This is a genomic window from Pseudomonas sp. GOM7 (assembly GCF_026723825.1).
Lineage (GTDB): Bacteria > Pseudomonadota > Gammaproteobacteria > Pseudomonadales > Pseudomonadaceae > Aquipseudomonas.
On sequence record NZ_CP113519.1, the window covers coordinates 5,303,919 to 5,361,589 of the forward strand.

43 protein-coding genes and 2 pseudogenes (2 of these 45 cut by a window edge) are annotated in these 57,671 nt (G+C 65.0%); 23 read left to right on the top strand and 22 right to left on the bottom strand.

All coding sequences use genetic code 11. The features are described 5' to 3' along the window. On the top strand, positions 1-2,185 hold the 3' portion of the coding sequence (locus OU800_RS23615) for a DUF805 domain-containing protein (protein ID WP_268179975.1). 488 nt of this gene lie to the left of the window's left edge; only the last 2,185 of its 2,673 coding nucleotides appear in the window; its start codon lies off the left edge, out of view; the stop codon is at positions 2,183-2,185. Here the strand turns inward: OU800_RS23615 and OU800_RS23620 are convergent. Further along, the gene (locus tag OU800_RS23620) at positions 2,182-3,849 is read right to left on the bottom strand and encodes a molecular chaperone HscC (RefSeq protein WP_268179977.1); all 1,668 of its coding nucleotides are present in this window, start codon (positions 3,847-3,849) and stop codon (positions 2,182-2,184) included. The two genes, OU800_RS23615 and OU800_RS23620, sit on opposite strands and share 4 nt — an antisense overlap. Before the next feature lie 374 nt (positions 3,850-4,223). Here OU800_RS23620 and uvrD point away from each other — a divergent pair, with 374 nt between their 5' ends. From uvrD to OU800_RS23640, 4 genes are all read left to right on the top strand, one after another. Beyond that, entirely contained in the window at positions 4,224-6,410 is a 2,187-nt protein-coding gene (gene uvrD, locus OU800_RS23625) for a DNA helicase II (RefSeq protein WP_268179978.1), read from the top strand. A 26-nt stretch (positions 6,411-6,436) separates the two neighbouring features. Beyond that, complete coding sequence (locus OU800_RS23630) at positions 6,437-7,531, top strand: TRAP transporter substrate-binding protein (protein WP_268179980.1); 1,095 nt, start codon at positions 6,437-6,439, stop codon at positions 7,529-7,531. Positions 7,532-7,583: 52 nt separating this feature from the next. Beyond that, entirely contained in the window at positions 7,584-8,666 is a 1,083-nt protein-coding gene (locus OU800_RS23635) for a TRAP transporter substrate-binding protein (protein ID WP_268179982.1), read from the top strand. A 131-nt stretch (positions 8,667-8,797) separates the two neighbouring features. Beyond that, positions 8,798-9,640, top strand: coding sequence for a Tim44 domain-containing protein (locus OU800_RS23640; protein WP_268179984.1), 843 nt, complete (start codon positions 8,798-8,800; stop codon positions 9,638-9,640). Between the two features lie 801 nt (positions 9,641-10,441). On the opposite strand, the gene OU800_RS23645 is transcribed toward OU800_RS23640, so the two are convergent. Then, positions 10,442-10,627 carry a hypothetical protein gene (locus OU800_RS23645; protein WP_268179986.1) on the bottom strand — a complete coding sequence of 62 codons (186 nt, stop codon included), beginning with the start codon at positions 10,625-10,627 and terminating at the stop codon, positions 10,442-10,444. A 106-nt stretch (positions 10,628-10,733) separates the two neighbouring features. Between OU800_RS23645 and OU800_RS23650 the strand changes: the two genes are divergently transcribed. Continuing rightward, positions 10,734-11,141, top strand: coding sequence for an SMI1/KNR4 family protein (locus tag OU800_RS23650; RefSeq protein WP_268179988.1), 408 nt, complete (start codon positions 10,734-10,736; stop codon positions 11,139-11,141). Between the two features lie 27 nt (positions 11,142-11,168). On the opposite strand, the gene OU800_RS23655 is transcribed toward OU800_RS23650, so the two are convergent. The 3 genes from OU800_RS23655 to OU800_RS23665 all read right to left on the bottom strand — a co-directional run bounded on the left by OU800_RS23655 (position 11,169) and on the right by OU800_RS23665 (position 14,171). Further along, complete coding sequence (locus OU800_RS23655) at positions 11,169-11,849, bottom strand: sensor histidine kinase (protein WP_268179990.1); 681 nt, start codon at positions 11,847-11,849, stop codon at positions 11,169-11,171. Next, entirely contained in the window at positions 11,846-13,450 is a 1,605-nt protein-coding gene (locus OU800_RS23660; protein WP_268179992.1) for a tetratricopeptide repeat-containing response regulator, read from the bottom strand. The genes OU800_RS23655 and OU800_RS23660 overlap by 4 nt, the downstream gene beginning before the upstream one ends. 70 nt (positions 13,451-13,520) lie before the next feature. Further along, the gene (locus tag OU800_RS23665) at positions 13,521-14,171 is read right to left on the bottom strand and encodes a GntR family transcriptional regulator (RefSeq protein ID WP_268179994.1); all 651 of its coding nucleotides are present in this window, start codon (positions 14,169-14,171) and stop codon (positions 13,521-13,523) included. A gap of 231 nt (positions 14,172-14,402) precedes the next feature. Between OU800_RS23665 and OU800_RS23670 the strand changes: the two genes are divergently transcribed. Then, the gene (locus tag OU800_RS23670) at positions 14,403-15,794 is read left to right on the top strand and encodes an aspartate aminotransferase family protein (protein WP_268179996.1); all 1,392 of its coding nucleotides are present in this window, start codon (positions 14,403-14,405) and stop codon (positions 15,792-15,794) included. Positions 15,795-15,923: 129 nt separating this feature from the next. Continuing rightward, positions 15,924-17,291, top strand: a complete 1,368-nt coding sequence (locus tag OU800_RS23675; RefSeq protein WP_268179998.1) for a glutamine synthetase family protein — start codon at positions 15,924-15,926, stop codon at positions 17,289-17,291. 36 nt (positions 17,292-17,327) lie between these two features. Here OU800_RS23675 and OU800_RS23680 read toward each other — a convergent pair whose 3' ends face one another. Continuing rightward, positions 17,328-18,035, bottom strand: coding sequence for a tetratricopeptide repeat protein (locus tag OU800_RS23680; RefSeq protein WP_268180000.1), 708 nt, complete (start codon positions 18,033-18,035; stop codon positions 17,328-17,330). 104 nt (positions 18,036-18,139) lie between these two features. Here OU800_RS23680 and OU800_RS23685 point away from each other — a divergent pair, with 104 nt between their 5' ends. Beyond that, positions 18,140-18,628: an acyl-CoA thioesterase gene (locus OU800_RS23685; protein WP_268180001.1), complete on the top strand. Its 489-nt coding sequence runs from the start codon at positions 18,140-18,142 to the stop codon at positions 18,626-18,628. 4 nt (positions 18,629-18,632) lie between these two features. Here the strand turns inward: OU800_RS23685 and OU800_RS23690 are convergent, their stop codons facing one another. Then, the gene (locus tag OU800_RS23690) at positions 18,633-19,604 is read right to left on the bottom strand and encodes an AraC family transcriptional regulator (protein WP_268180003.1); all 972 of its coding nucleotides are present in this window, start codon (positions 19,602-19,604) and stop codon (positions 18,633-18,635) included. A 172-nt stretch (positions 19,605-19,776) separates the two neighbouring features. Here OU800_RS23690 and OU800_RS23695 point away from each other — a divergent pair, with 172 nt between their 5' ends. The 3 genes from OU800_RS23695 (at position 19,777) to OU800_RS23705 (ending at position 27,380) form a co-directional block, all read left to right on the top strand. Beyond that, complete coding sequence (locus OU800_RS23695) at positions 19,777-25,506, top strand: two-partner secretion domain-containing protein (RefSeq protein WP_268180004.1); 5,730 nt, start codon at positions 19,777-19,779, stop codon at positions 25,504-25,506. A 2-nt stretch (positions 25,507-25,508) separates the two neighbouring features. After that, positions 25,509-27,161 (top strand): ShlB/FhaC/HecB family hemolysin secretion/activation protein, encoded by a 1,653-nt coding sequence (locus OU800_RS23700; RefSeq protein WP_268180006.1) that lies wholly within the window; start codon positions 25,509-25,511, stop codon positions 27,159-27,161. A gap of 105 nt (positions 27,162-27,266) precedes the next feature. Next, positions 27,267-27,380, top strand: coding sequence for a diguanylate cyclase (locus OU800_RS23705; protein WP_442964727.1), 114 nt, complete (start codon positions 27,267-27,269; stop codon positions 27,378-27,380). A 141-nt stretch (positions 27,381-27,521) separates the two neighbouring features. Here the strand turns inward: OU800_RS23705 and OU800_RS23710 are convergent, their stop codons facing one another. Continuing rightward, positions 27,522-28,055 carry a TFIIB-type zinc ribbon-containing protein gene (locus OU800_RS23710; protein ID WP_268180007.1) on the bottom strand — a complete coding sequence of 178 codons (534 nt, stop codon included), beginning with the start codon at positions 28,053-28,055 and terminating at the stop codon, positions 27,522-27,524. A 126-nt stretch (positions 28,056-28,181) separates the two neighbouring features. Between OU800_RS23710 and OU800_RS23715 the strand changes: the two genes are divergently transcribed. After that, complete coding sequence (locus tag OU800_RS23715; protein ID WP_268180009.1) at positions 28,182-28,577, top strand: DUF3301 domain-containing protein; 396 nt, start codon at positions 28,182-28,184, stop codon at positions 28,575-28,577. A gap of 4 nt (positions 28,578-28,581) precedes the next feature. Here the strand turns inward: OU800_RS23715 and OU800_RS23720 are convergent, their stop codons facing one another. Together OU800_RS23720 and OU800_RS23725 are read right to left on the bottom strand one after the other, a co-directional pair. Beyond that, on the bottom strand, positions 28,582-29,460 hold the full coding sequence (locus tag OU800_RS23720; RefSeq protein ID WP_268180010.1) for an alpha/beta fold hydrolase: 879 nt from the start codon (positions 29,458-29,460) through the stop codon (positions 28,582-28,584). Between the two features lie 37 nt (positions 29,461-29,497). After that, on the bottom strand, positions 29,498-30,475 hold the full coding sequence (locus tag OU800_RS23725; protein ID WP_268180012.1) for a CobW family GTP-binding protein: 978 nt from the start codon (positions 30,473-30,475) through the stop codon (positions 29,498-29,500). A gap of 84 nt (positions 30,476-30,559) precedes the next feature. On the opposite strand from OU800_RS23725, the gene OU800_RS23730 reads away from it, so the two are divergent. Beyond that, the gene (locus OU800_RS23730) at positions 30,560-30,910 is read left to right on the top strand and encodes an NADH:ubiquinone oxidoreductase (protein WP_268180014.1); all 351 of its coding nucleotides are present in this window, start codon (positions 30,560-30,562) and stop codon (positions 30,908-30,910) included. Positions 30,911-31,175: 265 nt separating this feature from the next. Here the strand turns inward: OU800_RS23730 and OU800_RS23735 are convergent, their stop codons facing one another. The 3 genes from OU800_RS23735 to dksA are packed head-to-tail and all read right to left on the bottom strand — an operon-like array spanning position 31,176 to position 33,466. After that, on the bottom strand, positions 31,176-31,820 hold the full coding sequence (locus OU800_RS23735; RefSeq protein ID WP_268180015.1) for a DUF1826 domain-containing protein: 645 nt from the start codon (positions 31,818-31,820) through the stop codon (positions 31,176-31,178). Next, positions 31,820-33,025: a zinc metallochaperone GTPase ZigA gene (gene zigA, locus OU800_RS23740; RefSeq protein ID WP_268180017.1), complete on the bottom strand. Its 1,206-nt coding sequence runs from the start codon at positions 33,023-33,025 to the stop codon at positions 31,820-31,822. Before zigA ends, OU800_RS23735 begins: the two co-directional genes overlap by 1 nt. A 15-nt stretch (positions 33,026-33,040) precedes the next feature. Then, complete coding sequence (gene dksA, locus OU800_RS23745; protein ID WP_268180019.1) at positions 33,041-33,466, bottom strand: RNA polymerase-binding protein DksA; 426 nt, start codon at positions 33,464-33,466, stop codon at positions 33,041-33,043. Positions 33,467-33,537: 71 nt separating this feature from the next. Here dksA and folE2 point away from each other — a divergent pair, with 71 nt between their 5' ends. Then, entirely contained in the window at positions 33,538-34,428 is an 891-nt protein-coding gene (gene folE2, locus OU800_RS23750) for a GTP cyclohydrolase FolE2 (protein WP_268180021.1), read from the top strand. 4 nt (positions 34,429-34,432) lie between these two features. Here folE2 and OU800_RS23755 read toward each other — a convergent pair whose 3' ends face one another. Continuing rightward, on the bottom strand, positions 34,433-36,346 hold the full coding sequence (locus OU800_RS23755) for a DUF2207 domain-containing protein (protein WP_268180023.1): 1,914 nt from the start codon (positions 36,344-36,346) through the stop codon (positions 34,433-34,435). A gap of 222 nt (positions 36,347-36,568) precedes the next feature. Beyond that, positions 36,569-37,135 carry a LemA family protein gene (locus OU800_RS23760; protein WP_268180025.1) on the bottom strand — a complete coding sequence of 189 codons (567 nt, stop codon included), beginning with the start codon at positions 37,133-37,135 and terminating at the stop codon, positions 36,569-36,571. 115 nt (positions 37,136-37,250) lie between these two features. On the opposite strand from OU800_RS23760, the gene OU800_RS23765 reads away from it, so the two are divergent. From OU800_RS23765 to OU800_RS23780, 5 genes and pseudogenes are all read left to right on the top strand, one after another. Further along, on the top strand, positions 37,251-39,170 hold the full coding sequence (locus OU800_RS23765; RefSeq protein WP_268180027.1) for a DUF294 nucleotidyltransferase-like domain-containing protein: 1,920 nt from the start codon (positions 37,251-37,253) through the stop codon (positions 39,168-39,170). Then, positions 39,167-39,874 carry a 3'-5' exonuclease gene (locus tag OU800_RS23770; RefSeq protein WP_268180029.1) on the top strand — a complete coding sequence of 236 codons (708 nt, stop codon included), beginning with the start codon at positions 39,167-39,169 and terminating at the stop codon, positions 39,872-39,874. Before OU800_RS23765 ends, OU800_RS23770 begins: the two co-directional genes overlap by 4 nt. Before the next feature lie 1,234 nt (positions 39,875-41,108). Next, a pseudogene (locus OU800_RS24470) lies at positions 41,109-41,207 on the top strand (hypothetical protein); the annotation flags it as partial. Between the two features lie 369 nt (positions 41,208-41,576). Further along, a pseudogene (locus tag OU800_RS24475) lies at positions 41,577-42,113 on the top strand (methyl-accepting chemotaxis protein); the annotation flags it as partial. 155 nt (positions 42,114-42,268) lie between these two features. Beyond that, entirely contained in the window at positions 42,269-42,430 is a 162-nt protein-coding gene (locus OU800_RS23780; protein WP_268180032.1) for a DUF2986 domain-containing protein, read from the top strand. A gap of 180 nt (positions 42,431-42,610) precedes the next feature. Here the strand turns inward: OU800_RS23780 and OU800_RS23785 are convergent, their stop codons facing one another. Further along, a complete protein-coding gene (locus OU800_RS23785) occupies positions 42,611-43,513 on the bottom strand; it encodes a LysR family transcriptional regulator (RefSeq protein WP_268180034.1) in 903 nt (300 codons plus the stop codon). A gap of 144 nt (positions 43,514-43,657) precedes the next feature. Between OU800_RS23785 and OU800_RS23790 the strand changes: the two genes are divergently transcribed. Beyond that, positions 43,658-45,046 (top strand): L-serine ammonia-lyase, encoded by a 1,389-nt coding sequence (locus tag OU800_RS23790; protein WP_268180036.1) that lies wholly within the window; start codon positions 43,658-43,660, stop codon positions 45,044-45,046. A gap of 1,180 nt (positions 45,047-46,226) precedes the next feature. Here OU800_RS23790 and OU800_RS23795 read toward each other — a convergent pair. After that, positions 46,227-47,879, bottom strand: coding sequence for a BCCT family transporter (locus OU800_RS23795; RefSeq protein WP_268180038.1), 1,653 nt, complete (start codon positions 47,877-47,879; stop codon positions 46,227-46,229). A 370-nt stretch (positions 47,880-48,249) separates the two neighbouring features. On the opposite strand from OU800_RS23795, the gene OU800_RS23800 reads away from it, so the two are divergent. Next, positions 48,250-48,708 (top strand): hypothetical protein, encoded by a 459-nt coding sequence (locus OU800_RS23800; protein ID WP_268180039.1) that lies wholly within the window; start codon positions 48,250-48,252, stop codon positions 48,706-48,708. Between the two features lie 236 nt (positions 48,709-48,944). Here OU800_RS23800 and OU800_RS23805 read toward each other — a convergent pair whose 3' ends face one another. After that, entirely contained in the window at positions 48,945-50,612 is a 1,668-nt protein-coding gene (locus OU800_RS23805; protein WP_268180040.1) for a BCCT family transporter, read from the bottom strand. A gap of 319 nt (positions 50,613-50,931) precedes the next feature. Between OU800_RS23805 and cls the strand changes: the two genes are divergently transcribed. Beyond that, entirely contained in the window at positions 50,932-52,377 is a 1,446-nt protein-coding gene (gene cls, locus OU800_RS23810) for a cardiolipin synthase (RefSeq protein ID WP_268180042.1), read from the top strand. 3 nt (positions 52,378-52,380) lie between these two features. Here cls and OU800_RS23815 read toward each other — a convergent pair whose 3' ends face one another. The 4 genes from OU800_RS23815 to OU800_RS23830 form a co-directional block, all read right to left on the bottom strand. Then, the gene (locus OU800_RS23815; protein WP_268180044.1) at positions 52,381-53,592 is read right to left on the bottom strand and encodes a PepSY-associated TM helix domain-containing protein; all 1,212 of its coding nucleotides are present in this window, start codon (positions 53,590-53,592) and stop codon (positions 52,381-52,383) included. A 49-nt stretch (positions 53,593-53,641) separates the two neighbouring features. After that, positions 53,642-55,732 (bottom strand): TonB-dependent siderophore receptor, encoded by a 2,091-nt coding sequence (locus OU800_RS23820; RefSeq protein ID WP_268180046.1) that lies wholly within the window; start codon positions 55,730-55,732, stop codon positions 53,642-53,644. A gap of 291 nt (positions 55,733-56,023) precedes the next feature. Continuing rightward, entirely contained in the window at positions 56,024-56,431 is a 408-nt protein-coding gene (locus OU800_RS23825; RefSeq protein WP_268180048.1) for a DUF1850 domain-containing protein, read from the bottom strand. After that, positions 56,428-57,671 carry the 3' portion of a TRAP transporter permease gene (locus OU800_RS23830; protein WP_268180050.1) on the bottom strand. The gene runs 784 nt beyond the window's last position, so 1,244 of the gene's 2,028 nt are visible here — the last part of the coding sequence; its start codon lies off the right edge, out of view; it ends in the stop codon at positions 56,428-56,430. Before OU800_RS23830 ends, OU800_RS23825 begins: the two co-directional genes overlap by 4 nt.

The window sequence follows — 57,671 nt, forward strand, 5'->3', positions numbered from 1 at the left end:
CGACCCCTTCGACCTCACCAGCCTGTCCGCCTGGCCCGCCCACGCCCAGGTGGAAACCCTCTGGTACACACGCACCCTCAACCACCTGTTCGACAACCGCCCCTTGCCGGAGCTGCGTGGCTGGTGCGCGCTGCACCTGTGCCTGCCGATGCCGGCCGACCCGGCCTACTACCCTGGCCTGTATCGCCAGTGCACTCTGGCCGGTGTCGCCCTCGGCGAAGCCCTGGCGTATTACCAGGCGCGCCAGGCCGAGGCCCCCGACGACCTCGACAACCTCTACCTGCTGGCGCTGCAGATGCAGCAGCATGAGCTGGATGCCCTCGACCTCTGGTGCCGCCTGTGGCGCGAACTGCACTTGCCCGAAGCCGCCGCCTGGTTGCTGGCCTGGAGCGCCCAGCATGCCCCCGAGCGCCTGCCACTGCTGATCCTGGCCTGCGACCGCAGCCAGCAGGAGCTGGGCAGCCAGTACGCCCTCGACGACTACCGCCAGGGCTACGCCGAACCGGCGCAGAGCCCGCAGACCCTGGCCCGTTGGCAACGCGCCGCCAGCACCGAGCTGCCGGCTCTGGCGCGTACCTTCGTCGCCTGGCAACTGGGTGACAGCGAATGGCCTTTCTTGGCCGAGCTGCTCGACGCGCCGGAGACGCCGCTCACCCTGCTCTATCGTCAGGCCTGGCTGCTGCAACGCGGCGACGGGGCCGACCTCGAGCCCTTGCTCTGCCTGCCTGTCGGCGAACACCCGCTGGACGCCATCCTGGCGCAAGGCTTTGCCCACCATGCCCGGCAACACCTGCAGTGGCTGCGCGAGTCTGCCACCGCCAAGGTGCTGCAGCAGAAGCTCGCTACGCCTGGTTCTGCCTTGCCCAGCACGCTGCAGGAAAACACCGCCGCCCGCGCGCAGATGCTGAGCTGGCTGCGGCGCTTGCGCCACCCAGCCCCGGAAACCTTGCAGCGCCTGCATCATCTGCTGGCGCCATTGCCGAGCTGGTCATTGCCCGCCACCTTGAAGCTGCAACTCGGCCTGCAGCAGACAGGACGCTACCTGCCGCCGCTGCCCACGGAAGCAGGCGCGCGCTGGCAACTGCAGCGCCAGACCCTGTGGCTGGCCGGCCTGCTGGAGCAACCTCAGCGCTGGCTGGAACGACTGACAGAGCGCGGCAGCCGCCTGCCCACCACGACCGACCATCCGGCCGATGCCGTGCAGACGCTCTGGCTCGACGCCCACGCCCATCCCCGGCAATGGCTCGACGGCCTCGACGAGCGCGACCCTCTGCAAGGGCTGATCGCCGCCGAACTGGTCAGCCTGGAGTTCATCCTGGGCAGCCGCCGCCTGCCCTCGGTCGAGCGTATCGAGGCCTGCGCCCAACGCCATGCCGATGAGCTGGCGGGCGATCCGCTAGGGCAGATGATCGTCGACGCCCTGCTCTACCACGACCCCGACCTGCGGCGCGAACTGCGCGAGCTGGCCTTGCAACGGCTGCAAGGCTTCACCTGTCCGGGCCTGTGGTTCGATGCCTTCCGTGAAGGGCTGGTCAAAGGTCAGCCCGAAGCACTGGCGCAATCGATCTGCAAGGACAACGGCCTGCTGTTCAGCACCATGCAGGCGCTCTTCGAGGCCATGCGCGATGTGTGTCAGCCGTCCAAGCCACGGGTGCCGGCTTCCGGCCTGCTGCGCTCACTGCAACAGGCCAAGGACAGCGCCGTGACACCCCCTGCGGTGCGCCTGGCCATCACCCTGCTGCTGTCGCGTTGCGAGCGCATGATGCCTCGTCACGCGCCCAATGACTGGCGCGCGCAATGGCGCTTCTGGCAGTTGGGCAAGCGCCTGAATCGGCTCAATTTCACCGTGCAGACGCTGGCGCTGCTCGGCGCGGGCCTACCGTTGAGCCTGCTGGCGGACAAATTGAGCGGCGATCTGGCCCTGGCGGTGCTGGGGGTGACCCTGCTGGGGCTGATCACCTGCCTGCTGCGCCGCCTGCACGACATGAACCGTGGCGTCGGCACGCTGCTGATGCTGCTCACCGGCAGCTTCTTCATGCCGTACATCTCGGTGGTGCTGTTCTTCTGGCCCGGCGACCCGCTGCCCAACCGCTACGGCCCGCCCAGCGGCAGCCGCGTACAGGCCGAGCAAGGGCTGCAGGCGCGACTGCGGCAGTTGAATGGGTTCAGTGGGCCGACCAGCTAGAAGCGCAGCGCCTCCAACTGCTGCTCCAGGCGCTGCCGCGCCGCCCTGATCGGCTGCTCCTGTTGCGCGCTGAGCAGGCTCTGGAACTCGTCCAGCCACTGGCCGATCTGCTCACGCTCGGCCCCCAGGCTCTGCATCCAGGCGCGCTCCAGGCGGGCCAGCAGGGTGCGATTGGGCAGGCTGTCGCGCGGGTGGATCTTCAGCCCGGCCAGGCGCGCCTGGCTGGCGGCGCGCGCCTCCTCGCTCAGGCCGGTGGGGCTGCGGTCGATGACATGGCCGTGGCGCTGGCCGTTCTCCAGGGTCACGTCCACTTCCAGCAGGCCATTGATGTCGTAGCTGAAGCGCACGTCCAGCGCCTGCACCTGCCCGGTCTGCTGCAGCTTGACCTCGAAGGCGTCGACGAAGATGTTGTCGCGCACCCAGGGGCGCTCGCCCTGGTAGATCTCGATGCGGATGTGTTCCTGCTGCGCGTGGGTGGTGTAGTAGCGCTGCACCCGCGAGGTGGGGATCACCGTGTTGCGCTCGATGATCGGCGAGAAGGCGCCGGGCTGCTCGTCGCTGCGCCGCGAGGCGATGCCCAGGGTGTAGGGGCAGACGTCGGTGAGGATGACCTCCTCGATGGCCTGGTCGCGGGCCTTGCACGCGGCCTGGGCGGCAGCGCCGAGGGCGACGATGGTGTCCGGGTCGAGGTGGCGATAAGGCAGGCGGCCGAACAGGGTGGCCACCAGTTGCTGCACCACGCTCATGCGCGTGGCGCCGCCGACCAGCACCAGGCTGTCGAGGTCGCGCGGGTTGAGGCGGGCGTCGCGCAGGGCCTGCTCGATGGGCTGGCGCAAGCGGCTCAAGAGCGGCGCCCAGATCTGCTGCGCGCGGGCCTCATCTAGCTGCCACTGGCGGCCTTGCCAGTCCAGGCTCTGCGGGCCTTCGGCGAGGCGGCGCTTGAGTTGCTCGACGGCATCTTCGAGGCTGGCCAGCTCCTGGCCTTGCAGCTCGCTGCGGCTCAGCCCCCAGTCCTCCAGGCAGGCCTTGAGCAGGGCCTCGGTGAAGTCCTCGCCGCCGAGGAAGTTGTCGCCGGTGGAGGCATGTACCTCGATCAGCGGCAGAGCGTACTCCAGCACGGTGACGTCGAAGGTGCCGCCGCCCAGATCGAAGATCAGGGTGCGCTCGAATTGCTGCTCGTGCAGGCCGTAGGCCATGGCAGCGGCGGTCGGTTCGTTGATCAGGCGCTCGACGCGCAGCCCGGCCAGCTCGGCGGCAAATGCCGTGCGCTTGCGCTGCTCGTCGCTGAAATAGGCCGGCACCGAGATCACCGCCTGGGTCACCGGCACGCCAAGATAGGCCTCGGCATCGGCCTTGAGCGAGCCGAGCACCAGTGCCGAGAGTTCTTCCGGGGTGAACTGGCGCTCACCGAGGGTGAAGCGCTTGTCGCTGCCCATGTAGCGCTTGAAGGCGGCCACGCTGCGCAGTGGATGGGTGGTCAGCCGCGCGCGCGCCGCAGCGCCGACGAGGATGCTGCCATCTTCGTCCAGACTCACCGCCGAGGGCGTGAGCACCTCGCCCAGGGCATTGGGGATAAGCTGCGCACGCCCTTCGCGCCAGACGGCGATCAGGCTGTTGGTGGTGCCCAGGTCAATGCCCAACAACGGGCTGTCACCAGTCGACATGGCTATCGCGACTCCCTCAGATCCATTGAAGGGCGCAGTCTACCCCGCGCACAGGCCCTGGCAAACCGCCTCGTCGAAGCGGTTTGCCCTCCCCTGTCCCCATAGGGTCTGTTGACGTTTCAGCGCAAGCCGCGTTGCTGCGAAAAATCTCGCCAGGCTAGGCGGAGGACGAATGGTGTCCCCTTGCCAAGCCCTCCAACAACGCATGGCGAGATTTTGCGCACAACCCGAAGGGCCGGGCCTGCTTTTGCGCGATGCGGCGTTGCTCGATGGCTCATTTGGGCGACCAAACTTCGCATCTCGCGCCTTGCCTCGCGCAAAAACAGGCTCCGGCGCGGTAGCGATGAAACGTCATCAGACCCTAAAATGCCGCGATGCAAAATGACCCCGAACTCCTCCTCGCTTCGCTCAACGACGCCCAGGTGCAAGCCGTGGCCGCCCCACTCGGCCGCCAACTGGTGCTGGCCGGTGCCGGCTCGGGCAAGACCCGCGTGCTGGTGCACCGTATCGCCTTCCTGATCCAGGCGATGGGCGCGTCGCCCCACTCCATTCTGTCGGTGACCTTCACCAACAAGGCCGCCGCCGAGATGCGCCACCGCATCGAGGACATGCTCGGCCACAACCCGGCCGGCATGTGGGTCGGCACCTTCCACGGCCTGGCCCACCGCCTGCTGCGCGCGCACTGGCAGGAAGCCGGGCTGGCGGAGAACTTCCAGATTCTCGACTCCGACGACCAGCAACGCCTGATCAAGCGGGTGATCCGTGATCTGGGCCTGGACGAGCAGCGCTGGCCGGCCAAGCAGGCGCAGTGGTTCATCAACGGGCAGAAGGACGAAGGCATCCGCCCGCAAGGCATTCAAGCCAGCGGTGACCTGTTCCTGGCCACCATGCGCGGCATCTACGAAGCCTACGAGGCGGCCTGCGCGCGCACCGGGGTGATCGATTTCGCCGAGCTGCTGCTGCGCGCCCTCGACCTCTGGCGCGACAACCCCGGCGGCATCCTGCAGCACTACCAGCGGCGCTTCCGCCACATCCTGGTGGACGAGTTCCAGGACACCAACGCCGTGCAGTACGCCTGGCTGCGTTTTCTCGCCCAGGGCGGCGACAGCCTCATGGTGGTCGGCGACGATGACCAGTCGATCTACGGCTGGCGCGGGGCGAAGATCGAGAACATCCAGCAGTTCGACCAGGACTTCGCCGACACCCAGATCATCCGCCTGGAACAGAACTACCGCTCCACGGCCAACATCCTCAACGCCGCCAACGCGCTGATCGCCAACAACCAGGGGCGGCTCGGCAAGGAGCTGCGCACCGACGTCGGCGACGGCGAGTCATTGAGCCTGTACGCCGCATTCAACGAGCACGACGAAGCGCGCTACGTGGTCGAAAGCATCGAGGACGCCCTGCGCAAGGAAGGCCTCAAGCGCAGCGAGATCGCCATTCTCTATCGCTCCAACGCCCAGTCGCGGGTGCTGGAGGAGGCGCTGCTGCGCGAGAAGATCCCCTACCGCATCTATGGCGGCCAGCGCTTCTTCGAGCGCGCCGAGATCAAGAACGCCATGGCCTACCTGCGCCTGCTCGACGGCCGCGGCAACGACGCGGCGCTGGAGCGCATCATCAACGTGCCGGCGCGCGGTATCGGCGAGAAAACCATCGAGACCATCCGCGAATACGCCCGCGTCCATGAGGTGCACATGTGGCAGGCGATCCGCCTGATGCTGGCGGCCAAGGCCCTGCCTGGCCGCGCCTCGGCGGCGCTGGCGGCCTTCATCGAGCTGATCGATGGCCTGGCCGACAAGGTGCTGGCCATGCCCCTGCACCAGATGACCCAGGTGGTCATCGAGCAGAGCGGCCTGCTTGCCTACCACGAGGCGGAAAAGGGCGAGAAGGGCCAGGCCCGGGTGGAGAACCTGGAGGAACTGGTCAGCGCCGCGCGCGCCTTCGAGAACGACGAGGACGAGGAACTGAGCCCGTTGCAGGCCTTCCTCACCCACGCCTCGATGGAAGCCGGGGACACCCAGGCCGCCGAGAACGAGGACAGCATTCAACTGATGACCCTGCACAGTGCCAAGGGCCTGGAATTCCCCCTGGTATTCCTGGTGGGCATGGAAGAGGGTCTGTTCCCGCACAAGATGAGCCTGGAAGAACCGGGCCGTCTGGAAGAAGAACGCCGCCTGGCCTATGTCGGCATTACCCGTGCCATGCACAAGCTGGTGATCAGTTACGCCGAAACCCGGCGTCTCTACGGCAGCGAGACCTACAACAAGGTGTCGCGCTTCGTCCGCGAAATACCCGCACCGCTGATCCAGGAAGTGCGCCTGTCGGGCAGCGTCAGCCGCCCGGTGAGCACAGGCTCGATGACAGGTGGCAGCCTGTTCGCCGGCAGCGCCGTGCCGCAGACGCCCTTCAGCCTGGGCCAGCGTGTGCGCCACAGCCTGTTCGGCGAGGGCACCATCCTCAACTTCGAGGGGGCAGGCGCCCAGGCGCGGGTACAGGTGAATTTCGAAAACGAAGGCAGCAAATGGCTGATGCTGGCTTATGCCAAGCTCGAAGCCTGTTAGAACCTACCGTATCTGGAGAAACATCGATGAAACGCCGCAATCTGTTCGGCGCCGCTCTGGCCCTGATGGCCACCATCGGCCTGGTTGGCTGCAAGGACGACAAGGCCGGCAGCGAACAAGCCGCTGCCAAGCCGGCAGAAACCATCCACTGGAAGATGGTCACCTCCTGGCCGAAGAACTTCCCCGGCCTGGGCACCGCCGCCGAGCGCCTGGCCCAGCGCATCAACGCCATGAGCGCCGGACGCCTGACCGTCAAGGTGTACGCCGCCGGCGAACTGGTACCGGCGCTGGAAGTGTTCGACGCCGTCTCCCGCGGCACCGCCGAGATGGGCCACGGCACCCCCTACTACTGGAAAGGCAAGGTACCGGCCGCGCAGTTCTTCAGCAGCGTGCCGTTCGGCCTCTCCACCCTGGAAATGAACGCCTGGCTCAGCCACGGCGGCGGCCAGGCGCTGTGGGAAGAAACCTACGCGCCCTACGGCGTGAAACCCCTGGCTGCCGGCAACACCACCATGCAGATGGCCGGTTGGTTCAACAAAGAGATCAACAGCCTGGAGGACATCAAGGGCCTGAAGATCCGCATGCCAGGCCTGGGCGGCGAAGTCTGGAGCAAGCTCGGCGCGATCACCGTCAACCTGCCCGGCGGCGAGATCTTCACCTCCCTGCAGACCGGCGCCATCGACGCCACCGACTGGGTCGGCCCCTACAACGACCTGGCCTTCGGCCTGCACAAGGCGGCCAAGTACTACTACTACCCGGGCTGGCAGGAACCGCAGGCGGTGGTCGAGGCGATGGTCAACCAGAAAGCCTTCGACGCTCTGCCGGCCGACCTGCAGGCCATCGTCACCGAGGCCGCCCGCGCCGCCACCCTGGACATGATGGACGACTACGTGTTCAACAACGCCAAGGCCCTGCAGAGCCTCAAGCAAGAAGGCGTGCAGCTCAAGCGCCTGCCGGATGACGTGCTGCAGGCCATGCGCAAGGAGTCCGAGGCGGTGCTGAGCAGCCTGGCGGCGCAGAACGACCTCAACGGCCGCATCTGGGCCTCGCAGAAAGCCTTCCTCGAACAGGCCAGCGCCATGCAGACGCTGACCGAGAAAGAGCTGTACAACTGGCGTTAAGCCAACCGAACGGGGCCGAAACAGGCCCCGTTTTTCTTAGAGATAACTGCCCATGCGTCTTCGTTCTCTGTTGCTCCTGCCTCTGCTCGCCCTCGGCCTGATCGGCTGCAAGGACGATTCCGCACCTGCCAACCAGGCCGCTGCGCCCGCGCAGACCTTCCATTGGAAGATGGTTACCACCTGGCCGAAGAACGCCCCCGGCACCGGCACCGCCGCCGAACGTCTGGCCGAACGCATCAACGCTATGAGTGCCGGGCGTCTGACCATCAAGGTCTACGCCGCTGGCGAGCTGGTGCCGGCGCTGGAAGTGTTCGACGCCGTCTCCCGTGGCACCGCCGAGCTGGGCCACGGCACGCCCTACTACTGGAAGGGCAAGGTGCCCGCCGCGCAGTTCTTCGGTGCCGTGCCCTTCGGCCTGTCGACCCTGGAGATGAACGCCTGGCTCAGCCACGGCGGTGGCCAGGCGCTGTGGGACGAGGCCTACGCCCCCTTCGGCGTCAAACCGCTGACCGCGGGCAACAGCACCATGCAGATGGGCGGCTGGTTCAACAAGGAAATCAACGGCCTGGACGACATCAAAGGCCTCAAGATCCGCATGCCGGGCCTCGGCGGCGAAGTCTGGAGCCGCCTCGGCGCCACCACCGTGGTGCTGCCCGGCGGCGAGATCTTCACCGCGCTGCAGACCGGCGCCATCGACGCCACCGACTGGGTCAGCCCCTACAACGACCTGGCCTTCGGCCTGCAGAAAGCCGCCAAGTATTACTACTACCCGGGCTGGCAGGAGCCACAGTCGGTGCTCGAGCTGCTGATCAACCAGAAGGCCTTCGACGCCCTGCCGGCCGACCTGCAGGCCATCGTCACCGAGGCCGCCCGCGCCGCCACCCTGGACATGATGGATGACTACGTGTTCAACAATGCCCTGGCCCTGGACGAGCTGAAAAAGAGCGGCACCCTGCTCAAACGCTTCCCCGATCCCGTGCTGCAGGCCATGCAGCACGAAACCGACCAGGTACTCGGCGAGCTGGCCGCGCAGAGCGAGCTCAACGGCCGCATCTGGGCCTCGATGAAAGCCTTCCAGGCACTGGCCAGCTCGATGCAGGCCCTGACGGAGAAAGAGCTGTACGACTGGCGCTGAGCCCTTTCATGGCCTGCCACTGGGGCAGGCCAGCGCTACAAGCAAAAGCCAGAAACATTCTGTACCTGGCCAACCCAGAGCGCCCCGTGCAAGATGCGGCGCAGCGTTCCCTATCAAGAGAGAAGACCCTGATGCAGCGTTTCCTCAGTATCGCCATGGTGCTTTGCCTGGCCCTGACCTTCAGCTTCGAGGCCCATGCCAAGCGCTTCGGCGGCGGCAAGTCGTTCGGCTCCGCCCCCAGCCACCAGACCCGCCAGGCCGCGCCGCAATCGCAGCCGGCGGCAACCGCCCCCACCGCTGGTCGCCAACCGGCAGCCGCCAGTGGCGCCTCGCGCTGGCTCGGCCCGCTGGCCGGCCTGGCCGCTGGCGGCCTGCTGGCCTCGATGTTCATGGGCGACGGCTTCGAGGGCCTGCAAATCATGGACTTCCTGATCTTCGGCCTGATCGCCTTCCTGATCTTCCGCTTCCTCGCTGCCCGTCGTGCCCAGCAGCAACCGCAAACCGCCGCCGCTGGCGCACCCTACCAGCGCGAGATGCCGGCCAGCGCCGCACCCACCTCGATCTTCGGTGGCAGCGCCGCCGCTGCGCGCCCGGTGATCAACGCCCCGGCCTGGTTCAACGAGCAGAGCTTCCTGGCCGCTGGCCGCGAGCACTTCATGAACCTGCAGCAGCACTGGGACGCGAACGAGATGGACAAGATCGCCGAGTTCGTCACCCCGCAGTTGCTGGACTTCCTCAAGCGCGAGCGCGCCGAGCTGGGTGACGGCTTCCAGTCCACCTACATCGACGAACTGCAGGTGCAGCTCGATGGCGTCGACGACAACGCCGAGAAGACCATCGCTACCCTGACCTTCAGCGGTGTGTCGAAGACCTCGCGTTTCGATCAGGGCGAGCCGTTCAGCGAAAGCTGGCGCCTGGAACGTGCCCAGGGCGACAACCAGCCCTGGTTGATCGCAGGCATCCGTCAGAACTGATCGCGCAGCGCGTCACCCAGAACCCCGGGACTTTCCCGGGGTTTTTTATGGCCTGTGCGAAATGCTGGGGAAGGCGGTTTTGATACAGGACTGGCAATACGGTATTTCGGGGGCTTGTTCCGAATTGCCGCGTTTTTGCTGATGTCTTTGGTTTCGCCCTCCCGGGCGAGTCACTTTTGCAGGCAAAAGTAACCAAAACCTCCGCCCTTTCATCCGGCCCTCGCTGCGCGAGGGTTCGCTCACTCCATCGCCGTTCCAGAGGCCCGACCGGATGCGGCCCACCGACGGTGGGCCATCCATGGCCCATCGCGGCTTTCGCGGCATCCATGCCGCTCAACCTCTTCCACGACGATTGCGTTCGCCCTCCTGGGCGGGCTCTGCACGCGCCTGAACCCGAGGTAACCCAGAATTAGCGTGGAGTGCTTGAACATGGGTCAGCCTTAGGGCTGACCTGAATGCCGGCTGCAAGCCGGCAAGCTGTTCAATGCATGAAACTGCGCGAATGAAACTATTGGTTTAATTCGACAGCCACATCGTGGTTCCACTGCTACCAGATCACGCCGAGCAATCTATGGAGTGCCCGTTCGTTCAGGCGCGCTAACTCCCCCTTCAGGAGGCCGAACGCAGGCATTGCGCAGGGGGCGAGCGGCATGGATGCCGCGAGATACCGATGGCGGCCCCGCGTAATGGGCCAGGGATGGCCCATGTACGCCGACCCCGGAGCGATGCCGGAGTGAGGGAAGTCGAGCGCAGCATGACGGGGACGCCTAGTTCCGGATGGCGGGGGTGCGTTTCTTTTGCTTACTTTTCTTTGCGCAGTTCAAAGAAAAGTGAGTCGCCCGAGGGGGCGAAACCCGGAATCACTGAACACACAACAGCGGCGTCCAGAACACCCAACAAGCCACCACACCAACACACAAACTTGCCAATCCCGTAGGCCGTGTCGAATTCACTGTGATGCAGACAGTGCCAGGCAAGAGGTGTCATGAGAGCGCTCCACGAAAAGCGCCGGTATGCCGTGACACCGACATGTTTTCATTGCAACGGCCAGCTACTGTATAAAGCCGACCCCACCCTATGAGGAGCCGCCGCCGTGGAAGAAGTCATCGATCAGCTACGCGAACTCAACGAGCCGGTACCGGTGCCGCTGGAGCTGCCGGACGAGGAAACCCTGGTGGAAATCCAGGAGCAGATCCTCATCCACTTGCCCTTCGAGCTGCGCGAGTTCCTGCTCAAGGTCAGCGACGTGGTCTACGGCCGTCTGGAGCCGGTGACTGCCAGCGACCCGCACTCGCATACCTACCTGCCGGAAGTGGCGTCGGTGGCCTGGGATCTCGGCCTGCCGCGCGATCTGGTGCCGCTGTGCCAGGACGGCCGCGATTACTACGCGGTGGACGTGGAAGGCCAGGTGTGGCTGTGGGACGGCGACGAAGGCGAGCTGACCGACGAGAGCTGGGATTCGGTCTGGCACTGGTGCCGCGACGTCTGGCTGGAAAGCTGAAACCCACCGTGCAGCAGCAGGCGGGGCTCAGGGCAGGTAGATGCGAAACTCACCGCCGCCCAGCGGGCCGCCGTTGCTCAGCTCGATTCGCCCCTGGCGGCCATCGCGCTGGTGCAATTGCGCGATGCGCGCGGCGAAGTACAGGCCCAGCCCGGTGCTGCCGCTGCTCTGGCTGAGGCCGAGAATGTAGTCGCCCTGGCGCTCGAGCATCGCCTGGGGATAACCGGCGCCATCGTCGTTGACGTAGAGCAGCAGCTCACCCGCCTGCTCGCTGGCGCTGATCAGCAAGGCGCTGCGGGCGTAGCGCGTGGCGTTGGCGATCACATTGCCTAGCACCGAACCCAGCAGCTCCTGGTCGAAGAAGCCCATCAGGTCGAACTCGCTGACCTCGCCACGGGCCTGGATACCTCGGCTGTCGAGCACATCCTGATAACGCGCCAACTGCGCCTGGATGAAGTCGTCCAGCTCATGGTGTGCCGGGTACAGGGGCAACTGATTGACCTGCAGCTTGTACAGGCCGAGCAACTGCACCAGCATGCCGTTCAGGCGCGCCGCTTCGTACTCGATCACTCCGCGCTCGGGCATGTTCTGCAGCTCGGCCGGCAGACTGGCGAGCCAGCGCGCATGGGCCTGGCCCAGGTGCGCCAGGGAGTTCTTCATGTCATGCACGGTGGAGGCGATGATGGTGCTGAGATCGAGCCCGCTCATGTGTCGAACACCCGGCTGCGCAGTTGCTGGTAACGTGCATAGCGCGTATCGCTGGGGGCGATCATGCTGACCCCGTCGAGGCAGCTACGCGCCTCCTCGAGCCAGGGCTGCGAGGGCTGTTCGAGGCCCAGGCGCAGCAGCGACTGGGCGGTGTTGAGGGCAATACTGATGTTCTTCGGCTGCAACCCCAGAGCCCGGCGGAACAGCGCCAGCGCCTCGTCGGTGCGGCCCTGCTTGTAGGCCTGCACGCCCTGGCGGTTGAGGTCGGTGGCCTCCTTGCTGATGACGAATACGCTCTGGTCATCGGTCAGGCGAGCCGCCGCTTCCAGCACCCCGGCGTCATCGCCATGAATTTCCAGACAGTCCTTGAGCAACTTCGCACCGGCTTCCTGCTGGCCAAGCTGCTGGAACTGCTCGACCATGCCCAGGGCCACCTCGGCCGGCAGGAAGGCCTCAACCTGCTGCAGCTCGGCGGCGGCTTCGGCGGCCAGTTGTGCGGCGCGTGCCGGTTCGTTGGATTTCTGCAGGCTGCGCGCCTGCATCAGGCGCTTGCGCACCTGCACGGTCTTGTCAGCGGCGTATTGGCTGCCCAGCTCGCCGAGCACCTGGCTGATCTCCATCTGGGCGCGCTTGCTCAGCGTCTCCTCGCCCGTGTCGGCCATCAGTGCCTGGCTCAGGGCCAGGTAGTTCTCCGGGCTCTTCAGGCGCGAGTTCTTGCCCTGCTCCACGGCGCTGCGATAGGCCTTGGTGGCACCGGCAAAATCTTCGTTGTGCATGGCCAGCTTGCCGAGCTGCATCTGCCGCGGCAGAGCCAGCGGCGAAAGGCGCACGGCCTCTTCGAGCACCTGCTGCGCCTGCTTGGCATCGCCCTGTTTTTCCAGCACGCCGGCCAAGCCATCATACAGGCCAGGCTGCATGGGGAAGGCCTTCAGGCCCTGCTCGAAGGTGTCCTTGGCGCGCGCCAGATCACCCCGCTCGTTGAGCAGGTTGCCCAGTGCCTGGTAGGCCCAGGGCATGGCGCGGTCGGCCAGCACCGCCTGCAGCAGGCGTTCGAGCTCCTGCTGCCGACCCAGTTCGCGCAGGGCACCTGCCTTGTACTTCAGGCACAGGGGCTGCAGGCGCTTGTCCTGGCTGGCCAGGGTTTCGCAGGCGCTCAGCACCTCCGCCGGGTTGCGTTTGTCCAGCGCCTGCAGCACCGGCTTGAGCAGGGTCTTGCGCTCCACCAGCTTGTCCAGCCGCTGGGTCAGGCCGGCACGGTTGAAGGGCTTGGTCAGGTAGGCGTCCGGCTCGTGCTCGAGCAGGCTCAGCACCATGGCCTGGCTGCTCTCGGCGGTGACCATGACGAAGATGCACTGGTGGCTGATCAGGCGCGCCGCATGCAACTCTTCCAGGGTCTGCAGGCCGTTCTTGCCGGCCCCCAGGTTGTAGTCGTGGAGGATGATGTCGTAGCGCTTGTGCCGACACATGGCGATGGCCTGCTCGCCCCGGTCGGCCGTGTCCACATCCCTGACGCCCATCTCGCGCAACATGGCCTTGACCGAACTGCGGAAGTCGGAAAAGTCGTCGACTATCAGAAACCGCTTGCCGCTGTAATCCAGCATGAATCCTGTCCTTGAATGAACCTTGGCGGAAGTATAGGGCAGCGGGCCTGCACACACAGAGCGCTCGCACTCAGCGAGCCTGTTCCAGTTCCAGCAGGTTGAGCAGAAAGCGGGCGAAATAGAGCAGATCCTGCTCGAGGGCCTGACGGGCGCCCTTGGCATCGCCGGCTTCGAGGGCGGCGAAGGCTTCCTCATGAAAGTCGTTGAGCCGCAAGGACAGATCGGCCTCGGTGAACAGGCGATTGAAGAAGGGGCCGATCTGCAGCCACAGCGACTCGATGGTGCGCAGCAACACCGGGTTACCGCAGGCCGCGTACAGGTGCAGGTGGAACTGGCTGTTGGCGTCCAGATAGTCCTGCACCCGGCGCTGCTCGATGGCCGCGTCCATGCGCTGTACACAGTCGCGCAGCAAGGCCAGGTCGTCAGCCGTCATGCGCGGCGTGGCCAGCTCGACGGCCAACCCCTCCAGCGCCAGGCGCACCTGAAAGAGATGTTCGTAGCGCTCGCGGGTCATGGCCGGCACGCGCACCGAGCGCTGCTGCTCCCCCTCCAGCGCTCCCTCGGCCACCAGCCGCTGCAGGGCGGCGCGCACTGGCATCGGGCTGGTGCCCCACTGCGCGGCCAGGTCACGGATCTTCAGCCGCTCGCCAGGCTGGAAACGCCCGGCCAGCAGGCTCTCGCGAATACGTTGGTAAAGCTGTTGCTGCAAATTGTCGCTCATGCTTGCAGCATCCTCCGTGGCGGGGCTGGAAGCTGAGACAGGGTAAGCAGGCAATCGCGCATGGGGTTCTCCCTTGGACAAGGCATCAGATGAGGTCGAGGATGCAAGCCACGACCAATTTTGTGATCACATAACAGGAAAAATACTAACTCATAATGCGTATAGCAGCATCACTTGCCATTTTTGTGATCACAAAATACCATGTGCGAAAAATCGAACGAGGTGTTCAGCATGACTGCCAGTGGTATCGCCCCAACCGCCGTGGAAACCTTCGCCGCTGGCGAGCGCGCCCGCTTCCTCGAGCGTAATCCCAAGTCCGTGGCCCTGGCCGAGCGTGCCCGCCACTCGCTGTACGGCGGCGTGCCGATGCACTGGATGGCCGACTGGTCGACGCCCGTGCCATTGTTCGTCGAGCGCGCCAAGGGCGCACGCTTCTTCGACGTCGATGGTCATGAGTACATCGACTTCTGCCTCGGCGACACCGGCACCATGTTCGGCCACTCGCCCGACCCGGTGGCCCGCGCCCTGGCCGAGCAGGCGCACAACGGCCTGACCACCATGCTCCCCGGCGAGGACGCCGTGGTCTGCGGCGAGCTGCTGGCCCAGCGCTTCGGCCTGCCCTACTGGCAGGTGACCGCCACCGCTACCGACTCCAACCGCTACGTGCTGCGCTGGGCGCGCGCCATCACGCAGCGCAAGACCCTGCTGGTGTTCGACGGCTGCTACCACGGCACCGTCGACGACGTGATGGTGCGCCATCGCGAGGGCCGCACCGTGCACCGCTCCGGTCTGATCGGCCAGGCCTATGACCTGACCGAGCACAGCCGCGCCATCCCCTTCAACGATATCGAGGCGCTGGAAGCCGCCCTGGCCCAGGGCGACGTCTGCGCCCTGCTGTGCGAGCCGGCGATGACCAATATCGGCATGGTGCTGCCCGACCCCGGCTTCATGCACAAATGCCGCGAGCTGACGCGCAAGTACGGCAGCCTGCTGATCATCGACGAGACGCACACCATCTCCACCGATATCGGTGGCTGCACCAGGCTGTGGAATCTCGACCCGGACTTCTTCGTGGTCGGCAAGCCCATCGCCGGCGGCGTCCCGTGCGGCATCTTCGGCTGCAGCGCGCAGATGGCAGAAGCGATGAACGCCGCGCGCCAGCGTGCCAGCGAAGGCAGTCATGGCCACGGCCACAGCGGCATGGGCACCACCCTGTCGGCCAACGCCCTGGCCATGCATTGCATGCGCGCCAACCTGGAACAGGTGATGACCCAGGTCGCCTACGACCATATGCTGCCGCTGGCTGCACGCCTGGCCGAGGGCTTCCGCCAACTGATCGGCAAGCATGGGCTGAACTGGTCGGTGACCGAGCTGGGCGCGCGCTGCGAATTCCAGTTCTGCGCCACCCCGCCGCGCACCGGCGCCGAGGCCGAGGCCGCCTTCCACGACGAGCTGCAGATGGCCCTGCACCTGTACCTGATCAACCGCGGCATTCTGATCACCCCCTTCCACAACATGACCCTGTGCTGCCCGAGCACCACGGCCGATGACGTGGACAAGCTGATCGCCACGCTCGACATGGCCCTCAGCGAGCTGCTGGCCATCCCTGGCGCCCGCGAGTAATGCTGCCTGTAGGGTGGCGTAGCTGACGCTTTATCCATCCACCACATTCGGTGAAACGGTGGATGAAAAGAGCGTCATCCACCCTATGCCCCCACAGACGCGCCCCCACGATCTTCTGCGAGAACCACCATGCGATTCGCCAACCCCCAGGAAGCCCGCGATTTCCTCGAACGCCACCCCGAGGTGCGCAGCATCGAGCTGATGCTGATCGACGCCAACGGCATCCCACGCGGCAAGCTGTTGCACCGCGACGAGTTGCTGGCCATCTACGAAAATGGTCGGCCGCTGCCCAGTTCCATCCTCTCGCTGACCATCCAGGGCGAGGACGTCGAGGAAAGCGGCCTGGTCTGGGAAGTGGCCGATGCCGACTGCTGGACCTACCCATTGCCCGGCAGCCTGACCCTGCAACCCTGGCGCGCGGTACCCACCGGCCAACTGCAGGTGAGCATGCACCCGACCCAGGGCATGCCGGCCACGCCAGGCGACCCACGTCACGTGCTGGTGCGTGCCATCGATGCGCTCAAGGCCGACGGCTATCACCCGGTGATGGCGGTGGAGCTGGAGTTCTACCTGCTGGACAAGCAGCGCGATGCCAATGGTCGCCCACAGCCGGCCATGCAGATGAACGGCGTGCGCCCGCAGGCGCCGCAGGTCTACGGCGTATACGAACTGGAGCAGGTGCAGCCGTTTCTCGACGATCTCTACGCCGCCTGCGAAGCACAGGGACTGCCGGTGCGCACAGCGATCTCCGAATACGCCCCGGGCCAACTGGAGCTGACCCTGGAGCACCGTTTCGACGCACTCCAGGCCGTGGACGAAGGCGTGCGCTACAAGCGCCTGGTCAAGGGCGTGGCCAACAAGCATGGGCTACAGGCCTGCTTCATGGCCAAACCGTTCGGCGACCTGGCCGGCAGCGGCATGCATATGCACGTGTCGCTGGCCGATGCCGAGGGCAACAACCTGATGGCCTCGGAAGACCCACAGGGCACGCCGCTGCTGCGCCATGCCATCGGCGGCATGATGGCTACGCTCAATGACGCCCTGGCGATCTTCTGCCCCAACGCCAACTCCTTCCGCCGCTTCCAGGCCAACAGCTACGCGCCGCTGGCCAAGAGCTGGGGGGTGAACAACCGCACCGTGTCGTTCCGCGTACCGGGCGGGCCGGCGGGCAGCCGCCACGTCGAGCACCGCATCTGCGGCGCCGACGCCAATCCCTACCTGGCCGCGGCAGCGATCCTCGCCGGTATCCACAAGGGCATCCGCGAGCAGATCGATCCAGGCGAAGCCATCGTCGGCAACGGCTATGAACAGGCCCGAGAAACCCTGCCCACCGACTGGCTCACCGCACTGCGCAATCTGGAAGGTTCGAGCTGGGCGCGCGAGGCGCTGGGCGAGGACTTCCTCAAGGTATTTCTGGCGATCAAGTGGGCCGAGTTCCGCCAGTTCATGGGCGAGGTGGGCGAGCAGGATTGGCGCTGGTATCTCAATCACGCCTGACAGCCTGCCCCGGCAGCGCAAGCTGCCGGGGCGGCCTCAACGTACCTTGATGTAATCACCCGCCACGCTGATACCCATGCCGCCGTAGTCCTGGCAGCCATCCGCAAATACCTCGAGCACACGCAGCTCGATACCTTCACGCAGCAACTGCACCGCACAATCGCCGCTCGGGCCAGCATCCTGCAGACGCATTTGCACTGCATCGCCTTCCAGCTTGCCCTCCAGCCCGCCAATAGCGGCTGGGCCGTATTCCTCCACTCGCGCCCCGGCGCGCAGAGCTGAAAAACTGGCGCGATAGCCTCCCTGTGGATCAGGCGTTATCAGCAACTCGCTCCACACCGCCTGGCCGCCGTAGCGCAAGTAGCGCCCTGCCGGGCTGGCCGCCAGCGCCTGGTAATCCAGCGTTTCGGCCACCTTGGTCAGATGCAGACGCGTCGAAGAGCCACTGAGGTTATTGGCCAGCGCCACGCCCAGCCAGGCCCGTGCCATGCCCGCATCGCCAGCGCGCAGATGGGTCAGGATGAGATTGTTCAGCGCCAGCTCCAATTGTGCCGTATCGCCATCCTCGACACGTCGTAACTGACGCTCGAAGGCCTCGATGGCCTGCTCATAGCGCCCAGCCTGGTAGGCAGCGCTGCCGGCTTGGTTGCATTGCACCGCCGTGGCACATTCATCGGTCGCTTGCGCGGTAACGCTGAGGCCCAGCGCCAGCCCCGGTAGTAGAAGTCTCGAACGGATTGGCATGGATAGCATCCTTGCAACAGGAAATGGCGAGTTTAGTGCAAATCTTGCATCCCCAGGGCTCGCAGGCCTTACTCTCACCAGCCCTACACGTACTCGGAGCGACGATGGAAGCCGGAACCGCACACCTGACGATGACCGTACTGATGACACCGGACATGGCCAATTTTTCCGGCAATGTCCACGGAGGCACGCTGCTCAAGTACCTCGACGAAGTGGCCTACGCTTGCGCCAGCCGCTATGCCGGCTGCTATGTGGTGACCCTGTCGGTGGATCAGGTGATCTTTCGCGAACCGGTGCACGTCGGCGAACTGGTCACCTTCCTCGCCTCGGTCAACCACACCGGGCGTACCTCGATGGAGATCGGCATCAAGGTGATCACCGAGAACATCCGCGAGCGTTCGGTGCGCCACACCAATAGCTGCTTCTTCACCATGGTCGCAGTCGATGGCCAGGGCCGCCCGGTACCGGTGCCGGAGCTGCAGCCGGACACCCCCGACGGCCTGCGCCGCCAACGCCAGGCCAAGCAGCGCCGGCAGATTCGTGACGAACTGCAGCAGCGTTACCAGGCGCTGAGCGAGGAGAAGAACACCTGAAGCATCACGCCAGCGGCAACGCCACGGTAAAGGATTGCCATCCACCCTCCTGCTCCCAGGGCGGTTGGTGGAACAGCTCGAAGCTGCCGTGATTGACCGGAGGCAAGCGCTCCCCGGAGGCCGGGAGCCAGGCCATCGCCACGCTGCATAGGGTATTGACGATACCGGACAGGTAATCCCCATCGCAGCGCAGCGTGGCATAGCGACCAACGGGCAGGATCTGCGTGGTCAGGGCCGTGCCCGCTGCATCGAAACCAGGATCGAGCACGGCGCAGTCATAACGGATCAGCTCGGTCGGCGTGACCAGTGAACCATCAAGGGAAATGCCGAACGCCTGGGCGCCCTGCAATGGAAAACCGACTTGCCGCAGGTAATGCCCGAACGTTCGCCAATGCGCCTCACGATCGGCGTAGGAGCCGTGAAAGCGCATGGCAAGCAAGGGTCGGGGCTTCAACGTCTGCACCCGCACCAATGCTGCCTGCTCGCTTTGCGCCGGGCTCGGAAGCGGCCGACGCGCCTGGGCGAATTGACGATACTGCGTGGGCACTCTGCCGAAACGTCGCTGGAAGGCACGGATGAAGGCCTCGTGGCTGGCATAGCCGGCATCCAGGGCGATCTGCATGACCGACTCCGATCCCATCAACAAGCTCATCGCCGCGCGATCCAGACGAGTACGACGCAGGTAGGCGCTAGGCGACTCGCCCATCACCTCGAGGAAATAGCGCTGAAAATGAAAGGCACTGAGGCCGACATGCGCAGCCACGTCATCCAGCCCCAGAGGCGCTGCCGGAATGCTCTCGAGCAGGCGCACGGCACGGGCGATGCGGGGATCGCTCAGGCAACTCGGCGGCGGCTGCCGACGCGGTGCTGGCGTCAGAGGAGCGGCAGGAGGCGGCTGCGCAATCTGTGCCAGCTCCCAATCGATGGTTGCCGCGATGGCTGTGAGCGAATCGCTATCAGCGCACTCCTCGTCCATCTTTCCTCCCTGTAAACTGGCCAGGCGCAAGTTCTATCAAGCGCCTATTCTGCCAGCAGTTTAAATTTCGCCAATTGCCCCTTTCACGTCGACCGCACAAACGCCGCTGTGCGCGAGACTGTGGGCGAGCCCACATCCAACGCAAAACATCGCCAACCACAGGAAGGCTGTCATGAACCGTGCCTACGCTCTCGTCTGGAACCCTTGCAATGGCGCCTGGAGCGTCGCTGACGAGCATGCCCGGCGACGCGGCAAAGGCGCCGGGGCTGTGCTGGCGGCCAGCCTGCTGCTGGCCGGCCCGGCAGCCGCCGCTGACCTGCCCACGGGAGGCCAGGTGGTGTCCGGTAGCGGCACGATCAACCAGCCCAACGGCCAGCAGATGGTCATCGACCAGTCCAGCACCAAGCTGGCCATCGACTGGCAGAGCTTCGATATCGGTGCCGGCAACAAGGTGACCTTCAATCAGCCCGGCAGCGACGCCATTGCCCTCAACCGCGTGGTGGGCAGCGATGGCTCGAAGATCATGGGCCAGCTCGATGCCAACGGCCGCGTGTTCCTGGTCAACCCCAACGGCGTGCTGTTCGGCGAGAGCGCCAGCGTCAACGTCGGCGGTCTGGTCGCGTCGAGCCTGGATATTGCGGTCGAGGACTTCGACCGGGGCCATTACCGCTTCAAGGGTGACGGCAGCCCTGCCGCCGTGGTCAATGAGGGCAGCATCCAGGCCGACGGGGGGGCAGTGGCGCTGCTCGGCGGCACGGTAAGCAACAATGGCGTGGTCGTCGCCAACCAGGGCTCGGTCACCCTGGCGGCCGGCAATGCCATGACCCTGGACTTCGCCGGCGATGGCCTGCTCAAGGTGCAGGTGGACGAGGCGGCGGCGGATGCGCTAGTGGAGAACCACAAGCTGATCCGCGCCGATGGCGGCAAGGTGCTGCTCACCGCCGACGCAGGCGATGCGCTGCTCAAGACCGTGGTCAACAACACCGGCGTCATCGAGGCCCGCACCCTGGGCCAGAAGGACGGCAAGATCATGCTCATGGGCGACTTCGACGGCGGCGTGGTCAAGGTGGCCGGTACCCTCGATGCCAGCGCCCCCAACGGTGGCAACGGCGGTTTCATCGAGACCAGCGGTGCCCACGTGCAGATCGCCGATGACGTGAAGGTCACCACCCTGGCGCCCAAGGGCAAGACCGGCGAGTGGCTGATCGACCCCTACAACGTGACCATTTCCAACGCCCCCAGCTCCGGCATGGGCGGCTTCAACGGCAACGCCAATGACAGCGTGCTCAACGTCACCACCCTCACCAACGCCCTGGCCAGCACCGGGGTGACGGTGACCACCGGCGTCGGCGGCAGCCAGGCCGGCAACATCACCGTGGACGCGCCTATCAGCTGGAGCGCCAACACCGTGCTGGCGCTCAACGCCGCCGGCAGCATCATCATCAACAAGGACATCACCGCCACCGGCAACAACGCCGGGCTGTCCATGTCCTACAGCGGCAGCTACAGCCTGAACAAGGGCGCCCGCGTGACCCTGTCCGGCAGCAATGCCAGCCTCAGTCTGGCGGGCACCGGCTATACCCTGATCCATGACATCGGCGCGTTGCAGAACATCACCAGCACGGGCTTCTACGCCCTGGGTAACGACATCGACGCCAGCGCCACCGCGGGCTGGAATGGCGGCGCCGGCTTCAACCCGCTGGACGGGGCGAGCACCAACTTCGCCGGCCTTGGCCATAGCATCGACAAGCTGACCATCAACCGTGGGCTGGAGAGCGACGTCGGGCTGTTCCGCACCGTGAGCGGCAACGTCCGTGATCTGACCCTGTCGAACGCCCGCATCACCGGCCAGATGAACGTCGGCGGTATCGCCGCCACCCTCGGCGGCACCCTCAGCAACGTCCACATGACCGGCAGCGTTTCCGGTTCCGGGGCCTTCGTCGGCGGCCTGGCCGGCACGGTGAACAACGGCATCATCCGCTACTCGTCCTCTGCCGCCGACGTGACCGGCTTGACCGTGGTGGGCGGGCTGGCGGGCAGCGTGCAGAGCATTGCCATGGCCGACTCCTATGCCACCGGCTCGGTCACCGCCACGGTCAGCAACACCAGTGCGTTTGCGGGCGGGCTGCTGGGCGAGGTGATCTCCAGCGCGACGCTGACCAACACCTACGCCAGCGGCAAGGTTACCGGCTACACCACCACGGGCGGCCTGATCGGCGGCGGCTTCCTGCCCACCATCACCGTCAACACCAGCTACTGGGACATCAACAGCACCGGCCAGTCCAGCTCCCTGGGCGGCGGCACCGGTCTGACCAGCGCTGTGCGCAATCAGTCGGCCTACACCGGCTTCGACTTCACCAACATGTGGGTGATATTTGAAGGCGATACCCGGCCGATGCTGCGCAACGAATACTCCACGACCATCTTTACCCCCCACGCCCTGCAACTGATGGGGCTGGATCTGACAGCCAACTACCGCCTGGGCACCGACCTGAGCCTGACCAGCGCCATGGCCGCCAACGGCGGCTACTACGGCGAGGTGTGGGGCGCGTCGGGCTTGCGTCCGATCGGCAGCGACGCACAGCAGTTCACCGGCAGCTTCAATGGGCAGGGCCACAGCATCAGCGGCCTGGCCATCAACCGGACGGCCACTAACTATGTCGGCCTGTTCGGCTACACCGCCAATGCGACCCTGGCCAACGTGAAACTGCTGGGCGGCAGTGTCACCGGCAACGACGGCGTCGGTGCCCTGGTCGGCTACATGCTGGGCGGCACCCTCGGCAACGCATCGGCCAGCACCACGGTCAGCGGCACCAGTACCAGCGAAGCCAACACCGGCGGGCTGGTGGGCACCAACGACGGCGGCGCCATCGCCGATGCCTCCGCCACCGGCAATGTCACCGGAGCCGGCTACCAGGTCGGTGGCCTGGTCGGCTTCAACGTCAACGGCGGCAGCATCACCCGCTCCTATGCCACCGGTAACGTCACCGGCACCAACACGAGCGCAAACCTCGGCTATGTCGGCGGCCTGGTGGGCGCCAACGGCTACAGCGGCGATGGCGGCTCCATCAGCCAGTCCTACGCCACCGGCACGGTGAGGGCGTCGTCGGGGCCGGTCGGCGGCTTCGTCGGCCACAACGAAGGCAGCATCACCGACTCCTACGCCATCGGCGCGGTGATCGGCCAGGGCTCCGCCAGCAACATCGGCGGCTTCGCCGGGGTCAATTTCGTCAACGGCACCATCGCCAACAGCTACTCCACCGGCTACGTCGCCGGTGGCAGCCAGACAGGCGGGTTCGTCGGCTACAACAACGGCGCCAATGGCGCCATCAGCAACGCCTACTGGAACACCCAGACCAGTGGCCAGCTTCAAGGCACTGCAGGCGGGTTGGCGGGCGGCATGACCGGGCGCACCACCGCACAGCTCCAGGGCGGGCTGCCTTCCGGCTTCTCGTCGCCCCTCTGGGGCACCGGCACCAACCTCTACCCGTACTTCACCTGGCGCTACAACACCACGCCCATCGCCATCAGCGGCAAGGCCTTCAGCAATGCCGGCAGCACCGCCCTGGCCGGCGCAACCCTGACTGCCGTGTCCGGCGGCATGGCCATCGGCAGCGGCAGCAGTGGGGCGGACGGCTACTACTACATCCTCAGCGACGCCAGCGGCCTGGATGGGAACGGCGCCATCGTCTACCTGGACGGCAACGCCGACACCGGTGCCGCCTTTGGCGACGTGATCGGCACCAACGGCGTCCAGGGGCTGGATGTCTATGGCTCCGCAGCGCGCCTGGTCACCGGCCAAGGCAGCCTCTCGGCAACCCGCAATCGCTATCTGGCCGCCCGGGGTAGCTACGCCGACACCGACCTCGCCTTCCTCTCGTCCAGCGACTTCGCCACCCTCACCAGCAGCGCCTACGGCCTCTATCTGGTCGCCAGCGCCGCCAGTTACAGCCTGGACACCGAGCTCGGTTCCGGCGGCCTGCTGAGCCTCGACAGTGGCGGCGCCTTCAGTGTCAGCGGCACCCGTCAGCTATCGGCGGGTGGCAACCTCGACGTGGCCGACCGCCTGACCTGGGGCGATGCCGCCGGGCTGACCCTCAGCACCAGCAATGGCGGCAACGTCGTACTGGGGAATGGCATAGGCGCTGCCAACGGCAGCCTGACCCTGTCCGCCGCCGGCACCGTGACCAGCAACGGCGGCATCAACATCGGCGTGCTGAATTTCACTGGCGGCACCTGGAGCCAGGTAGGCGCCAGCCTGCCCAGCTTCAGCGTCAGCGACTTCCGCCTCAGCCCCAGCGCCACCTTCGTACGCGCCCTGGGCGGCGACGGCAGTGTCGCCACGCCGTACCGCATCGCCGATGTCTACGGCCTGCAGGGTCTGGCTTCCACCAGCCTGGCGGGCAGCCACTTCGTCCTGGCGAGCGACATCGACGCCTCCAGCAGCGCGTTGTGGAACAGCGGCACCGGTTTCCTCTCCATCGGCAGCCTCGCCAACCCCTTCACCGGCCGGCTCGACGGGCAAGGGCACCGCATCAGCGGCCTGGCCATCAACCGCCCCGGCAGTACCTACAGCGGCCTGTTCGGCTACAACGCCGGCTACGTCGGCAACCTCACCCTCGTAGGTGGCAGCGTGGCCGGCGGTACCTACGCCGGTGCACTGGTGGGCTACAACGCATCGGTCGGTGTAATCGAGCGGGTCAGCAGCGACACCAGCGTCACCGGCACGGGCAATGTCGGCGCCCTGGTCGGCACCAACGCCGGGATCCTCAGCGAGTCGCTGTCCACGGGCAGCGCCAGTGGCGGCCTCAATGGCGGCGGCCTGGCGGGCAGCAACGCCAGCACCGGCACCATCCGCGACAGCTACGCCACCGGCAGCGCCCAGGGCAGTGCCACGGCAGGCGGCCTGGTGGGGTTCAACGACGGCAGCCTGCTGCGTGTCTACTCCACGGGCACGGCCAGTTCCAGCGTCGGCGCAGCCGGCGGCCTGGTGGGCAGCAATGTCGGCACCGTAACCGGCAGCTTCTGGAACACCACCACCAGCGGCCTGGCCCAGGGCGTCGGGGCCGGCAACGCCACGGGCGTGTCGGGGCTGACCAGCGCCCAGCTCACCAGCCTGGCGCCCTTCGTGGCAGCAGGCTGGAGCATCGACGACGCTGGCGGCACCGGCGCCACCTGGCGGATGTACGAGGGGCACAGTGCGCCGCTGCTGCGCAGCTTCATGACCGCCCTCAGCGTCAGTGCTGGCAACGCCAGCAAGACCTACGACGGCACCGCCACCAGCAGCACCGGCACCCTGGTGTTCCCCATCGGCTACGACCCGGCCCTGGTTTCCGGCAGCGCCGTCTACACCGCCAACAGTGCCAACGCCGGTACCTACAGTGGAAATAACTTGCGCCTCGGGGGCCTGTATTCCAGCCAGTTCGGCTATGACATCGAGATGCTCGCCGGCACCCTGACCATTGACAAGGCAGCCCTGACCATCACCGCCAGCAATGCCAGCAAGACCGCCGGCCAAGTGGCGATTCTCAGCGGCTTCAGCACCGCCGGGCTGGTGGCGGGCGACCAGGTCAGCAACGTCAACCTGGCCAGCAGCGGCGCCGCTGCCGAGGCCACAGCCGGTAGCTATGCCATCGTCGCCAGCAACGCCCAAGGCAGCGGCCTGAGCAACTACGACATCACCTACGTCGATGGCCAGCTCAGCGTTATCGGCACCTTGCCCAACAACAGCAGCAATACCATCGATCCGCGCGTGGCTTCTGCACAGTTGGCCGCCAAGCAGTCCGCCAGCGATAACGACAGGCCGCTGGTGATGGTGACACCGGCACTCTTCGCACCGGCCACTTACGCTCCACAGCTCAATATTCTCAATGACGGCATTCGTCTTCCCGAAGGAATCTGAAGATGCGTTCGATCCCCGTGCTGGGCGGCCTCGCCGCCTCCCTGCTGAGCCTGTCCGTCGCTGCCGCCACCGCACCGGATGCCGGTCAGGTGCAACAGGGCCTCGACCGGCAGCCCCTGCAGCTCGAACCTCGACAGTCCCTGCCACTCAACCTGCCGGACACACCCGCCGACCCGGCGGCCGACGCCGGCCCGCGCCTGCAGGTCAATGGCTTCATCCTGGAAGGCAACAGTGCGCTGAGCAGCGAGGAGCTGCTGGGCCTGCTGGCCGATCTGCCGGGCCAGGAACTGAGCGTTGGCCAGTTGCAGGCAGCCGCCAACCGCATCACCCGCCGTTACCGCGAACAGGGCTATCCGCTGGCACGCGCCTACCTGCCCGCCCAGGAGATCGAAGACGGAGTGGTGAAGATTAGCGTGCTGGAAGGGCGCTACGGGGAGATCCACGTCGATAACACCCTCGGCCTGGGTGGCAGCGCCCTAGCGCCGTTGTCGGCACTGCAGCGCGGCGACGCCGTGCAAAGCCAGCCGCTGGAACGCAGCCTGCTCCTGCTAAGCGATACGCCCGGCGTGGAGGTCAAATCGACCCTGCGCCCCGGTGCCAGCACCGGCACCACCGACCTGCTGGTGGATCTGCAACGGGCTCCGCTGGTCAGCGGATCGGTGGACATGGACAACTACGGCAACCGCTTCGTCGGCCAGTACCGTCTGGGTGGCACGCTGAACCTGAACAACCCGCTCAACCTCGGCGACCGCCTCAGCCTGCGCGCGATGGGCAGCGACGAGGATCAGCGCTATGGCCGCGTGGCCTACCAGTTGCCGCTCGGCCCCTGGTCCACCCAGTTCGGCGCCGCCTATTCGGACATGGACTACGAGCTGGGCCAGGACTTCGAGGATCTACGCGCGCACGGCAATGCACGTATCGCCAGCGTCTACGCCATCCAACCGCTGGTGCGCTCGCGCAACTTCAGCCTGTTCGGCCAACTGCAGTACGACGACAAGCGCCTGAAGGACGATATCGACCTGTTCGGCGAGAAGAGCGACAAGCATGCCCGCGTCGTGACCCTCACCCTCAACGGCAACAGCCGTGACGACCTGCTCGGCGGCGGGCTCAACAGCTTCGCCCTCGGCTGGAGCCAGGGCAGCCTGACCCTCGACGGCGCCCAGGCCCAACGCACCGACGACGCCACTGCCGGCACCCGCGGCCGCTTTCACAAGCTCAATCCGAGCCTGGTACGCCTGCAGCGCCTGAGCGATCGCTTCAGTCTCTACACCCAACTCCAGGGCCAGTGGGCCGATGGCAACTTGGACAGCGCGGAAAAACTCTATCTGGGCGGCGCCTACGGTGTGCGCGCCTATCCTCAGGGCGAGGCCTCCGGTGACCAGGGCTGGCTGGCCAACGTCGAGCTGCGCTACGCCCTCACCGCGGCCTGGCAGCTATCCACCTTCGTCGACCACGGCGAGGTGCGCCTGAACAAGGACGCCTGGACTGTGGATGACAACCACCGCAGCCTTTCGGGGGCCGGCCTCGGTGCCCAGTGGGCGAGCAACGGCTGGCAGATCAGCACCGTCGCCGCCTGGCGTCTCGGCAATGCCGATGCCGAAAGCGACGTGTCACGCACGCCACGGGTCTGGGCGCAGGTGGTGCGAGCGTTCTGAGCGCAGCCTGATCAGGCGCTGAGCGAGGAAAAAGGCTGACCATCGAGACAGCACTGCAAGGCGCCGGCAAAAAATGCCGGGATCGCCCTGCCACTGTGCCTGGCGATGCTCGATCTGGATCACTTCAAACAGATCAACGACCGCCACGGTCATACCACTGGCGACGCGGTACTGCGCGAATTCAGCCAGCTCTGCAGGCAGCAGGCGCACGCGACCTAACTGTTCGCCCGCATCGGCCTGGCCGAGTGGCGCCCGGCGAAACCCTGGAGCAGTTGCTGCAGCGCGGCGCTCTGCACCGCCAAGGTCGCGGGCCGCGATGGTCTGATGCGCGCGACCTGAGGCGGCGCGGATGAAACGCCCTCAGTCGTGACCGATGTAGAACAGCAGCTCGCGCCGCTGCGGATGATCCTTGAGCCAGGCGCGAATGTCGTCGGCGCGGGCGATGGCCTCTTCGCCGGCGATGCGGCTGAAACGCTCACGCCGTGCCTGTTCGCTGGCCTGCTGACGCACCTGGCGCTGCCAGGCCTCGGTGAAGATCGCCGGCATGCGCTGGCTCAGCTCCAGGGCCTTGAGCAGTTGCCACTCACCACTGTCCAGCCAGGCCTCGTCGCAGCTACCGCACAGATCGAGGCGGTTGGCGCGGGTGCCGCTGATCTGGAACTTGCTCATCAGCTTGGCACACTTGGGGCAGCTCAGGGCATGGCTGGTTTCGCTGACGACCTCCTCGGCCGTCAACGCCGACGGGTTTTCCTGTTCGGGCTGGCGTTCGGCCCAGTCGCGGTAATGCAGCAGGCTGACCAGGGTACCTGCGCATTGCGGGCAACCATGGCCGAGCAGGCCATCTTCGAGCTTGGCCGGTTGCAGGCGCGTGGTACGGCAGGCGGGGCAATGCATGATGCTGACATCCTTTTCAGTGTTGAGTGTGCAAACGCTAGTGCAGAGCCGACGGCCGGGCAAGTGGCTATGCTGAGAACTGTGAGGCAGATAGGCTAAGCTCTGCCTCCCGGAGCCGGAGTCACCATGATCAGCCTGTTCGATGTCTTCCTGTTGATGCTCTTCGCCGCCGCCTGCGCCTGGTTGTGGCGCGGCCATGGCATTCGCGAGCGGGCCCTGGCCTTCGCCAAGCAGCACTGCGCCAAGCTCGACGTGGAACTGCTCGACGGTGCCGTGGCCCTGCGCCGCCTGGCCATCGAGCGCGACGCCAAGGGGCATCGGCGCCTGGCGCGGCTTTACGACTTCGAGTTCACCGTCACCGGCGAGCAGCGGCTGCGTGGGCAGATCAGCATGTTCGGCGCGCATTTCGGGCGTATCGAGCTGGAACCGCACCCGGTGCTGCAACCGCAGCCCGAGCCGGTATCGGTGCAGCCCCAGGGCAACGTCATCCGCCTGGAGGACTGGCGGCGCAAGGCACAGTAGAACGTCAGCCGCGCTGCAGCAGAAAGTTGGCCACGCGCTCGGCGCTGTCGCCCGGCCGTTCCTGCATGAAGCAATGTCCACCCGGCACCACCTGCCCGCGCACCTGTGGATTGCTCGCACACCAGCGCGCCACCGAACGGGCGACGAAAGGATAAGTATGCGCACCGTGAATGACCTCGGTGGGCGTGCGCACCTTGGCCAGCGACGGCCACAGGCGACGCGGGAAGGAGCCGAAGATCTCCGCTTCGCGGCTCGGCCGGCACTTGAGCTCGACGCCACCGTCGACCTCCTTCAAGGCGTGCTCGATATAGGCAGCGAACGCCGCCTCGTCCCAGCCCTTGAACATGCCCCGACCGTGCAGCGCGGCATGCGCGCTGGCGCGATCCGGCCACTGCCGCCGACGTTTGCGCGCCTTCTTCGCCAGGCCCGTGCGCTGCGCCAGGCCGGTCACGTCCGAGAGCGCCATCACGCCGATCATGGCCGGGCTGAACAGCACCGGGTCGAGCAGCACGGTGCGCTGGAACAGCTTGGGGTGGCGCGCCAGGATCAGGCTGGTCAGCACCCCACCGAAACTGTGGCCCAGAGCGAAACGCGGCACCGCGCCGAATGGCCCGCGCAACGCCTCGAAGGCCTCCACCGCCAGCTCGGCACTGCGGTTCCAGCCGTGAAAGCGGCCGCCGTGATCGCTGTCACCATGGCCCTGCACATCACACAGCCAGAGGTCGAAATCCTCGGCCAGCAGCGCCAGCATCGGTGTGTAGACCCGCCCGCAATAGCCGTTACCGTGCAGGAAATGCAGCAGCGGCCTGCCCGAGGGCGGCGTATGCCAGCCACGCAGGGTGAAACCGGCAGAGGTGGCGTGAGACCAGGGCAACAGTTGCATGAAGGGTATCCACAGCGAGGAACGCGCGGCGAGTGTATCAGCCAGCCGGGGCGATTCGGCAGGCAGTGAAGGCCGCGCCAAGGGCTTCGGCGTCCTGCGCCTGATCGAAGATCAATTCCAGCCGCGAATCCTTGCGCCATTCGCTCGGGCTCCAGCCCTGCAGCGCCTGCCCCTGTACGGCATTGAGCGAGCGCCAGCCGTCGGTACCTTGCAGCACCGCCTTGGCCCGGCGCCAGGGCAGGGTCTGCAGCCACTGACTGGCCTGCCCGAGGTCGAAGCGCTGGCTCGGGTGCCAGCGCCAGCCGATGCTCCAGCCCTCGGCCTGGGCCTGCACCTGGCAGATCGGCTCGGCGGCGTTGCGCCAGATCTGCGCCAGGCCCGGCGCGGCGCTGGGTAACTCGGCCTTCACCTCGACGGACGAAGCCTGCGCCGCCAGCCCCGGCAACGCGGCCAGGTCGAGCTGGCCGTGCTCGCACCAGCACAGCGGCACGGGCGGCAGTTGCGCAGCAATCCGCGCCCGCGTCGCCTCGTCCACGCCTGCGCTCTTGTTCAACAGCAACAGACCCACTTCCCCCAACGCCTGCTGCTGCACATCGGGCAATGACTCACCGGCCGCCAGCGCAGCGGTGTCCAGCACCATCAACGCCGGTTGCACGGCCAGCACCCCGAGCCAGGGGGGCTGACGCAACTGCGCCAGCAACTGCGCCGGATGGCCCAGGCCGGAGGGCTCGATCAGCAATCGATCAGGCCTGGCCTTGCGCAGCAGACGGCCGAGGCCAACCTGAAACGGCGCACCATTGACGCAGCACAGGCAGCCACCGGCCACCTCGGCCAGGGTGATGCCGTCATCGCCTTGCTCCAGCAAGGCAGCGTCCAGGCCGATCTGACCGAATTCGTTGATCAGCACCGCCCAACGCTCGCCCGCAGGCTTCTGCGCCAGCAGGTGACGGATCAGGCTGGTCTTGCCGGCGCCCAAGGGGCCGGCAATCAGATGGGTGGGAATTTGGCTGAGCATACCGCTATGGTCGGCGCTTCAATGCACAGACTGCAACGGGGCGGCATGCTAGATTCGCCGGAAATTTTCGAGGAAGCTCATACGATGCGTGCATGGCTGTTGCTGTTCTCTCTCCTGCCGGGCCTGGCCCTGGCCGACGCCTGCGTGGTGCACAGCCAGGCCGAGCGCCTGGACGTGAAGGTCTGCCAGGAGAACCGCAACATCCCCGCCACGCTGTTCCGCGAAGGCTTCTGCCAACCACAGTTACAGGGCCAGAAGGTCGAGGTGGAGTTTGTCGAGCATTGCCCAGAAGGGGCCTACGGCATCTGCCAGGAAGCCCAGGCTGGCAGCGGGCTGTACCGCCAGGACATCCACTACTACGGCGTGGCCAGCGATGCGGCGTACCTGCAACCGGCCTGCACCAACCAGTACCAGGGCAAATGGATCGAGCCCTGACATCAAAGTGTCACCCAAAGAGCGCCTAATGACGGTCGGGTACCTCATGTAACCCTCGTGCCGAGTCACGCGTCGGCATGATCTCTTGGTGCTTAAGGCCGGGGCAGTTGCTCCGGCCTATTTTTTTGCCCGGCATCCAAGCTGCGGACGAGATGTAGGGTGCGCCGTGCGCACCACCACGACGGTTGCTCGGTGCGCGCAGCGCACCCTACGGGGCTAGGCGGTCCCGTGACACCCTAGGCAGCACCACCGACAGCGATGTCGCTCAGGCCAGCCAGTCCAGAGTCAGCAGCAAACGCCGCTCGCCCGCCGGCGGCTGCGGCGAGCGGTGAATCAGCCCGCGCCCTTCGTTGCCCTGCCATTTCTCGCCCTTGGCCAATGCCACATGACCGGCGTCCAGGCGCTGGATCAGGCGCGCGTCCTGCGGCTCGGCGGCCGCCTGGCCGAGTTCGCTGCGCGGCATGGCGCCCTCCGCCAGCCAGTGGCTGCCAACACCGGCGTAGCTGGTGATCAGCCTGAGCGGCACATGGTCGACGTGGAAACACGGGCACATGGCCTTGTCCAGTGCGCGCAGGCGCAGGCCGATGCGCCGGGCGTCGAGCAGGCAGGCATAGGCGCGCACCAGCCAGGCAACATCGTCGAGAAAGGCCGCCTGGCCCGGCAGATCGGCGTATTGCGCCACCAGGCCGGCCAGGTTCGGCTCACTGTCGGCCTGCGCCAGCTCCAGGGTCATGGACTGCGCCAGCGGCTCACCCTGGGCCAGCAGCGCCTCGGCAAAGTCGGCGATCTGTGCCGGCAGGCGGCGCTGCCAGACGGCCAGGTTGACGCCGTCTTGCAGCACCTCGCCGAGCACCTGGATATCCTCGGCCAGCACCTGGCGCGGCGCTGGCGGCAGTTTCAGCGCGTGCATCAGGCCGCCTCCTGCTGCCAGGGGCCGAAGGGGTCGGCGAGCAGGCGCCAGGCATCCGGGCCGCCGGCCATTTCCGCATCGCTCAGCAGACAGTCGTCCAGCTCGCGGCTGAGCCGGGCGAAGTCGATGTTCTGGCCGATGAATACCAGCTCCTGGCGGCAATCACCGACCTCTTTGCTCCAGTGCTGCATGATCGCCTGCAGGCCTTCCTCGTCCTGCGGCCAGTGCTGCTTGGGCACGAAGCGCCACCAGCGCCCGGCCAGGCCATGGCGCATCAGCCCACCGGCCTGCGACCAGCTACCGGCTTCCTGGTATTTGCTGGCCAGCCAGAAGAAGCCCTTGGAGCGCAGCAGGCGGCCATTGCTCCATTCCTGCGAGAGGAAGTCGAAGAAGCGCTGCGGATGGAAGGGCCGGCGCGCGCGGTAGGCGCTGGAGGCGATGCCGTATTCCTCGGTTTCCGGCACGTGCTCGCCGCGCAGTTCCTTGAGCCAGCCGGGCGCCTGCGAGGCGCGCTCGAAGTCGAAGCGGCCGGTGTCGAGGATCTTGTCCAGGGCGATCTGGCCCATGCTCATGGCCTGGATGTCGGCGTGGGTGTTGAGCCCACGCAGAATGGCCATCAGCTCCTCACGCTCGGCCTGACTGATCAGGTCGATCTTGCTGATGAGGATGACGTCGGCGAATTCCACCTGCTCGATCAGCAGGTCGGTGATCGAGCGTTCGTCCTCCTCGCCCAGGGTCTCGCCACGGCTGGCCAGGCTGTCGGCGGCATGGAAGTCGCGCAGGAAGTTCACCCCGTCGACCACGGTGACCATGGTGTCCAGCCGCGCCAGGTCGGACAGGCTGCGGCCCTGCTCGTCGCGGAAGGTGAAGGTTTCGGCCACCGGCAGCGGCTCGCTGATGCCGGTGGATTCGATCAGCAGGTAGTCGAAGCGGCCGTCGCTGGCCAGGCGCGCGACCTCCTCGAGCAGGTCTTCACGCAGGGTGCAGCAGATGCAGCCGTTGCTCATCTCCACCAGCTTCTCTTCGGCACGGTTGAGGCTGACGTCGCGCTGCACTTCGCTGCCATCGATGTTGATTTCGCTCATGTCGTTGACGATCACCGCGACCTTGAGGCCTTCGCGGTTCTTCAGCACATGGTTGAGTAGAGTGCTCTTGCCGGCGCCGAGAAAGCCGGAGAGCACGGTTACGGGTAGACGCGGGTTCATGGGGAGATTCCTCGTTCAGTCACGGTCACGCTGATGTTTTTCGCGCTGCTCCTGGCGCTCCTTGGCTTCGATGCACAGGGTCGCGGTCGGGCGCAGCAGCAGGCGTTTCAGGCCGATGGCTTCGCCGGTTTCGGCACACCAGCCATATTCGCCACGCGCCAGGCGTTCGAGTGCCTGGTCGATCTTGTCCAGCAGCTTCTTTTCCCGCTCCAGCAGGCGTAGCTGCCATTGCCGTTGTTCCTCGGCAGCACCGATATCGGCCACGTCGCTGCTGTTGTCGGGTTCGCGCAGTTGGGTGAACTCGTCATCGATGCGTGCCTGCAATTCGGCACGCTGGGCCAGCAGCAGCTCGCGGAAGAAGCGCTGCTGGGCATCGTTCATATAGTCATCGGCTGGCTGGGCCAGCAGCTCGGCTTGGGTAAGCCCGGTCATCAGAGTCATGGCAAATCGGCTGGCTTGTTTCAATTGTTATAACATAACATTTAATCCTGAGAACAACCCACGGATTTGCGATGAACGAACAGACCTTGCCCGATATCGCCGCTCAACCCACCCATCACGACCTGGCCCTGGACTGGGTCGGCATGGCCGGCATCGCCCTGCCCGTTCGCCTGGCCGGCGAGGCCGTGGTGGCCAGCCTGGATATCGGCGTCAGCCTCGACGATGCCGGCGCGCGTGGCATCCACATGTCGCGCCTGTATCTGGCGGCGCAGCGTCTGGAGCATCAGGAACTGAAGGTGTCAGCGCTGCTGCAAGTGCTGGACGACTGCCTGGGCAGCCACCAGGCGTTGTCCGACAGTGCCTCGCTGACCCTGCGCGGTGAGGTGCCGCTCAAGCGTCCGGCACTGGTCAGCCCGCTGCATGGCTGGAAGACCTATCCATTCGAGCTTCACGCACGCCAGGACGGCCGTGGTGTGAGCATCGAGTTGCAGGTGGAGGTCACCTACTCGTCCACCTGCCCCTGTTCGGCGGCGCTGGCGCGACAGTTGATCCAGCAGCGTTTCGCCGAAAGCTTCGCGCAGCAGCCACTGGATTATCTGGAGGTGCTCGACTGGCTCGGCTCGACCCAGGGCATCGTCGCCACGCCGCACAGCCAGCGCAGCACGGCGACGCTGCGCCTGCGCCTGAACCCGGAGTGCAACGACCTGCCTCTGCTGGCGCTGGTCGACAGCGCCGAACAGGCGCTCGGCACCCCCGTGCAGACCGCAGTGAAACGCGCCGACGAACAGGCCTTCGCCCTAGCCAACGGGCAGAACCTGATGTTCTGCGAAGACGCCGCACGCCGCCTGCATCGCGCCCTGCGCCAGTTGCCGCAGGCCAGCGGCTTCCGCCTCAAGGTCGCGCATGCCGAGAGCCTGCACGCCCACGATGCGGTAGCGGAAAGCCGCTGGAACTGGAGCTGAAGGGCTACCAGCCGCCTCCACCGCCGCCACCCGCTCCGCCGCCCGACGAGCCGCCGCCACGGGATGCGGACGAGCCGGAGCCAGAGCCGCCGCCACCAGAATGAGAAAAGTCATCGGAGGAGCGCGGCGCCTGCGGTGGCGTCGACGAACTCATCAGCACCCTGTCCAGATTCCAGGCAAGGCCGTGCGCCGCGCCTGAGGTCATCATCTGTGTGAAGGCCTGTGGCTGATAGTCCACCTCCACTGGTGCAAGGGTGCCCTTGCGCAGCTCGTGGGTGAAGCGCTCGGTCCACTGCCGTTCGACGCCCAGCGCCATGGCGTAAGGCAGGTGCCGCTCATAGTGCGCGATGCTCATGACCGGCGCCTGGCCGGCTTTATCCAGCAGGTCCTGTTCGGCCAGGCTCAGGTACTCGCGATACCCTTCCAGCTCGTCGAGCAGACGCCGCCCGGCGATGCTGGGCGCGCGCAGGAGCTTGCGCGCCACCATAACGATGACGAAGAGAATCAGGCACAGCAGCACGGCCGGGCCACCCACCTGGCTCGCGGCGCAGATCGCCAAAACCAGCATGAGGAGCACGAGCAATACGCCCGCCCCGGCCGGAGCGGAACGGAGCAACGACACCCCCCACGCGCCCAACGCTACACCCACCACCATCAACCAGAATGCATTGCTCGTCGCAGCGGAATCCGCAGGTGCGGTCACCAGTGAGATGAAACCGGCGATGAAGGCGAAGCACACACCGACCAGCCACTCGCCAGTATGGCGGTCGAAGTTGTTCTGCTCGATCACCTCGAAGCTGCGCAGCAAGCCGACGAGGGCCGTGGTCAGCCGTGGTTCATAACGGTTACCCAGGGTCAACGAGCCATCCTCGCTGGTGATGAGCGCATTGAGTACCCGCCGCTCGTCTTCACGGATGGCATCCCCTGGCGCCTCTGCTCGGGTCAGCAGCAGGCCTTCGCTGTTGCGCTGCAAACGCAGCCAGCCACGAATGGCCAGATCGGTGAGCATGATGCTCAGCGCCCGCACCCCACGCGTATCGCCCGCCAGGCCGCGATGCCAGACGTAGCCGGCCATGGCCGGGCTGATGCCACGGGGCAACTCGAACAATGGAATCACCAGCCCTTTGCGTGGGCCTCTGCCGATCGTCCACCACAGATAGAGATAGAACCCGACCAGGCCGACGCACACCAGTAGCGAGAGGATGTCACGCAGGTTGTCGATGACCAGCCGGAGCAGGTTCTGCCACCAGCTCGGCCTGCTCACCAACCCGGCCTGCCAGGCGGTGGCGACGGTGAAGCCTTCACGCACCTTCAGCTCGCGCGTGGTCACCAGGCGCAGGCGATTGTCCTGCTGCTCGATCACTTCATAGGCCCCTTCACGCGAACCCCGGTAGCCGGTGTAGGCATGAGCGGCCTCGATCTGCGCGCCCTCCGGCAGCACCACTTCGACGCTGGCTCGGCGAATCGGCAGCAGCCAGTCGTTGCCGGTGACGTTCCAGTAAAGCTCATCGACGCGAGCGTGAAACTGCAGTTGCGCATCCATGCGGTAGGTCAGTTCGTAGACATAAGCGCCAGGGTTCAGCCTGATATCGGCGCGCCCAAGGCGCAGACGCACGCCATGCTCCAGTGCCTGTTGCGTGACGGTTTCCGGCTGACCGTCACGCGTGGCCGAAATCAGCGTCAATGGCGTGCTGCGCAGCAAGCCATTGCCCAGGCTGTAGCGTGTAGGGATGTCGCGATAGATGCCACGCGATATCTGCTGCCCTTCGGCGATGACGGCGATACGCTCGGTCACCAGCACCTCGCCACTGGGCTCGACCTGCAGGCGCACGTCATAGCTCTGGATGGCCTCTTCGGCCTGCGCACTGAAGGCGCAGAAGCAGCACAGCAACAGCAGAATTCGCAGTCTTCCTGACATGACACTCTCCTTGGCACTCGCAATCATCCGCCTGGGCGAATCGAGGCGGCACCCTACTCCAATAGGCTCGACAGAAAAAGCGAACGCCGCACATCCGCGACATTCGTCAGAGGATCTTTACCAGCCCCCCGCCGGACGAACCGCCGCCGCCCGAAGAGCTGCTCGAGGGTGGTGAAGAGGCAAAAGCCGTGGCGCTGGCAAGGCCGGCGGCCAGGGCGCCGCTCAGAACGCCAGCTTCGGCGACTGACCGTCACGCGGGTCATCCAGCGTGAAGTAGTCGGCCTGAGTGAAAGTGAACAGGCGGGCCACCAGGTTGCTCGGCACCGACTCGATCAGCACGTTGAGTTCGCGCACCGCACCGTTGTAGTAGCGCCGCGCCATCTGGATATGGTTTTCGACCTCGCTGATGTTGCCCTGCAACTCGCGAAACTGCTCATCGGCCTTGAGCTCGGGATAGGCCTCGACCAGGGCGAACAACTGGCGCAACTGGTTACTCAGTTGCGCCTCGACCGGCGCGCGCTCGCCCAGCGGCGAGTCGGCCAGTTGCACCGCGCGTGAACGCTCCTGCACCAGCGCCTGCAGCGTACCCTGCTCGTAACTCATGTATTGGCGCACGCACTCCACCAGTGCCGGAATCAGGCTGGAACGGCGCTTGAGCTGTACGTCGATACCACTGGCAGCCTCGGCTACGCGATGGCGGTTGAATACCAGGCGGTTGTAGTAAAAGACCGTGGCGCCGCCAAGCAATAACAGCGCCCCCAGGCACAACCAGAAGCCCGCATGCTGCATATACCCTCCTTGTTTGGTCTGTACTGACAGGCATTGTCCTCATCGCGACACTGCAGGAGGACATCCCATCGTTATGCCCTTATCCTTGAATATCAACCTGCCAGCGAGGTCCACCATGCAGATCGAGCTGATCGAGATTCGCGATCACCTGAATCGCTTCGCCCCCTTCGACAACCTGCCGGAACAGACCCTCGACGAGATCGCCCGCCAGGTGCAAGTGGGCTACTTCAAGGCCGGCAGCGAAATTCTCGCTGCCGGCGCACCGATCCACGAACTGCACTACGTGCGCAGCGGCGCGGTGGAAATCCATCGCCGCGGCGGCGAGCTGCACAATCGCCTGACCGAAGGCGACATCTTCGGCCAGGCCGGCCTGCTGCGCGGCAACAAGGTGCGCCTGGGCGCCAGGGCGCTGGAAGACAGCCTGATCTACTTCATCCCCGGCCCGCTGTTCCAACAGCTCTGCGACCAGTTCGACAGCTTCGCCGACTTCGTCGAAGCCGAAGGCCAGTCACGCCTGAAGTCGGCCCTGGAGGACAGTCATGGCAAGGCCAGCGAGCTGATGAAGATCAAGGTGCGCAAGCTGATCAGCCGTTCGCCGGTCAGCGTGCCGCTGGACATGCCCGTGCAACAGGTGGCCAAGGTGATGAGCGAGCAGAGCGTGTCCTCGGTCATCATCGTCAACCCCGCCAGGCGCTGGCCCAACCCCGCGCAGGTACAGGTGGCCGATCAGCAGAACCAGGTGATGGCCGGCATCCTTACCGACCGCGATCTGCGCACCCGTGTGCTGGCCGAAGGGCTGCCCGGCGACACGCCAGTGAGCCAGGTGATGACGCCCGGCCCGGTGACCGTACAGGCCGACGAGTCGGTGTTCGAGGCCATGCTGTGCATGCTGCGCAACAACATCCACCACCTGCCCGTGCTGCAGCGGCGCCGTCCGGTAGGCATGATTTCCCTTGCCGACGTCATTCGCTACGAGTCACGCAGCAGCCTCTATCTGGTCAACAGCATCTTCAACAAGACCTCGGTGGAAGGCCTCAAGAGCCTGCTGCCGGATCTGCACGCCACCTTCGTGCGCATGGTCGCCGACGACGCCAGCGCACACATGGTCGGCCGCGCCATGAGCAGCATCGGTCGCGCCTTCACCCGCCGCCTGCTGATTCTCGCCGAGGAAAAGCTCGGCCCGCCGCCAGTGCCTTACTGCTTCATGATCGCCGGCTCGATGGCCCGTGACGAACAACTGCTGCTGACCGACCAGGACAATGCCCTGGTGCTCGACGACAGCTTCAACCCGGAACTGCACGACCCCTACTTCGCCGAAATGGCGCAGTTCGTCAGCAACGGCCTGTCCGCCTGCGGCTACGCCTACTGCAAGGGCGGAATCATGGCCAGCAACCCGAAATGGCGCCAGCCGCTGAAGGTGTGGCGGCAGTACTTCAGCGAATGGATCGAACGGCCCAACCCGGAAACTCTGCTCAACAGCAGCATCTTCTTCGACCTCGACGGCGTGTACGGCAAGACCGCGCTGGTGGAGAACCTCAAGGAAATGCTGGCAGAGAAAGCCAGTGCCACGCCGGCCTTCCTCGCCGCGCTGGCGCGCAACGCGCTCAACCGCACACCGCCGCTGGGCTTCTTCCGCACCTTCGTGATGGAAACCGACGGCCGCCAGAAGAACATCATCAACCTCAAGGGCCGCGGCACCGCGCCCTTGACCGACCTGATCCGCGTGCACGCCCTGGCCTGCGGCTCCAAGGCGCAGAACTCGCTGGAGCGCCTCGATGCCATCGCCGCCACCAAGCTGCTGCCCCAGGAGGCCCTGGATCACCTGCGCTATGCCTTCGAGTTCCTCAGCCTGGTGCGCATCCGCCACCAGGCCCGCGAGGTGGAAGCCGGCAACCCGCCGGACAATTACGTCGAGCCGGAGAAATTCAGCTCCAGCGAGCGTCACCACCTCAAGGAAGCCTTCCAGGTGGTGAGCAACGCGCAGAAGTTCCTGCGCTTCCGCTATCCGGCCCAGCCACTCGCCCGGCCACAATGACGGCGTACCAGAACCAGGACTGGCCGCAACTGTTCGACGAGCTGGCTGCCAGCAGCCAGGACGAACGGCTGCGCGCCTACTACGGCGCCGGCTGCATCGCCGCCGACACGCCGCTGGCCGACGTGCCGCTGGTGGCGCTGGACGTGGAAACCACCGGCCTCGACCCTCGTGAACACGCCATCGTCAGCCTCGGCCTGGTGCCGATGAACCTGCAACGCATCCGCTGCAGCGATGCCCGTTACTGGGTGGTCAAACCCACCAGCGAGCTGAGCGCCGAATCGGTCACCTTCCACCACATCACCCATTCCGACATCCGCCACGCCCCGCGCCTGGCCCATGTGCTGGATGAACTGCTCGAAGCCCTGGCCGGCAAAGTGGTGGTGGCGCACTACCGCAACATCGAGCGCAACTTCCTCGACCAGGCCCTGCGCCAGCACCTGGGTGAAGGATTGATCTTCCCCATCATCGACACCATGGAGCTGGAAGCCCGGGTGCATCCCAAACGCAGTGTCAGTTGGTGGGATCGCCTGCGTGGCCGCGAGCGCATCTCCATCCGCCTGGCCGATAGCCGCCTGCGCTACGGCCTGCCGCTGTACTCCGCGCACCACGCCCTGACCGACGCCCTGGCCTGCGGCGAGCTGCTGCAAGCGCAGGTGGCCACGCACTACCCGGCGCATACGCCGGTGGGGGCGGTCTGGAGCTGAGCCCTACCCTGTTCGATCGTTCCTGCGCTCCGCGTGGGAATGCAGCCCAGGACGCTCCGCGTCCGAGCACCCCACACTCCAGAGCCCGCGCAGCGCGGCGTGAAAGCGTCTATGTAGAACTTTCCGCACTCGATTAGCACGTTCGTACTCTGTTACCTAGACTCACTCGGTATCGTTCTGCCATCAGTTCTATTTGGACAAGGAGCCTGGGATGCGCCTTCACTCGATTCGCGTACAGATGATTCTGCCCATAGCCCTGCTGGCGCTGATCCTGGTCGGTTTGCTGCTGCTGATGCTACTGATGAGCAAGGTGCAGCAGGACGCCATGCGCCGGCAGGCGGAGAATTACTTCGAGGCCGTGGCCTTGATCCTCAACGCTGATCGTGACATCTACCAGGCCCTGATCGCGCAGGAGCACCTGATCGGGGGCAAGGGCAATGCCAGCGAGAACGCCAAGGATTTCGCCGAGAATGCCCAGCAGGTGTGGGATCGCTTCAAGCAGTTTCGCGAACTGCTCGCCGAAGAGCCCGAAGTCACTCAGCCTTTCGCCGATTTCGAGTCGCTCTACAAGCAATGGCTGGATGCGAGCAACAGCCTGAATGCCAGCGTCAAGGAGTCCGCTACCTCCACGACCTTGCAACAGGATGACGAGTTCCAGGCCATGCGCGCACTGCTGGATCAAGCCGGCGAGCAGCTTCGCCAGCATACCCAGCAGCGCAAGAACGAAGCGGCGGACGACGCCGACCTGCAGCTTTACGTCGAGGCCCTGTCGGTGATCCTCAACGCGGATCGCGACCTCTATCAGGCACTGTTGGCGCTGCAACGCATCACTACAGGCTACGGCAACCTCGAGGATAACCGCGCCGCTTTCGAGGGAAATACGCAGCAGGCCCTGCAACGCTTCCACGATTACCGCAGCTATCTGATTCGCGAACCGCAACTGACTCAACCCTACGAGCGCTTCGATACGCTGTTCAATGCCTGGGTGCAGAGCAGTCAGAGCCTCATCGATGCGTCCCAGAAGACGAGCCTGGCCTCGATTCCACAAACCAAGGTCAAGGTGGATGAATACTTCGATGCCGTGCGCGACATGCTGGACAAGGCGGGAGAAACTGTCGAAGCACATGCCCGCCAGCAGAAAGACGCCGTCAGGGAGTGGGTCGCCGACTACCAGAAGCTCGCGCTGATAGTCATCGGCATCGCCTTCGTCATCGCCTTGGCAGTGGGCTATTACATGCCCCTGAAACTGACCCGCGATGTACGCCACATCGCCCGCCGCATCCGTGAGATAGCCGATGGCGACGGTGATCTCACCCAGCGCATCCAGTCCACCTCTCGCAATGAGCTAGGCGATCTGGCCAACGAGTTCGACAGTTTCCTCGAACACCTGCAACACATCATCAGCGTCATCAAGAACCAGTCCGGCGCGTTGGGTGATATGACCGTACAACTCAATACCGTTTCCGAACAGGCCGGGCGCATCAGCGAGGGCTTGGTCAATGCCTCGGAGTCCATGGTCAGTGCCGCGACGCAGATGAACGTGTCCAACCAGCAGATGGCAGAACTGGCCAAGAGCGCCGTGCATGAAGCCAGCCACTCCAGTGAGCTGACCAACCAGGGCGCCAACGCCGTGACCCAGTCCAACCAGGCCATCGAGCGGCTGGTGAGTGATATCGAACTGGCGCTGAACCGCTCCGCCGACCTCGAACAGAGTTCGGCCGCCATCACCTCGGTACTGGAGGTGATCCGCACCATCGCCGAACAGACCAACCTGCTGGCGCTCAATGCCGCCATCGAGGCCGCGCGCGCTGGTGAACAAGGCAGGGGGTTTGCCGTAGTGGCCGATGAGGTGCGTACCCTGGCGACCCGCACGCAGGACAGCACGCGCGAGATCGAAACCATGATCGAGCGCCTCAAGGCGAGCGTTGCCGAATCCACCACGGCCATCCGCAACAGCCGCCAGAATGCCGATAGCACGGTGCAGCAGATCGGCCAGATGATCAGTATCTTCGACGACCTGCGCACCTCCTTCGGCAAGGTGCAGGACATGGCCAGCCAGACTGCGCTGGCGACCGAGGAGCAAGCCACCGTCTCGCAACATATCAGCGAGAACCTGACCGCGCTGCGCGGAGAGAGCGATGGCGTGCGCGACATGTCCGAACGGGTCAGAAGCCAGTCTCAGCAGATCACGGATCTGTATCAGGAGCTGAACAACCAGGTGGACAGCTTCAAGGTGTGAGCCGATGGCTGCAGGTGCCGTGCGGGCGGTTAGCAAGTAGCCTGGGTAGAGCAACGCGAAACCCGGTAACACAAATAATGGGTTTCGCCTTGCTCTACCCATCCTACGGCCTCCGCGTGGATATCATCGACGTAGGACAACACAGACATACCCCCATGAATCGCCGCAAAAAGATAAAGCAACTGCTCGAAGCCCACGCCAAGAAGGCCAGTGCCAAGCTTGCGCCCAAAAGCAACAAACCCAAGTACATCAGCAAGGCTGACAGGGCGAAGTTGGAGGCTGAAGCGGCTCAAGAGCCTCTCACGCCCGCGGAGTAAAAGTCGACAGGTCGGTCGTTACCCACGCAAAGCGTGGGCAGCATCAAAAGCCCCCTCTCCCCCGGCCCCTCGGCGTGGGCATCCTGCGTTGCTCTACCTCCTGCATCCATGCAGTCGTCTCCCATGAATGGGAGAGAGGAGCAAAAGCATCGCGGCTAAAAACCCTCCCACATGAACGGGCTAACCCAGCACTCTGTCTGCCGTGTATACCGCCTCGTCGAGAAACACGTTGACCGCCGGATGATCGCGCTCGCCCTTGCGGTAGGCGAGGAACACGCCACGCTGGATATCGGGCAGCAGCGGCACGGCGATGACGCCGGGCAGCGGGCGCACCAGGCGCAGGCCGGAGACGATGGAGATGGAGTTGCCCGAGGCGACCATGGCCGCAACCATCTCGAAGCCGGCGCAGTGGGCATTGATGCGCGGGGCAAAGCCGGAGCGGCGGCACAGGTTGGTGATGAACTCGCCGAACGAGCTGCCGGTGGAGTCCAGCGCCCAGGCTTCGTCGCGCAAATCGGCAACGGTCAGGCTGTCGCGCCTGGCCAGGGCATGCTCGATGGGCAGCAGGACGTGCAGCAAGTCCTGGGTTAGGGGAATCAGCGCGTAGTGCTCGCGGTTCTCGTCCGGAGTCACCGCCAGGTCGTCGATCACCGCCACGTCGATCTGCCAGGAACCCAGGGCGCTGAGGCTTTCCTGCGGCTCCAGATCCAGCACCACCACGTTCAGCCGTGGATAGGCAGTGCGCAGCGCTCGCACGGTTTCGGCGATCACCGCCACGGCGATCGAGGGGAAGGCCGCCACCCGTAGCTCTCCAGCAATTTCCCCGCGTAGCAGTGCCAGCTCCGAGCGCGCTTCGTCGAGCACCATGAGGATGCGCTCGGCATGCGCCACCAGGCGCTCACCCGCCGGGGTCAGCACCACACCGCGGCCGCGCCGCTCGATCAATGCCACGTCCACCTCGCGTTCGAGCTGAGCGACCTGCTGCGACACGGCCGAAGGCGTCAGGTGCAGCGACTCGGCAGCCGCCGCCATGGTGCGGCAGCGAGCCAGTTCGCGCAGGGTGCGCAGGCGGGTGATGTCCATGGCGCGATCTCAATAGTTAAGCGACGCTAACGAATACGTTAAAAATAAATCAGTATACATAATGATAGGGCCGTTCTTAGATAGGGGCATCCACACGCGCGTAACCGGGCGCGTGTCCAATCAATCGACAAGAAGAACTCCGCCATGGCTATCAGCGTTTTCGACCTGTTCAAAGTGGGTATCGGCCCGTCCAGCTCTCACACCGTCGGCCCCATGCGCGCCGCCGCGCTGTTCACCCACGCCCTGGAAAACCACGAGCACATGCCCAAGGTGACCCGTGTGGTCGCCGAGCTGTACGGCTCGCTGGGCGCCACCGGCAAGGGCCATGGCAGCGACAAGGCGGTGCTGCTCGGCCTCAGCGGCCATGAGCCGGATACCGTCAACGTCGATCAGGTGCCCGAGTACATCGACACCATCCGCCGTGACAAGCGCATCGTGCTGGCCGGCAAGCATGCCGTCGCCTTCGACGAGAAAGCCGACCTGAAGATGTTCCGCAAGGCGTTGCCGCTGCACGCCAATGGCCTGCGCTTCGCCGCCTTCGATGCCGCCGGCATCCAGTTGCACGAGGCCACCTACTACTCGGTGGGCGGCGGCTTCGTGGTCAGCGAGGCGGTGCTGGCCGATGGCAGCAAACAGAAGATCATCGCCCCGGACGCCACTTCCCTGCCGCTGCCATTTCGCAGTGGCGCCGACCTGCTCAAGCTGACCCGCGAGCACGGTATCGGCATCGCCGAAGTGATGCGTCGCAACGAGCGCCACTGGCGCACGGACGAAGAAACCGATGCCGGCCTGCTGAACATCTGGAAGGTGATGCAGGCCTGCGTGGAGCGTGGCTGCCGCACCGAGGGCATCCTCGCCGGCGGCTTCAAGGTGCGCCGCCGCGCCGCCATCCTGGCGCGCAAGCTGGGTGGCTTCCAGCGCAGCTACATCGAAGACCCGCTGCGCATGCTCGACTGGGTCAACCTCTGGGCCCTGGCGGTGAACGAAGAGAACGCCGCCGGTGGCCGCGTGGTCACTGCACCGACCAACGGCGCCGCCGGTATCGTTCCGGCAGTGCTGCACTACTATGCCAATGCCATCTCCGGCGCCAACGAACGCGGCATCATCGACTTCCTGCTGACTGCTGGCGCCATCGGCATCCTGTACAAGGAAAACGCCTCGATCAGCGGCGCCGAAGTGGGCTGTCAGGGTGAAGTGGGCGTGGCCTGCTCCATGGCCGCCGGCGCGCTGTGCGCGGTACTCGGCGGCACCCCGGAGCAGGTCGAGAACGCTGCCGAGATCGGCATGGAACACCACCTGGGCCTGACCTGCGACCCGGTCGGCGGCCTGGTGCAGATCCCCTGCATCGAGCGCAACGCCATCGCTTCGGTGAAGGCCATCAACGCCGCGCGCATGGCGCTGTACGGCGACGGCGCGCACTACGTGAGCCTGGACAAGGTGATCAAGACCATGCGCGAAACCGGGGCTGACATGCTGACCAAGTACAAGGAAACCGCTCGCGGTGGCCTGGCGGTGAATATCATCGAGTGCTGATGGCCAGCCATGATTGCCGCTGTGTAATGTCTTTCTTGATGGCTTGAGCCCCAGCGGGGATCGTTCTTGAAAACCCGATGCCAGATCTTGGCATCGGGTTTTTGCGTTTTCGTGGAGTCGCGGGGAAATCGGTCTTGATACCGGATTGGCAAGTTTGTGTGTTGGTTTGTGTTGGTATTCTGGACGCCGCTTTGGGTGTTTTCAGAGACTCCGGGGTTCGCCCCCTCGGGCGACTCACTTTTCTTTGAACTCGGATTGCCGCCCAGCGCAAAGAAAAGTAAGCAAAAGAAACGCACCCCCGCCATCCGGAACTAGGCGTCCCCGTCATGCTGCGCTCGACTCCCCTCACTCCGGCATCGCTCCGGGGTCGGCGTACATGGGCCATCCCTGGCCCATTACGCGGGGCCGCCATCGGTATCTCGCGGCATCCATGCCACTCGCCCCCTGCGCAATGCCTGCGTTCGGCCTCCTGAAGGGGGAGTTAGCGCGCCTGAACGTACATCGGTTCCGGGCATGCCCGGCGTGTTCTGGTCGCTTTGGAACCGCGATTTGGCTGTCGAATTAAACCAATAGTTTCATTCGGCTAGTTTCATTCTTGCGGTTGTTGTCTTGGTCAGCCCTAAGGCTGACCTCATGTGCAACCACTCCGTGCTACTTCTGGGTTACCGCAGGTTCAGGCGCGTGCAGAGCCCGCCCAGGAGGGCGAACGCAATCGTCGTGGAAGAGGTTGAGCGACATGGATGTCGCGACGACTGCATGGATGCAGGAGGTAGAGCGACGCAGGATGCCAAAGCCGAGAGCCGCGATGGGCCAGGGATGGCCCACCGCGGCGGGCCTCTGGAACGGTGATGGAGTGAGCGAACCCTCGCGCAGCGAGGGCCGGATGACCGGGCGGAGGGTTTTGGTTACTTTTGCCCTACAAAAGTGACTCGCCCGGGAGGGCGAAACCAGAAACATCAACAAAAACGCGGCAATTCGGAACGGATATCCGAAACATCAACACAAACTTGCCAATCCAGCATCAATCAATATTCCATCCAATCCCACGTCATGCACCAAGTCTCCAGCCTAAAGCAGTGACGCTTATCCATGCTCGGCGCCCATAAACGACAACGCCCCTATCCTGCGATAGAGGCGTTGTATCGAGCCAAGGCCGCCGGGTGGCGGCAAGGCGCTCCGCTTAGCGCGGTTCGCTCATCAGCCCTTTGATGATCGCCACGCACCCCACCAACAGCACGATGGTGAACGGCAAACCAGTGGAAACCGCCATGGCCTGCAGGGCCACCAGGCCACCGCCAAGCAACAGGGCCACGGCCAGCGCGCCTTCGATGACCACCCAGAACACCTTCTGCGAAACCGGCGAGTTGATCTTGCCGCCAGCGGTGATGGTGTCGATCACCAGCGAACCGGAGTCCGACGAGGTGATGAAGAACAACACCACCAGTACGATGGCGGCGAAGGAGCTGATGGCGCTGATCGGCAACTGATCGAGCATGACGAACATCTTCAGCTCCAGCGCAGCCTGGCTCAGCTCGGTCAGGCCACCCAGGGCCTGGTGCAGCGCGGTGCCACCGAAGGTGCTCATCCAGATCACCGATACCAAGGATGGCACCAACAGCACGGCGGTAAGGAATTCACGCACGGTACGGCCACGGCTGACGCGGGCGATGAACATGCCCACGAACGGCGACCAGCTAATCCACCAGGCCCAGTAGAACGCCGTCCAGCCCTGGCTGAAGTTGGCGTCTTCACGGCCCACCGGGTTGGACAGCGCCGGCAGGTACTGCAGGTAGGCGCCCAGATTATCCAGCACACCCGTCAGCAGCAGTGCAGTGGGGCCGGCGAACAGTACGAACGCCAGCAGAGCGAAGGCCAGGCCCATGTTGATTTCGGAGAGGATCTTCACGCCCTTGTCCACACCGGTCAGTACCGAGCACAGCGCGATCAGGGTGATCACGGTGATCAGCAGCACCTTGGTGGTGGTGTCGGCCGGCAGGCCGAACAGCGCATGCAGACCAGCGCTGGCTTGCTCGGCACCCAGCCCCAGAGAGGTCACCAGGCCGAACAGGGTGGCGAATACCGCCAGGATGTCGATGATGTGGCCTGGCCAACCCCACACGCGCTCACCGAGCAGCGGGAAGAAGATCGAGCGGAACGACAGCGGCAGACCCTTGTTGAAGGCGAACAGGCCCAGCGCCAGCGCCACAATGGCGTAGATCGCCCAGGGGTGCAGGCCCCAATGGAAGATGGTGGTGGCCATGCTCAGGCGCGCCGCCTCGGCGGAGTTGCCGGCAGCCCCGCCCAGCGGTGCCCAGTCGGTGCGCACGCCATTGGCATCCACGGCTGTGCCGCCCAAGGCGGTGCCGTAATGCGACATCGGCTCGGCAACACCGTAGAACATCAGGCCGATGCCCATGCCCGCCGCGAACAGCATGGCGAACCAGGAGAAGTAGGAGTAATCGGGGCGGGCCAGGGTGCCGCCAAGGCGCACCTTGCCCAACGGCGAAACGATCAGGCCCAGGCACAGCAGGACGAAGATGTTGGCCGAACCGATGAAGAACCAGGACAGATGCACGGTCAGCCAGTCACGCACGGCCTTGAACAGAGGCTCGATCTGATCGTGCATGGCCAGCGCCAGCGCGACGAAGATGAATGCGGTGATCGCCGATATCAGGAATACCACACCATGGATATCGAGGTTGACCAGATATCGGCCACGGATGTTGTCCTGGCCGACTACATAGTCGGTGTCGATGAGGTTGACTGCCCCACTTGGGGCGGGAATACCGTCTGCGGATGAATCGTTCTTGCGAGATATGGGGCCTTGGCTCAAGGGGCTGCTCCTTCTTTTTCTAATCGCGAGCAATGCGGCGCCCGCCGCTGCTATACGCGGAAGCCGACGCTATCAGAAGGAAAAACTGGCAAGAGCGGTGCAAACGGCGTGGGGCTATCCATTAGCGACCAAGGTGAAGTTTGGCGTTGAAGAACGTGTCGAGAGACCACTAACCACCACCTTGATCCGGCTGAAGCGGTCAGGTGGCACTTCGTTTATCCGTGCAGCCTTGGCCCTTCTCGTTTCGCCCCCAATCATCAGAAGACGGCTAAAGTCCTTCGTCAGGCGGGCCTTGTAGCACCACAATGCCCAGCAGCCATTACCAGGCTGTTACGCTCACCACAGCCTGGTGGAACCCTGAGGAGCTCATATGCAAAGGAAGAACGCCGCGCCCATGACGGTGCTATATGCGAGACAAGAGTTGACCATCCCGCAGGTCGGCATTTACGCAGAACAGTACGGCGCACAAATGATGGAAGAAGTCCGGCAGTACGGGTTACAGGTCGCTGGGCCCTGGGTTTTCATCTCGTACAACCTCCCCGAGAATGGCCAGCAGCGATATACCGCCGAATTCTGTTTGCCGATCAGCAACGCCGAAACCTATGCAGGCGACAGGTTTTCCGTCAGAACGCTGGACAGCTTTCCCTGCGCCTATGCCGAATATAGCGGCAAGCTGGATCAGCTATTCACAGCAGGTTACCAGCCGCTCATCCGTGCAATTGTTGCAGCCAAGTTGCCTGTCACAGGCGAGAGCAGGGAGATCTATCACTGCTGGGCCGGCCCGCAGTCCCCGGATAACCGCATCGAAATCCAGTTTGGTATCGCCTGAAGGCTGACATGGCAGCCGCAGCACGTGGCTCTGGTATCCGGCGCGCAGAAGATGGATGAAAGCGCATCACCCATCTTCAGCGCCTGTCGGCTCAGCCTGTGCTACCCCGCACCAGCCAGCCCCGTGCACGCTGAAACCTCTCCCACAGCGGCTGTACTCGGCACAGAGTGAAACCTCCCTCACGCAAGAGCGCGCCCGCAGGCGCGCTCTTGATCGGTAAGGTGCCAGCGAATGCGTCAGCGCGGCTCGCTCATCAATCCCTTGACGATGGAAATACAGCCCACCAGCAGCACGATGGTGAACGGCAGGCCGGTCGACACGGCCATGGCCTGCAGCGCCACCAACCCGCCGCCCAGCAGCAGGGCAATGGCGATCACGCCTTCGATGCTGGCCCAGAACACGCGCTGCGGTACCGGCGCATTGACCTTGCCACCGGCGGTGATGGTGTCGATCACCAGGGAGCCGGAGTCCGACGAGGTGATGAAGAACACCACCACCAGCACGATACCGATGAACGAGGCGATGGCGGTCAGCGGCATCTCGCCGAGCATGCTGAACAGCTTCAGCTCCAGCGCGGCGTCCTGCGCGCCGGTGAACCCATCGACCAGCAACTGGTTGATGGCGGTGCCGCCGAAGGCCGTCATCCACAGCACCGACACCAGCGACGGCACCAGCAGCACGGCAATGAGGAATTCACGCACGCTGCGGCCGCGGCTGACGCGGGCGATGAACATGCCCACGAACGGCGACCAACTGATCCACCAGGCCCAGTAGAAGGCGGTCCAACCCTGGCTGAAGTTGACGTCTTCGCGCCCCACCGGGTTGGCCAGCGCTGGCAGGTACTGCAGGTAGGCACCGAGGTTCTTGAAGAAGCCGGTGAAGATCGCCAGGGTCGGCCCGGCGATGATGATGAATAGCAACAGGGCCATGGCCAGGCCCATGTTGATTTCCGACAGGCGCTTGACCCCCTTGTCCAGGCCGGCGACCACCGAAGCCAGGGCGATCAGGGTGATGGCGATGATCAGCAGCACCTTGGTCATGTCCGTGGCAGGAATGCCGAACAGATACTCCAGGCCGGCAGCCGCCTGCTCTGCCCCGAGGCCCAGCGAGGTCACCAGGCCGAACAGAGTGGCGAACACCGCGAGAATGTCGACGATGTGCCCCGGCCAGCCCCAGACGCGCTCACCAAGAATCGGGTAGAAGATCGAACGGATCGACAGCGGCAGGCCCTTGTTGAAGGAGAACAGCGCCAACGCCAGGGCGACGATGGCGTAGATCGCCCAGGGGTGCAGCCCCCAGTGAAAGATGGTCGCGGCCATGCCCAGGCGCACGGCTTCCTCGGCGTTGCCTTGTGCGCCATCGAGTGGTGCCCAGTCGGTGCGTACACCGTCCGCGCCGACGGTGATCCCGCCCATCGCCGAGCTGTAGTGCGACATGGGCTCGGAAACGCCATAGAACATCAGGCCGATGCCCATGCCCGCGGCGAACAGCATGGAGAACCAGCCCATGTAGGTGTAATCGGGTGTCGCCTCCTTGCCGCCGAGACGCACCTTGCCCAGCGGCGAGACGATCAGCCCGAGACAGAGCAGAACGAAGATGTTGGCGGCGCCGATGAAGAACCAGGCCATATGATGGGTGAGCCAGTCGCGCACACTGCTGAACAGCGGCTCGATCTGATTCTGCAGAGCCAGGGCCAACACCACGAAGATCACTGCCACCAAGGCAGAAATGGTGAAGACCTTGCCGTGAATGTCCAGGGAGAAGACGAACTGCCCCTGGATGTTGTCCTGACCGATGACATAGTCGGTATCGATCAGATTGGCTTCACCGGTCGGCGCCGGGATGCCCTCTTGAATTTCCGCTGCGGGTGGCGGGGTCGTGTCATGCGAAGGGACGTTTCCCATGGTTGGCGTGCTCCTTGATGCGTTGACTCGCTAGACGAGCGTGAACAGGACGGATGCCCTCCTCTAAGTTGTGACGCCCCACCCAGGCACCTCAAAAACCCTAACCTTTTGAGACCTCCCAAGCGAGCCGTACCGGAAAGGTAACATATGAATTCCGTTCACTCAGACCCACAGACACATGAAAACCCTGAATAATTCCCCGACGGATGGCAATTTGCCCCTGACTGCCACGTCGTGAAACACCGTGGCAGGATGAGCAGCGAACGCGCCACGAGCGCCGTAGTCTGTTATCCATGACCCGTGCAAAGGAAGAGCCTGCATGCCTGCGGATTTCGGCATTCCCCATCTGTTCGCCTACCTGATCGCCGTCATTCACACCCTGGGCGTGCTCGCGGCCATCCATGCCGTGCTGACCGTGCGCACCGCCCAGGGTGCATTGGCCTGGGGGCTGTCGCTGTTCTTCATGCCCTACCTGACGCTGCTGCCTTACCTGGTGTTCGGCCGCAGCCGTTTCGACGCCTACGTCAAGGCACGGCGCCAGGCCGACCAGGAAATGCATCTGGCCATGGCCAAGCAGGACTGGCGCCCCTGGGTCGAGGAAGCCAAGGCCGCGCACCAGTCCCCAGTCTACGAGCGCCTGCGCGCCCTGCCCCGCCTGTCGCATCTGCCCGGCCTGACCGGCAACCGCGTGCAGTTGCTGATCGACGGCGAGGCCACCTTCGAGGCCTTGTTCAACGCCCTGGCCAGCGCGCAGCAAGTGATCCTGCTGCAGTTCTTCATCATCCGCGATGACGCCCTCGGTCTGCGTCTGCGCGACGTGCTGCTGGAGCGCGCCGCCGCCAGCGTGCAGGTATTCGTGCTGTACGACGGCGTCGGCAGCCACTCGCTGCCGCGTGCCTATATCGACCATCTGCGCCGGGGCGGTGTCGAGGTGCATGCCTTCCCTACCCGTGCCGGGCTGTTCAACCGCTTCCAGCTAAATTTTCGCAATCACCGCAAGATCGTCGTGGTCGACGGTGAGATCGGCTTTCTCGGCGGGCTCAACGTCGGTATCGAATACCTCGGGCAGAAACCGCCTTTGGCACCCTGGCGCGATACCCATGTGGAAGTGCGCGGGCCCGTGGTGGCAAGCCTGCAGGAAGCCTTCGCCGAAGACTGGTACTGGGCCTGCCAGAAGCTGCCGCCGCTGCTGATGCCGAGCAAGCAGGACGAACCCGGCCTGCTCTGCCAGGTGATCGCCAGCGGCCCGGCGGACCCGCAGGAAACCTGCTCGCTGCTGTTCGTCGAGGCGATTCACGCGGCGCGCGAGCGGGTCTGGCTGAGCAGCCCCTATTTCGTCCCCGACGAGGCGCTGTTCGCCGCCCTGCGCCTGGCGGTGATGCGTGGCGTGGACGTGCGCCTGCTGCTGCCATCGCGCCCCGACCACCGTATCGTCTATGCCGCCTCCAGCCTGTACGCCTTCGAGGCGCTAAGAGCCGGGGTGAGGATCTTCCGCTACCAACCAGGCTTTCTGCACCAGAAGGCCCTGCTGATCGACCACGATGCCTGCCTGCTGGGCAGCGCCAACCTGGACAACCGCTCCTTCCGCCTCAACTTCGAGGCCAACCTGCTGACCTTCAGCACAGACTTCAACGCCCAGGTCGCCGCCATGCTGGAAGAGGATTTCAGCCGCTCGCGGGAACTGGTCAATGCCGATCGGCGCAATCTGCACCGCCTGCAGCAATTGGGCATGCGCGTGGCCCGGCTGATCTCGCCGATTCTCTGACGATCAGCCGATGACCTGGGCCGGCACTCGGCTACGCCGCTCGGCCAGCACGCGCGAGCGGCGTTTCTTCGCCCAGATCACCAGCCCGGTCAGTGACAGGCCGGCCACCGCCAGGCCCAGCAGCGACACCAGGATGCGCCCCGGCAGGCCGATGATGCGCCCCGAGTGCAGCGGGAATTGCGCCTGCAGGAAGATATCCCCGGCGCTGCCGGTGCCCGGCACATGGGCGCCGGCCAGCTCACCGCTGCGGCTGTCGACGTAGATCCACGGATTGCCCAGGCCAGCATCGCCATGATCCTCGCCCGGCGCATAGAAACCGACGCCATAGACGCCGAACTCGGCCGAATGGAACAGGCCACCGGGCGGCACCTGCCAGCCCAGGCGTTTGGCCTCGGCAGCCGCGATGGCGATGGCCTCGCGGCGGTCGATCTGCGGCACGATCTGCTCATCCAGCGTCACCGGCGTGCGGCTGGCGAAGGGGCTCGGCGTCAGTGGCGAGACCAGCTCCACCAGGGGGCGCACCACCTGGCGTTCGAGGTTCATCGACACCGAGGTCACCGCCAGGATCAGCAGTAACAGCCAGATCCACACACCGCCGGAACGGTGCAGGTCGAAGTTCAGCTTGTAGCCACCCTGGCGCCAGCGAAAGGCGAAGGACTTGCGCCAACTGCGCAGGTTGGGAAACGACAGCCACAGCGCCACGAAACAGTCCAGGCACCAGACGATGGCGACGATGCCAAAGACCAGCATGCCCAGCTCGATACCGAAACCGTCCGGGATATGCAGGCTGTAGTGCAGCTTGTAGAGGAACGGCAGCAGGTTCTCCCGGCTCAGGGAGATCGCCCCCCACTCGCGCTGCCCCTGGACAGCGCCACTCACCGGGTCGATGCCGAGCTGGTTGAAGCCCAGCGCGTAGGCCTTGCCGGTGGCCGGGTCGATACGCGGATCGACGAAGATATTCAGCGCATGGCCCGGCTCCAGCGCCAGAGGCATGAAGCTCACCTGCAGGCGAGGATCGCGCGCCTCCAAGGCATCGGTCAGTTGCAGCGGATCCTGCGCCGGCCCTGCGCTCTGCGCGTCGAACAGGTGCGGGTTGAGCCATTCGTCCAGTTCATGATCCCAGGAGATGACGGCGCCGGTCAGGCCGGCGGTGAACAGGAACAGGGCGATGAACAGGCCGCACCAGCGGTGCAGCAGAACCAGAATCGGGCGCATGACAGTCTCTCGTCGAACGAGCGGGCCGCTGCACCAGCGGCCCGTTCGCTCAGTACTTCCAGGTCAGGGTGGCGCTGACGTTACGTGGCGCGCCGTAATAGGCCTGAGTCCAGTACAGGCTGGTCAGGTACTTCTCGTTGGTGAGGTTGTTGAGGTTGGCCGACAGGCTCCAGTTGCGGTCGATGTCGTAGCTGGCCATCAGGTCGACCACGCCATATGCATCCTGCTCGGCGATACCGTTGCGGATATCGCTCTGCCAACGCATGGCGCCACCCACCTTGAGCTTTTCCAGCCCCGGCACACGGTAGGTAGCCGCTGCCTTGACCATATGTTTGGGCGAATAGGTCACAGCATGTGAGCCGTCGGCATTGGTGATGTCGACGAAGGTGTAACCGGCGCTGAGCTGCAGGCCATCCACCGGCTCGCCGGAGAACTCCAGTTCATAACCTTCACTGGTCAGCCCTTCGACTGCGTTGTAGTAGGCGCGACCGCCGATGGTTCCTGCCTGATTGGCAAAGTTGTCCTGTTCGGTACGAAACACCGCCAAGGCCACGTTGACCTGGTCGTCGAACAATTCGCCCTTGATGCCCACCTCGTAGTTCACCCCTTCCAGCGGCGCCAGGCGAGAGCCGCTGATATCGGTCTTGGTCTGCGGGCTGAAGATCTCGGTGTAGCTGGCGTAGAGCGAATACTGCTCGTTGAGGTCGTAGACGACGCCGGCATAGGGCACCACCTTGCCGCTGTTCTTCAAGGATTTGGCCGCACCGTAGCTTTCGCCGCTGCTGCTGACGTCGACCACGCGGGTGCCGGTGATCAGGCTCAGGTCATCGGTCAGGCTCCAGCGAGCGGCGCCATAGACGCTCTTCATGCGGTCGGTGAAATCACTGCCCCGCGTTGGGCGATCGTTCAAGGGCCTGTCGATGTGTCCATTCCAGTCATCCAAGGGCGGCAGCGCGCTGCCGGTGGTGGAGTCGTAGTAGGAGATGTCGTTCAGCTCCGAGCGCGACCAACTGGCGCCCAGGCTGGCTTGATGCTCACGACCGGCGAGGCTGAACGGCCCGCTGGCCTGCAGATCGACGATCAGTTGCTTGTTCTCGTCCTTGTACTCGGACGGGTAGCTGGTCAACCCCAGACCGGTCTCCCTGTTCGGAGTGCCCGCCATGTAGAACAGCGAGCCATCGCCCTTCTTCTCCACACGTGTCAGCACTGCCTTGGCCTGCCAGTCGTTGGCGAAGCTGTGGGCCAGCTCGGCGAAGCTGCGGTTTTCCTTGACGTCCCAGTAGGCCCAATCGGCAGAGGTACTGGTGGAGCGCGAGTAGTGGGTCTTGGAGCCGTCGCTGTAATTCAGCGGCAGCGCCCCCCACATCGGCGAGTTGGCGTCACTGGTCTGCAAGGTATGGCCGAGGGTGAAGACGGTGTCGGCGTCCAGATCGAAGTCCAGCACGCCATGGAAGACGTTCTTCTCGCGCGAGTAGCGGTCGAGGTAGGAGTGCTTGTTTTCGTTGGCGTAGACCAGGCGCCCACGCACCGTGCCGGCGTCGTTGAGCGCGCCGGCCACATCGGTGTCGATGCGCCGTTTGTCCCAGGAGCCTGCGGTGAGATCGACGCGCGCCTGAGGGATTGCCGTGGGCCGCTTGCGCACGAAGTTGACCGTCGCCGAAGGGTTGCCGGTGCCGGAAATCAAGCCGTTGGCACCGCGAACCACCTCGACCCGCTCGTACATGGCGGTGTCCAGATCCCCCTCGACGTTGCCGTAGACGAAGGGCACGGAGATGCCGTCGTACTGGAAGTTGGTGATGTCGAAGCCGCGCGCGGTGTAGTAGGTGCGGTCGGTCTCGACTTCCTGCACCTGCACGCCGGGCACGGCCTTGAGTGCCTCGTTGACGCTGGTGAGCTGGAAGTCGCGCAACTGCGCCTCGGTAAGGGTGGAAACCGCCTGCGGCGTCTGCCGTGGGGTCAGATCGAGCTTGGTCGCCGCGCTGCTGGACTTGCTTCTGTAACTCTCCGAAGTGCTCGCCCCAGCGCTACCGATGACGCTCTGCGCGTCCAACTCCAGAGGCGCCTGATCGTCAGCCAGAACGAGGGGAAAATGGCAGGCAGCCGTGATCGCCACGGCCAGTTGGGTCTTGGTGCTGAACAAGGGGACTTCTCCTGATGCGCTGTCGATAGCCGCTGGCAGTCCCTTGTGCAGCAAGTGCCTCACTGGCAGGCATTGGCCTTATCGCGAATGCTAATATTTATCGACAAAAATTCTTACAGCAGACCCTTCGCCAGTCAATAAGAATTATTCACATATTGGAGCCATTATCAGATATCACCGTCCACACTCACTGCCTCAGACGAACAAAACCCCCATAGGCTCGCGCCACATGGGGGTTCTCTTCTTTCTCCGACGCTTGTGGCGCCGGGAGCCTGGTTCGCCTTGGCGAACCTAGCCCGCATCAGGCGCGGAGGAGCCCAGCTCACAGCTCCACAATTCCAACGCCGGCTGGCTCGCTTTTGGCGGGCCGAGCCAGTCGCTCATCGGGCGACAACGCTGGTCGAAACACAGTTGGTAATCCCCGGCTTCAGGCGTACGCCCGACTCGCAGGGGTTGCAAGGGCGGTAGCTGACGCTGGTAATGCCAGCTGCCATTGCGCAGTTCGGCGCCGTCGGGAATCTCCATTCCGGCGCCCGAGCCTTTGACCCGCGCCTCACCGAGGATCAGGCCCTCGGTGGTGACGCGATAATCCTCTTCCCAGCGAATCTTCTCGATGCTGTGGTTCCAGGCCAGGGTGAACGCGGGCGTGGGCAGCGACGCCCACACCACGCCGGCCATCCCCAGGCACAGGCCGATCACGCCGTCGCGACCTCGGCACGACGGGCACGCCAGAAGTGTTGGGCAATGAAGATGGCGCTGAGAGCGAAGCCGATCTCGTCACTGGCCGGCGTGGCCAGGATCAGGCTGGCTCCGGCAGCAAAACCCAGCACGCGCTCCCACCAGCTCAGCCTGGCCTGCAGGTAGCCGGTGAATATCGCGCCCAGAAGGCCGATGGCCAGCACCGCCTTGCAGATGACGTAGAGCGTTGCCAGCAGGCTGTCGCCCTGCAGCATCAGAGCCGGCGAATAGACCGCCATGAAGGGCACGACGAAACCGGCCACGGCGATGCGCACCGCCCACAGGCTGATCTTCAGCCCACGCTCCTTAGCGATCGGCGCAGCGGCGAAGCAGGCCAGCGCCACCGGCGGGGTGAGGTCGGCCATGATGCCGAAGTAGAAGACGAACATGTGCGAGACGATCAGCGGCACGCCCAGATCCAGCAGCGCCGGCGCGGCGATGGAGCTGGTGATGATGTAGTTGGGGATGGTCGGAATGCCCATGCCCAGCACCAGGCAGGTGAGCATGGTCAGCACCAGCGAGAGGAACAGGTTGTCCTGGCCGATGGCGAGGATGTAGCCGGCGAAGGTGGAGGCCACCCCGGTCAGCGACACCACGCCGATGATCACCCCGACCAGGGCGCAGGCGATACCCACCGGCACTGCATGGCGCGCGCCTTCGACCAGCGCGTGCAGGCACAGCACCAGAGTTTCACGGCCGCCCTTGACGAACCAGCACCCCGCCACCAGCGCCGCGATGACGCCGAACACCACGCCGATACCGAGCTGGAAGAAGCCGGCGCAGAGCACGCCCAGGGCGATCCAGAAGGCGAAGCGCATGGCCTTGGACGACACCTGCAGGATGATCGCCGAGCCGAGGATGACCATGGCCGTCAGGGCCAGGCCAACCGTGCCGGAGAACAGTGGCGTGCGCCCGGAGAACAGCAGGTAGATCAGGATGCCCAGCGGGATCAGCAGGAACCAGCGCTCGCGCACGGCCTTCCATGGGTTCGGGCATTCATCCTTGGGCAGGCCGCGCAGGTTGGCACGCTTGGCCTCCAGGTGCACCATCCAGAACACCGAGCCGAAGTACAGCAACGCCGGGATCAGCGCGGCCTTGGCCACCTCGAAGAACGGCACGTTGATGGTCTCGGCCATGATGAAAGCCACGGCGCCCATGATCGGCGGCATGATCTGGCTGCCCATCGACGAGGTGGCCTCGA

What these genes read in the sequence shown, in the direction of transcription:
- OU800_RS23620 (WP_268179977.1), bottom strand. Translation starts at nt 3,849, where the DNA reads ATGTCGACTGGTGACAGCCCGTTGTTGGGCATTGACCTGGGCACCACC.
- uvrD (WP_268179978.1), top strand. Translation starts at nt 4,224, where the DNA reads ATGCAAAATGACCCCGAACTCCTCCTCGCTTCGCTCAACGACGCCCAG.
- OU800_RS23630 (WP_268179980.1), top strand. Translation starts at nt 6,437, where the DNA reads ATGAAACGCCGCAATCTGTTCGGCGCCGCTCTGGCCCTGATGGCCACC.
- OU800_RS23635 (WP_268179982.1), top strand. Translation starts at nt 7,584, where the DNA reads ATGCGTCTTCGTTCTCTGTTGCTCCTGCCTCTGCTCGCCCTCGGCCTG.
- OU800_RS23640 (WP_268179984.1), top strand. Translation starts at nt 8,798, where the DNA reads ATGCAGCGTTTCCTCAGTATCGCCATGGTGCTTTGCCTGGCCCTGACC.
- OU800_RS23645 (WP_268179986.1), bottom strand. Translation starts at nt 10,627, where the DNA reads ATGACACCTCTTGCCTGGCACTGTCTGCATCACAGTGAATTCGACACG.
- OU800_RS23655 (WP_268179990.1), bottom strand. Translation starts at nt 11,849, where the DNA reads ATGAGCGGGCTCGATCTCAGCACCATCATCGCCTCCACCGTGCATGAC.
- OU800_RS23660 (WP_268179992.1), bottom strand. Translation starts at nt 13,450, where the DNA reads ATGCTGGATTACAGCGGCAAGCGGTTTCTGATAGTCGACGACTTTTCC.
- OU800_RS23665 (WP_268179994.1), bottom strand. Translation starts at nt 14,171, where the DNA reads ATGAGCGACAATTTGCAGCAACAGCTTTACCAACGTATTCGCGAGAGC.
- OU800_RS23670 (WP_268179996.1), top strand. Translation starts at nt 14,403, where the DNA reads ATGACTGCCAGTGGTATCGCCCCAACCGCCGTGGAAACCTTCGCCGCT.
- OU800_RS23675 (WP_268179998.1), top strand. Translation starts at nt 15,924, where the DNA reads ATGCGATTCGCCAACCCCCAGGAAGCCCGCGATTTCCTCGAACGCCAC.
- OU800_RS23680 (WP_268180000.1), bottom strand. Translation starts at nt 18,035, where the DNA reads ATGCCAATCCGTTCGAGACTTCTACTACCGGGGCTGGCGCTGGGCCTC.
- OU800_RS23685 (WP_268180001.1), top strand. Translation starts at nt 18,140, where the DNA reads ATGGAAGCCGGAACCGCACACCTGACGATGACCGTACTGATGACACCG.
- OU800_RS23690 (WP_268180003.1), bottom strand. Translation starts at nt 19,604, where the DNA reads ATGGACGAGGAGTGCGCTGATAGCGATTCGCTCACAGCCATCGCGGCA.
- OU800_RS23695 (WP_268180004.1), top strand. Translation starts at nt 19,777, where the DNA reads ATGAACCGTGCCTACGCTCTCGTCTGGAACCCTTGCAATGGCGCCTGG.
- OU800_RS23700 (WP_268180006.1), top strand. Translation starts at nt 25,509, where the DNA reads ATGCGTTCGATCCCCGTGCTGGGCGGCCTCGCCGCCTCCCTGCTGAGC.
- OU800_RS23705 (WP_442964727.1), top strand. Translation starts at nt 27,267, where the DNA reads ATGCTCGATCTGGATCACTTCAAACAGATCAACGACCGCCACGGTCAT.
- OU800_RS23710 (WP_268180007.1), bottom strand. Translation starts at nt 28,055, where the DNA reads ATGCATTGCCCCGCCTGCCGTACCACGCGCCTGCAACCGGCCAAGCTC.
- OU800_RS23715 (WP_268180009.1), top strand. Translation starts at nt 28,182, where the DNA reads ATGATCAGCCTGTTCGATGTCTTCCTGTTGATGCTCTTCGCCGCCGCC.
- OU800_RS23720 (WP_268180010.1), bottom strand. Translation starts at nt 29,460, where the DNA reads ATGCAACTGTTGCCCTGGTCTCACGCCACCTCTGCCGGTTTCACCCTG.
- OU800_RS23725 (WP_268180012.1), bottom strand. Translation starts at nt 30,475, where the DNA reads ATGCTCAGCCAAATTCCCACCCATCTGATTGCCGGCCCCTTGGGCGCC.
- OU800_RS23730 (WP_268180014.1), top strand. Translation starts at nt 30,560, where the DNA reads ATGCGTGCATGGCTGTTGCTGTTCTCTCTCCTGCCGGGCCTGGCCCTG.
- OU800_RS23735 (WP_268180015.1), bottom strand. Translation starts at nt 31,820, where the DNA reads ATGCACGCGCTGAAACTGCCGCCAGCGCCGCGCCAGGTGCTGGCCGAG.
- zigA (WP_268180017.1), bottom strand. Translation starts at nt 33,025, where the DNA reads ATGAACCCGCGTCTACCCGTAACCGTGCTCTCCGGCTTTCTCGGCGCC.
- dksA (WP_268180019.1), bottom strand. Translation starts at nt 33,466, where the DNA reads ATGACTCTGATGACCGGGCTTACCCAAGCCGAGCTGCTGGCCCAGCCA.
- folE2 (WP_268180021.1), top strand. Translation starts at nt 33,538, where the DNA reads ATGAACGAACAGACCTTGCCCGATATCGCCGCTCAACCCACCCATCAC.
- OU800_RS23755 (WP_268180023.1), bottom strand. Translation starts at nt 36,346, where the DNA reads ATGTCAGGAAGACTGCGAATTCTGCTGTTGCTGTGCTGCTTCTGCGCC.
- OU800_RS23760 (WP_268180025.1), bottom strand. Translation starts at nt 37,135, where the DNA reads ATGCAGCATGCGGGCTTCTGGTTGTGCCTGGGGGCGCTGTTATTGCTT.
- OU800_RS23765 (WP_268180027.1), top strand. Translation starts at nt 37,251, where the DNA reads ATGCAGATCGAGCTGATCGAGATTCGCGATCACCTGAATCGCTTCGCC.
- OU800_RS23770 (WP_268180029.1), top strand. Translation starts at nt 39,167, where the DNA reads ATGACGGCGTACCAGAACCAGGACTGGCCGCAACTGTTCGACGAGCTG.
- OU800_RS23780 (WP_268180032.1), top strand. Translation starts at nt 42,269, where the DNA reads ATGAATCGCCGCAAAAAGATAAAGCAACTGCTCGAAGCCCACGCCAAG.
- OU800_RS23785 (WP_268180034.1), bottom strand. Translation starts at nt 43,513, where the DNA reads ATGGACATCACCCGCCTGCGCACCCTGCGCGAACTGGCTCGCTGCCGC.
- OU800_RS23790 (WP_268180036.1), top strand. Translation starts at nt 43,658, where the DNA reads ATGGCTATCAGCGTTTTCGACCTGTTCAAAGTGGGTATCGGCCCGTCC.
- OU800_RS23800 (WP_268180039.1), top strand. Translation starts at nt 48,250, where the DNA reads ATGCAAAGGAAGAACGCCGCGCCCATGACGGTGCTATATGCGAGACAA.
- OU800_RS23805 (WP_268180040.1), bottom strand. Translation starts at nt 50,612, where the DNA reads ATGGGAAACGTCCCTTCGCATGACACGACCCCGCCACCCGCAGCGGAA.
- cls (WP_268180042.1), top strand. Translation starts at nt 50,932, where the DNA reads ATGCCTGCGGATTTCGGCATTCCCCATCTGTTCGCCTACCTGATCGCC.
- OU800_RS23815 (WP_268180044.1), bottom strand. Translation starts at nt 53,592, where the DNA reads ATGCGCCCGATTCTGGTTCTGCTGCACCGCTGGTGCGGCCTGTTCATC.